The 57,671-nt window shown below is 42.6% G+C and carries 49 protein-coding genes (2 of these 49 only partly in view); 32 read left to right on the top strand and 17 right to left on the bottom strand.

The features are described from left to right. The 3 genes in view from gldL to gldN are tightly spaced (at most 39 nt apart) and all read left to right on the top strand, a layout consistent with a single transcriptional unit that may run on beyond the window. On the top strand, positions 1–445 hold the 3' portion of the coding sequence (gene gldL, locus ACNURT_RS05535; protein WP_419700889.1) for a gliding motility protein GldL. Its footprint begins 356 nt before the window's first position; 445 of the gene's 801 nt are visible here — the last part of the coding sequence; the start codon falls outside the window, past its left edge; its stop codon occupies positions 443–445. Between the two features lie 39 nt (positions 446–484). Then, positions 485–1,987 carry a gliding motility protein GldM gene (gldM, locus tag ACNURT_RS05540; protein ID WP_419700890.1) on the top strand — a complete coding sequence of 501 codons (1,503 nt, stop codon included), beginning with the start codon at positions 485–487 and terminating at the stop codon, positions 1,985–1,987. A 6-nt stretch (positions 1,988–1,993) separates the two neighbouring features. Then, positions 1,994–3,001 (top strand): gliding motility protein GldN, encoded by a 1,008-nt coding sequence (gene gldN / locus ACNURT_RS05545; protein WP_419700891.1) that lies wholly within the window; start codon positions 1,994–1,996, stop codon positions 2,999–3,001. 240 nt (positions 3,002–3,241) lie between these two features. On the opposite strand, the gene uvrC is transcribed toward gldN, so the two are convergent. The 3 genes from uvrC to ACNURT_RS05560 all read right to left on the bottom strand — a co-directional run bounded on the left by uvrC (position 3,242) and on the right by ACNURT_RS05560 (position 10,425). Further along, positions 3,242–5,065 (bottom strand): excinuclease ABC subunit UvrC, encoded by a 1,824-nt coding sequence (gene uvrC / locus ACNURT_RS05550; protein ID WP_419700892.1) that lies wholly within the window; start codon positions 5,063–5,065, stop codon positions 3,242–3,244. Positions 5,066–5,201: 136 nt separating this feature from the next. Further along, positions 5,202–7,451 (bottom strand): transglycosylase domain-containing protein, encoded by a 2,250-nt coding sequence (locus tag ACNURT_RS05555; RefSeq protein ID WP_419700893.1) that lies wholly within the window; start codon positions 7,449–7,451, stop codon positions 5,202–5,204. Between the two features lies 1 nt (position 7,452). Beyond that, positions 7,453–10,425 carry a tetratricopeptide repeat protein gene (locus ACNURT_RS05560; protein WP_419700894.1) on the bottom strand — a complete coding sequence of 991 codons (2,973 nt, stop codon included), beginning with the start codon at positions 10,423–10,425 and terminating at the stop codon, positions 7,453–7,455. A gap of 263 nt (positions 10,426–10,688) precedes the next feature. On the opposite strand from ACNURT_RS05560, the gene ACNURT_RS05565 reads away from it, so the two are divergent. From ACNURT_RS05565 to atpG, 8 genes are all read left to right on the top strand, one after another. Further along, entirely contained in the window at positions 10,689–10,919 is a 231-nt protein-coding gene (locus ACNURT_RS05565; RefSeq protein ID WP_419700895.1) for an AtpZ/AtpI family protein, read from the top strand. Then, positions 10,916–11,302, top strand: coding sequence for a hypothetical protein (locus ACNURT_RS05570; protein WP_419700896.1), 387 nt, complete (start codon positions 10,916–10,918; stop codon positions 11,300–11,302). Before ACNURT_RS05565 ends, ACNURT_RS05570 begins: the two co-directional genes overlap by 4 nt. 32 nt (positions 11,303–11,334) lie before the next feature. Further along, positions 11,335–12,408, top strand: coding sequence for a F0F1 ATP synthase subunit A (gene atpB / locus ACNURT_RS05575; protein WP_419700897.1), 1,074 nt, complete (start codon positions 11,335–11,337; stop codon positions 12,406–12,408). Between the two features lie 53 nt (positions 12,409–12,461). Next, positions 12,462–12,704, top strand: coding sequence for an ATP synthase F0 subunit C (gene atpE / locus ACNURT_RS05580; protein WP_274213861.1), 243 nt, complete (start codon positions 12,462–12,464; stop codon positions 12,702–12,704). Between the two features lie 104 nt (positions 12,705–12,808). Beyond that, on the top strand, positions 12,809–13,300 hold the full coding sequence (locus ACNURT_RS05585; protein ID WP_419700898.1) for a F0F1 ATP synthase subunit B: 492 nt from the start codon (positions 12,809–12,811) through the stop codon (positions 13,298–13,300). A gap of 89 nt (positions 13,301–13,389) precedes the next feature. Next, positions 13,390–13,935, top strand: a complete 546-nt coding sequence (gene atpH / locus ACNURT_RS05590) for an ATP synthase F1 subunit delta (RefSeq protein ID WP_419700899.1) — start codon at positions 13,390–13,392, stop codon at positions 13,933–13,935. A gap of 34 nt (positions 13,936–13,969) precedes the next feature. Continuing rightward, the gene (gene atpA / locus ACNURT_RS05595) at positions 13,970–15,544 is read left to right on the top strand and encodes a F0F1 ATP synthase subunit alpha (RefSeq protein ID WP_419700900.1); all 1,575 of its coding nucleotides are present in this window, start codon (positions 13,970–13,972) and stop codon (positions 15,542–15,544) included. 87 nt (positions 15,545–15,631) lie between these two features. Then, positions 15,632–16,516, top strand: coding sequence for an ATP synthase F1 subunit gamma (gene atpG, locus ACNURT_RS05600; protein WP_370994825.1), 885 nt, complete (start codon positions 15,632–15,634; stop codon positions 16,514–16,516). Between the two features lie 80 nt (positions 16,517–16,596). Here the strand turns inward: atpG and ACNURT_RS05605 are convergent, their stop codons facing one another. Both ACNURT_RS05605 and ACNURT_RS05610 read right to left on the bottom strand, forming a co-directional pair. Beyond that, a complete protein-coding gene (locus ACNURT_RS05605; protein WP_419700901.1) occupies positions 16,597–16,986 on the bottom strand; it encodes a DoxX family protein in 390 nt (129 codons plus the stop codon). 2 nt (positions 16,987–16,988) lie between these two features. Next, the gene (locus tag ACNURT_RS05610; protein ID WP_419700902.1) at positions 16,989–17,423 is read right to left on the bottom strand and encodes a VOC family protein; all 435 of its coding nucleotides are present in this window, start codon (positions 17,421–17,423) and stop codon (positions 16,989–16,991) included. 109 nt (positions 17,424–17,532) lie between these two features. On the opposite strand from ACNURT_RS05610, the gene ACNURT_RS05615 reads away from it, so the two are divergent. The 4 genes from ACNURT_RS05615 (at position 17,533) to ACNURT_RS05630 (ending at position 22,238) form a co-directional block, all read left to right on the top strand. Next, positions 17,533–18,513 (top strand): GlxA family transcriptional regulator, encoded by a 981-nt coding sequence (locus ACNURT_RS05615; RefSeq protein ID WP_419700903.1) that lies wholly within the window; start codon positions 17,533–17,535, stop codon positions 18,511–18,513. 133 nt (positions 18,514–18,646) lie between these two features. Continuing rightward, positions 18,647–20,350: a glycosyltransferase family 39 protein gene (locus ACNURT_RS05620; RefSeq protein WP_419700904.1), complete on the top strand. Its 1,704-nt coding sequence runs from the start codon at positions 18,647–18,649 to the stop codon at positions 20,348–20,350. Between the two features lie 11 nt (positions 20,351–20,361). Next, complete coding sequence (locus tag ACNURT_RS05625) at positions 20,362–21,390, top strand: hypothetical protein (RefSeq protein ID WP_419700905.1); 1,029 nt, start codon at positions 20,362–20,364, stop codon at positions 21,388–21,390. Positions 21,391–21,512: 122 nt separating this feature from the next. Further along, the gene (locus ACNURT_RS05630) at positions 21,513–22,238 is read left to right on the top strand and encodes a DUF2490 domain-containing protein (protein WP_370994818.1); all 726 of its coding nucleotides are present in this window, start codon (positions 21,513–21,515) and stop codon (positions 22,236–22,238) included. A gap of 128 nt (positions 22,239–22,366) precedes the next feature. Here the strand turns inward: ACNURT_RS05630 and ACNURT_RS05635 are convergent, their stop codons facing one another. The 6 genes from ACNURT_RS05635 to ACNURT_RS05660 form a co-directional block, all read right to left on the bottom strand. Then, positions 22,367–23,104 carry a head GIN domain-containing protein gene (locus ACNURT_RS05635; protein WP_419700906.1) on the bottom strand — a complete coding sequence of 246 codons (738 nt, stop codon included), beginning with the start codon at positions 23,102–23,104 and terminating at the stop codon, positions 22,367–22,369. 473 nt (positions 23,105–23,577) lie between these two features. Then, the gene (locus ACNURT_RS05640) at positions 23,578–25,248 is read right to left on the bottom strand and encodes a M1 family metallopeptidase (protein ID WP_419700907.1); all 1,671 of its coding nucleotides are present in this window, start codon (positions 25,246–25,248) and stop codon (positions 23,578–23,580) included. 37 nt (positions 25,249–25,285) lie between these two features. Further along, positions 25,286–25,918, bottom strand: a complete 633-nt coding sequence (locus ACNURT_RS05645) for a M949_RS01915 family surface polysaccharide biosynthesis protein (RefSeq protein ID WP_419700908.1) — start codon at positions 25,916–25,918, stop codon at positions 25,286–25,288. A 20-nt stretch (positions 25,919–25,938) separates the two neighbouring features. Next, positions 25,939–26,577, bottom strand: coding sequence for a M949_RS01915 family surface polysaccharide biosynthesis protein (locus ACNURT_RS05650; RefSeq protein WP_419702110.1), 639 nt, complete (start codon positions 26,575–26,577; stop codon positions 25,939–25,941). A gap of 7 nt (positions 26,578–26,584) precedes the next feature. After that, positions 26,585–28,264 carry a M1 family metallopeptidase gene (locus ACNURT_RS05655; protein ID WP_419700909.1) on the bottom strand — a complete coding sequence of 560 codons (1,680 nt, stop codon included), beginning with the start codon at positions 28,262–28,264 and terminating at the stop codon, positions 26,585–26,587. Between the two features lie 154 nt (positions 28,265–28,418). Further along, on the bottom strand, positions 28,419–30,278 hold the full coding sequence (locus ACNURT_RS05660) for a CocE/NonD family hydrolase (RefSeq protein WP_419700910.1): 1,860 nt from the start codon (positions 30,276–30,278) through the stop codon (positions 28,419–28,421). A gap of 130 nt (positions 30,279–30,408) precedes the next feature. On the opposite strand from ACNURT_RS05660, the gene ACNURT_RS05665 reads away from it, so the two are divergent. The 4 genes from ACNURT_RS05665 (at position 30,409) to ACNURT_RS05680 (ending at position 33,784) form a co-directional block, all read left to right on the top strand. Continuing rightward, positions 30,409–31,407, top strand: coding sequence for a phosphotransferase enzyme family protein (locus ACNURT_RS05665; RefSeq protein ID WP_419700911.1), 999 nt, complete (start codon positions 30,409–30,411; stop codon positions 31,405–31,407). A 63-nt stretch (positions 31,408–31,470) separates the two neighbouring features. Beyond that, on the top strand, positions 31,471–32,874 hold the full coding sequence (gene lpdA / locus ACNURT_RS05670; protein WP_419702111.1) for a dihydrolipoyl dehydrogenase: 1,404 nt from the start codon (positions 31,471–31,473) through the stop codon (positions 32,872–32,874). Between the two features lie 44 nt (positions 32,875–32,918). Further along, a complete protein-coding gene (locus tag ACNURT_RS05675) occupies positions 32,919–33,305 on the top strand; it encodes a four helix bundle protein (protein WP_419700912.1) in 387 nt (128 codons plus the stop codon). 38 nt (positions 33,306–33,343) lie between these two features. Continuing rightward, positions 33,344–33,784 carry a sterol desaturase family protein gene (locus ACNURT_RS05680; protein ID WP_419700913.1) on the top strand — a complete coding sequence of 147 codons (441 nt, stop codon included), beginning with the start codon at positions 33,344–33,346 and terminating at the stop codon, positions 33,782–33,784. Between the two features lie 102 nt (positions 33,785–33,886). Here the strand turns inward: ACNURT_RS05680 and ACNURT_RS05685 are convergent, their stop codons facing one another. After that, positions 33,887–35,203, bottom strand: coding sequence for a sugar MFS transporter (locus ACNURT_RS05685; protein WP_419700914.1), 1,317 nt, complete (start codon positions 35,201–35,203; stop codon positions 33,887–33,889). A 361-nt stretch (positions 35,204–35,564) separates the two neighbouring features. On the opposite strand from ACNURT_RS05685, the gene ACNURT_RS05690 reads away from it, so the two are divergent. The 4 genes from ACNURT_RS05690 to ACNURT_RS05705 all read left to right on the top strand — a co-directional run bounded on the left by ACNURT_RS05690 (position 35,565) and on the right by ACNURT_RS05705 (position 40,482). Further along, positions 35,565–36,545: a glycosyltransferase gene (locus tag ACNURT_RS05690; protein WP_419700915.1), complete on the top strand. Its 981-nt coding sequence runs from the start codon at positions 35,565–35,567 to the stop codon at positions 36,543–36,545. 250 nt (positions 36,546–36,795) lie between these two features. Beyond that, entirely contained in the window at positions 36,796–38,463 is a 1,668-nt protein-coding gene (locus ACNURT_RS05695) for an ArnT family glycosyltransferase (protein ID WP_419700916.1), read from the top strand. Between the two features lie 158 nt (positions 38,464–38,621). Continuing rightward, positions 38,622–39,680 (top strand): UDP-N-acetylmuramate dehydrogenase, encoded by a 1,059-nt coding sequence (gene murB, locus ACNURT_RS05700; protein ID WP_419702112.1) that lies wholly within the window; start codon positions 38,622–38,624, stop codon positions 39,678–39,680. 265 nt (positions 39,681–39,945) lie between these two features. Continuing rightward, positions 39,946–40,482 (top strand): RNA polymerase sigma factor, encoded by a 537-nt coding sequence (locus ACNURT_RS05705; RefSeq protein ID WP_370998944.1) that lies wholly within the window; start codon positions 39,946–39,948, stop codon positions 40,480–40,482. Positions 40,483–40,568: 86 nt separating this feature from the next. Here ACNURT_RS05705 and ACNURT_RS05710 read toward each other — a convergent pair whose 3' ends face one another. Continuing rightward, entirely contained in the window at positions 40,569–41,363 is a 795-nt protein-coding gene (locus tag ACNURT_RS05710) for a hypothetical protein (RefSeq protein WP_419700917.1), read from the bottom strand. A gap of 206 nt (positions 41,364–41,569) precedes the next feature. On the opposite strand from ACNURT_RS05710, the gene leuS reads away from it, so the two are divergent. The 4 genes from leuS to tnpA all read left to right on the top strand — a co-directional run bounded on the left by leuS (position 41,570) and on the right by tnpA (position 48,817). Beyond that, positions 41,570–44,410, top strand: coding sequence for a leucine--tRNA ligase (gene leuS, locus ACNURT_RS05715; RefSeq protein WP_419700918.1), 2,841 nt, complete (start codon positions 41,570–41,572; stop codon positions 44,408–44,410). 161 nt (positions 44,411–44,571) lie between these two features. Continuing rightward, a complete protein-coding gene (locus ACNURT_RS05720) occupies positions 44,572–45,528 on the top strand; it encodes an acyltransferase family protein (RefSeq protein ID WP_419700919.1) in 957 nt (318 codons plus the stop codon). A gap of 160 nt (positions 45,529–45,688) precedes the next feature. After that, the gene (locus ACNURT_RS05725) at positions 45,689–48,223 is read left to right on the top strand and encodes a TonB-dependent receptor domain-containing protein (RefSeq protein WP_419700920.1); all 2,535 of its coding nucleotides are present in this window, start codon (positions 45,689–45,691) and stop codon (positions 48,221–48,223) included. Positions 48,224–48,376: 153 nt separating this feature from the next. After that, positions 48,377–48,817 (top strand): IS200/IS605 family transposase, encoded by a 441-nt coding sequence (gene tnpA, locus ACNURT_RS05730; protein ID WP_419700921.1) that lies wholly within the window; start codon positions 48,377–48,379, stop codon positions 48,815–48,817. Between the two features lie 641 nt (positions 48,818–49,458). Here tnpA and ACNURT_RS05735 read toward each other — a convergent pair. Then, positions 49,459–51,267 carry a MutS-related protein gene (locus ACNURT_RS05735; protein ID WP_419700922.1) on the bottom strand — a complete coding sequence of 603 codons (1,809 nt, stop codon included), beginning with the start codon at positions 51,265–51,267 and terminating at the stop codon, positions 49,459–49,461. A 161-nt stretch (positions 51,268–51,428) separates the two neighbouring features. Here ACNURT_RS05735 and rlmH point away from each other — a divergent pair, with 161 nt between their 5' ends. From rlmH to ACNURT_RS05755, 4 genes are all read left to right on the top strand, one after another. Then, a complete protein-coding gene (gene rlmH / locus ACNURT_RS05740; protein WP_419700923.1) occupies positions 51,429–51,902 on the top strand; it encodes a 23S rRNA (pseudouridine(1915)-N(3))-methyltransferase RlmH in 474 nt (157 codons plus the stop codon). A gap of 190 nt (positions 51,903–52,092) precedes the next feature. Continuing rightward, positions 52,093–53,019: a cation diffusion facilitator family transporter gene (locus ACNURT_RS05745; protein ID WP_419700924.1), complete on the top strand. Its 927-nt coding sequence runs from the start codon at positions 52,093–52,095 to the stop codon at positions 53,017–53,019. A 3-nt stretch (positions 53,020–53,022) separates the two neighbouring features. Next, a complete protein-coding gene (locus ACNURT_RS05750) occupies positions 53,023–53,496 on the top strand; it encodes a hypothetical protein (protein WP_419700925.1) in 474 nt (157 codons plus the stop codon). A 34-nt stretch (positions 53,497–53,530) separates the two neighbouring features. Beyond that, entirely contained in the window at positions 53,531–53,944 is a 414-nt protein-coding gene (locus ACNURT_RS05755; RefSeq protein ID WP_370998952.1) for a Dabb family protein, read from the top strand. 135 nt (positions 53,945–54,079) lie between these two features. Here ACNURT_RS05755 and ACNURT_RS05760 read toward each other — a convergent pair whose 3' ends face one another. Then, entirely contained in the window at positions 54,080–54,598 is a 519-nt protein-coding gene (locus ACNURT_RS05760) for a DUF5606 domain-containing protein (protein ID WP_419700926.1), read from the bottom strand. 98 nt (positions 54,599–54,696) lie between these two features. Next, positions 54,697–55,134: a peptidylprolyl isomerase gene (locus tag ACNURT_RS05765; protein ID WP_370998955.1), complete on the bottom strand. Its 438-nt coding sequence runs from the start codon at positions 55,132–55,134 to the stop codon at positions 54,697–54,699. 289 nt (positions 55,135–55,423) lie between these two features. On the opposite strand from ACNURT_RS05765, the gene ACNURT_RS05770 reads away from it, so the two are divergent. Beyond that, positions 55,424–56,605 (top strand): asparagine synthetase B, encoded by a 1,182-nt coding sequence (locus ACNURT_RS05770; RefSeq protein ID WP_419702113.1) that lies wholly within the window; start codon positions 55,424–55,426, stop codon positions 56,603–56,605. A gap of 100 nt (positions 56,606–56,705) precedes the next feature. Here ACNURT_RS05770 and ACNURT_RS05775 read toward each other — a convergent pair whose 3' ends face one another. Beyond that, positions 56,706–57,671, bottom strand: partial view of a putative porin gene (locus ACNURT_RS05775; RefSeq protein WP_419700927.1) — the final stretch only. Its footprint extends 1,101 nt past the window's final position; only the last 966 of its 2,067 coding nucleotides appear in the window; the start codon falls outside the window, past its right edge — the gene reads right to left on this strand; its stop codon occupies positions 56,706–56,708.

The following is a 57,671-nucleotide window of genomic DNA, read 5'->3' on the forward strand; positions in this document are numbered from 1 at the left end:
AACTTTTGGCGATAAAGTTGCCGCTATATCAAGAGTAACTGATGCCGGTGAGGCTACTATTGCTTTTACCGATAAAGTAAAAACAGCATCTGCAAGTTATGATAAGCTGAGCAACGCTTTTGATAAAGCATCAGCCAATTTATCGGAATTGGCCAATTCCAATGTTGATTCAAAGGCATATCATGAGCAGGTAACCAAATTAGGACGTAACCTGTCTGAACTGAATGCTGTTTATGAATTGGAACTGCAGGATTCAAGCGCTCATTTAAAATCAATGAACAACTTTTATAAAAACCTGTCTTTAACCATGAACAACTTCAATGAATCTTTGGATGATTCGAAACAGTTTAAGGAAGAAGTGGGGCGTTTAGCAAAAAACCTGGCATCGTTAAATTCGGTGTATGGCAATATGCTTACTGCAATGAACCAGCCACGTGTTAGTTAATATAATTAATAGATTTTTTACAAGCTAATATTTATATAGATGGCCGGAGGTAAGGAAACCCCAAGACAGCGAATGATAGGCATACTATACCTGGTACTCTTAGGCTTAATAGCCCTGAATGTACCGGATAGCTTGTTAGACGCGTTTAAGAACATTACAAGTAGTTTAGACCAGTCGCGCAAAAATGTAACTACCAGTTTGCAGAGCACATATTCAGCATTTGAGGCAACCAAAGGAAAAGAACAGCCTGAGAAGGCCCGCCAGTTGGAAACCCAGGCTAAAGAGGCAAGCAAGGCGGCCGATGAATTAAATGGATATATTGAAGAGTTAAAAGCCGAATTAATAAAAAGGGGCGGAAATATCAATACAGAAACTGGCGACGTAGATGCAAGAGAAAGTCTTGATATATCGCCCGAAGTAATGATCAACGCTAAAAAAGCTGACGTACTAAAAGAAAAAATTGAAGCTACCAGGGCACGCCTGCTACAAATATTAGGTAAGGATGCTGCCGGGGTTAATTTTTCTTTGAACGCGATTGACCCGGGTAAAAAATCCTGGCAACAAGCTTATTTCGGCGATGGTATTCCCTTGGGAGCAGCTTTAACTACGTTGGCAAAGATCCAGGCTGATAACAAAAATGCGGAGAATGAAGTGGTGAAAAAGATATTAGGTAAAATTGATCAGGCGCAAGTAACTTTAAACCAGTTTAAGGCGGTTGCAGTAGCGCCAAGCAGTTATGTTTTGGCTGGTCAGCAATATAAGGCAGAGATTTACTTAACCGCGTATGATCAAAATTCAAACCCTGCCATTACGGTAGGTGGATCAGCCATACCTACAGCAAATGGTGTAGGTACTTATACTACTACTGCAAGTGGCGAAGGATTACATACCTGGACAGGTAGTTTGTCTGTGAAACAGGTAGAGGGTCCGCCCAAAGTATATCCTATTTCAGCTACTTATATGGTAGCCAAACCATCGGCAGTGGTATCGCCCGATAAAATGAACGTATTATATATAGGTGTATCCAACCCGCTTTCGGTATCGGCGCCGGGTGTACCTACATCAAGTATTAATATCAGCATTCCCGGAGCTTCTGTTAGCGGTAGCGGCGGTCATTATACAGCCAGAGTAAGCAGTGTAGGGGAAGTAAAAGCTACTGTTACCGGCGAAAAAGGTATGGTTTTAGGTACATCTGTATTTCGTGTAAAACGCATCCCTGATCCTAAACCACAATTTGCTGGCAAAAGCGGCGGTAATACCAGTGCTGCAAACTTAAGGGCGCAGGACAGGGTATTTGCCAAATTGGAGAATTTTGACTTTGATGCTAAATTTAACGTAACGCGTTTTACACTGCTTGTTGTAAAGCCCCGGCAAGATGCCATTATATATTCAAGTTCTGGCGGCGGCGAGTTAACAAGTGCTATGCGTGCGGCGATGAATACCGTTACACCGGGTACTACTGTTGTATTTAAGGATATTGTTGCAGTTGGCCCTGATGGAACACCGAGAGGACTTGACCCGATTGTAATATCCGCAAATTAAAGGCGTATGAAAAAGAAAATTTTGGTGGTTGTACTTTGCTTAGTGTGCGTGTCGGCAGCATTTGCCCAAAAACGCCCGGCTAAAAAACGTACCAGAAAACCTGCTACTACCACGCAACAACAACCCGTACAGCAACAGCCAACACAGCTGCAACCACAGCAATCCAGCCAGCAGGATAATGTGGTAAGCCAGCCACCGGTTGCCGATACTTCAAAACGTAAGGTATTTGATCCCAACAAGCCTTTTGAAAGACCGCTTGATGGTTATTATAAAAAGAACAACATCCTGAATGCCAAGGTTACGCCCCTGCCAAACCTGCGCGAAAACGATGTGGTTTTTGCTAAACGTATTTGGCGGGAAATTGATGTACGCGAAAAAATGAACCAGTACCTGGCCTCGCCAAAAAGCAGGTTGATTGATGTGCTGTTAAATGCTATTGCTGCAGGCGAGCTAACCGCTTATGATCCAACACCAACGAAGGATGATCCAGGAGGCGATGCTTTTACAGTTCCGCTTTCAGCGGGAGGCGCCAAATCCAAAATGGCAGATAGTTCGGTAGTTGATAAGTTTGATAAAGACGGTAATAAAATAGGATCGTCGTTACAAGCCGGTGAGTTTAACCCCGATAGTGTAGTTAAATTCCGGATTAAAGAAGACTGGGTTTTTGATAAACAACGCTCGGTATTTGAGCCCCGCATTATTGGCATAGCGCCATTGATCAAACCAAAAGCAGGCAACCTTGACCTGGATTATCAGCCCGCGTTTTGGGTATATTTCCCGGAAGCAAGACCTATTTTTGCCACCAAAGAAGTTGCCAGCCGTAACAGCGACGCGACAGGTTTAAGTTTCGATGATGTTTTTATGAAGCGGATCTTCACCAGTTACATTGTTAAAGAAAGTAACGATAAAGACGAACGCATAAAAGATTACGCACAGGGTATTGATAAGCTTTACGAGTCGGATCGGATCAAAAAAACACTGATGGACTGGGAACTTAACCTGTGGTCGTACTAACCAATTACCAACCTAAATTTTAAAGCTAAAATTCAGAGCCTGCGGGTATGAGTTTTGGCTTTTTTGTTTTCTATACAATCCTCTTTCAACCGTCATTGCTGAGGTACGAAGCAGAAGCCCCCTCTAAATCTCCCCCAAAGGAGGAGACTTCAAAAAAGTATTTTAAAGCCCTCTCCTTTGGAGAGGGTTGGTGAGGCTTTTCCTCTGTACCTCACAATGATGGGTTGGTTATATTGCTTTTTAATTTTGACCAGTTTCTGCATCTTTGCCAAAGTATCCTAAAATAGCCTTTGCCTGTTTCAGGTTCACTACTTCCAGCAACATTTCTTCACTGGCTTCACGGATCTTTTTTACCGATTTGAAATATTTTAACAACTTTTCGGCGGTGGTTTTGCCTATGCCATCTATCAGTTCCAGTTCGGTGGCGAGAGTGCCTTTGTCACGGATCTTCCGGTGAAAGGTGATGCCAAAACGATGTGCCTCATCGCGCAAGTGCTGGATCACTTTTAAGGTTTCTGATTTTTTATCCAGGTACATCGGATACTGGTCGTTAGGATAATACAGCTCTTCCAGGCGTTTGGCAATGCCTATAACGGTTACCTGTTTATCGATACCCAGTAGTTTAAGGCTGTGCATGGCCGATGATAACTGGCCCTTGCCACCATCAATAATGATGAGTTGAGGCAGTTCGGTACCTTCATCCAGCATACGGCGGTAGCGGCGGTGTACAGCCTCTTCCATGGTGGCAAAGTCATTCGGGCCTTCTACCGTTTTTACGTGGAAGTGCCGGTAGTCTTTCTTGGAGGGTTTGCCGTCTTTAAATACCACAATAGCCGATACCGGGTATTTACCCTGGAAATTGGAATTATCAAAACACTCAATGTGGCGGGGCAGCTGGTTCATGCGCAAATCCTTCATCATCTGCGTGAGCAAACGTTCGGTGCGGACCTCGGGATTCAGCTTTTCGTATTGATCTATCTTTTCTTTTTTGAAGAAGAGCACATTCTTTTGCGAAAGATCGAGCAGCTTTTTCTTTTCGCCCAGTTTGGGTACGGTGAACTTAATGCCGGGATGGTCTTCCAGGTCGATACCAAAAGGCACAATGATTTCTTTAGAATCGCTGTTATAACGACTCCTGAACTCGGATATGGCCAGGGTAAGTAGTTCCTCATCGCTCTCATCCAGGCGCTTTTTAAGCTCAATGGTTTGCGTTTGGATGATGGTGCCGTTCATTACTTTTAAAAAGTTAACAAAGGCTATTTTATCTTCCGACGCAATGCTGAAAACATCCACGTCTGTTATAGATGAATTTACAACGGTTGATTTGCTCTGGTAGTTTTCCAGCAATTCAAATTTGCGCTTTAGGCGGTGGGCAAGTTCGTAGTTATACTCCGCAACGGCTGTGTCCATCTCGGTTTTAAGCCGGCGTAATACAGCGCCTATCTTACCGTTAAGGATATCTTTGATCTCCTCGATGCTGTTGTTGTAATCATCTTCGGTCTGGTAGTTTTGGCAAGGGCCTTTGCAGTTGCCCAACTGATATTCCAGGCAAACTTTAAACTTGCCTTTATCAATGTTTTCGCGGGTAAGCTGCAGGTTGCAGGTACGCAGGGGGTAAGTTTCTTTAATCAACCCCAAAATATTATGCATCATGCTTACCGAAGCATACGGCCCCAGGTATTTGGAGCCATCTTTAATAATGCGCCGGGTCCAGAAAATGCGGGGGTAGTTCTCGTTCTTGATGATGATCCAGGGATAGGTTTTATCATCCTTAAGCATCACATTGTAACGTGGCTGATGCTTTTTGATCATGCTGTTCTCCAGCAGCCAGGCATCAACCTCGGTATCAACAATGGTAAAAGTGATATTGCGAATCTTGGATACCAAAACCCGGGTTTTGGCATTTACATGTACATCCTGGTTAAAGTACGACCCAACCCGGTTGCGCAGATCTTTGGCTTTGCCAATATATATCAGTTCCTGCTCACTATCCCAATATTGATAAACACCGGGTTTGTGAGGTATATTTTTTAATGCAACTTTATAATCAAATTTTTCACTCATAACTCATTTAATGAAAACAGATATCAGTGCGTCATTGCGATGGACGAAGCAATCCCCTATTTACAGAGTCGCTTTATGGATAAGCCCTGTATAGTTGGGGATTGCTTTGTTCCTCGCAATGACGTTTGGGGTTAATCTAAAATCCCAGCTTCTTATCAACTTCAGTAGTTCCCTGTTGTTGCTGATTGTATTGGTTGCAATCCATTACTATACTCACACCGTTTTTGGGTGCATCAAAATCAACATTCTTCTTGATGCCTAACGCGGCGTTGGCGTATACTTTTTTCATGTAGAACGCAAATATAGGCAATGCGCTGTTGGCACCTTCACCCAGCCGGGTCGACTGGAATGCAATGTCACGATCTTCGCAGCCTGTCCACAAACCGGTAACCAGTTGTGGGGTGATGCCAATAAACCAGCCATCGGAGTTGTTTTGGGTGGTGCCGGTTTTACCACCTATCGGGTTATTAAGTCCATATTTATATTGTAAGCGGGAGCCCGTACCATCCTGAATTACCCCTTTAAGCATGTAAGTCATTACGTAGGCGGTTTGCGGGTTCATGGCCTGTACTACTTTTGGTGTATGGGTATATAAAACGTTTCCGTTTTTATCCTCAATGCGTAATATATAGGTGGGCTCTGTCCACAAACCGTGGTTGGCGAATACCGAATAAGCGGCTGTCATTTCAAATACAGAAGCATCAAACGTACCCAGGCAAATAGAAGGATATGGGGGTACCGGACTGGTGATCCCCATTTTTTTGATTAACTCTACAACCGGCTCGGGTTTAACCTCGCCCATTACGTGGGCCGTTACCCAGTTTTGCGAATGGGCCAAGGCCTGGCGCAGGGTAATAAAGCCTGGTATAGTTTCTGATGGTGATGAACGCGGGCACCACGGACCGCTGCCATAACCTCTGATGGTGTCCGGCACATTATTGATCTTCATGCAAGGCGAGTAGCCATTATCAATAGCTACGGCGTAGGTGAACGGTTTGGCTGTTGAACCTACCTGGCGCGTACCATTTTTAACCTGATCATATTTAAAATGCTCAAAATTGGTGCCGCCCACCCAGGCTTTAACATAGCCGGTGGTTGGGTCCATACTCATCAAGGCATTACGGAGCAGCATTTTACAATATACAATTGAGTCGATCGGTTTCATCAGTGTATCAATGTCGCCGTGCCAGGTAAACAGATTGAGCTTGTCAGGAGTGTTAAAATTGGTAGTGATATCTTCATCGCTCATACCCTGGGCCTTCAGCTGCTTGTACCTGTCTGATTTAAACATGCCCTGCTGTATCAGTAGTTTATAATTATGGATGCTTTTAGCCAGGTTTTTTCCACGCCAATGATCATTAAACTGTACCTGCAGATCGCGCATATATTGCTGCTGAGCCTCCTCGGCATATTGCTGCATGGTAGCATCAATGGTGGTATATATTTTAAGGCCGTCACGATCAAGATCATAAGGTGAACCATCAGAACGGTTGATGTTTTGCTCCCTAAACAGTTTTTGCAACTCTTTTTTAAGTACCGATCTGAAATAAGGTGCCGGGCCGTCAAAGTGGTTGTTTGGATGAAAATCGAGCCCAAGTGGTTTTTGTTTGTACTCATCGGCCTGTGCCTGGTTCAGGTCACCCTTCTCTACCATGCGGTTGAGTACCAGATTACGGCGTTTCAACGCGTTTTCGGGGTGACGGATAGGCGAGTAGATGCCGGGCCCGTTCACCATACCAATTAGTAATGCTGCCTGGTCTGGTGTAAGCTTATCGGGAGTAGTATTAAAATAGGTACGTGCAGCCGACTTGATGCCATAGGTGTTATAGGCGCCAAAATCAACCGTGTTAAGGTACATGGTCAGGATCTCCTCTTTGGTATAATGGCGTTCCAGTTTAACAGCGGTTACCCATTCCTGCATTTTTTGGATTACACGTTTAAATGGATTGGCGGCCCTTTCTGAGAAAAGGTTGAGCGCCAGTTGCTGTGTGATAGTACTGCCACCTTGTTTCTGCCCGATGAGTAAATGCAGAAAAATGGTAAAGCTGCGGCCAAAATCAATCCCGGAGTGTTCAAAAAAGCGCTTGTCCTCGGTAGCCACCAACGCGTTAACTACGTTGGGCGATAGCCCTGCATAGGTTACGTTGGATCGGTTTTGTATATAATAGGTACCTAATACCTTTTTATCAGCAGATAATACTTCGGATGCCTGATTGCTTTTTGGATTTTCCAGATCGCGGAAGGAAGGCAGCTGACCAAATACATCAAAAATTGTTAGCGCTATCATCAATCCAACAAAAACGAAACCGCCTATTACGGTGCGCCATATGTACCAATTATATCGTCTTATATCCTGTTGCGTAAGCTTGGGCTTAGTAGTTCTCATTTCAATAATTTTTCTGGTAATAGTTAATATAACTATCCACCGTTTTTTGATCGGCTAATTTATCCAGATTTTCCTTGGTAATGATAAAAAAACTGTATTTATCCTTAGATACCTTCATAATATCGGGTAATACCGGGATAATGCTCTTGGCATATTTCCGGGCATCGCTCAGGCTGAAAAAGCGACCGATGTAAATGATCTGGTCGTCTTGTCCGGCATTAATCAACTCGTGTTTAAAGCCATAGCCAAAAAAGCGGATGCGGTTAAATTGTCCTATACCAAAACGCGAAGATGCCAGGTTAGTTGTACCCGAAGTTACATTTATAGCAAAATAGTAGTGGGTACTGTCGCGCTTTGAGAATATGGAGGCGATGTTTTCTGCTACAATAACGGGTGGAGCTACCGTTGTGTTAACGCTGTCCGGATTAGCCTGATTGGCTTGTTGTAATACGTATGCGGGCTGTTGAATGTGATTGTCGCTTAGTTTACCCTGCGGCGCGTTTAGCTGGGTATTGATCTTTGTTGTAGCCGAAGCCAGTCCGTTCAAAGGCGCGTTAACCAGGTGGCGGTATTCTGGCAGCTGCGGCGATGGTATATAGGTTTTTCGATATTCTGTTTGCTTTTGATAGGCTACAGGCGGGGTGAACGGAATTTCGTTAGGATCTTCGTTATTGAGTACTACCGGTCGCGCGGTTACTTCCTCCAGGTTGGCATGAATGTAAGCCAGGTGCTGCTGGGCCAGCGGAGTTATTAATACGTCATCCGGATATTTGGCAACTATCTCCTGCATATCAGTCAAAAATGGCGGCAGTTTTTCCTGGTGTCCCGCGGCTATGGCCTTTAAATAAAATAGTTGTGCTGAAAAGCGGTTGTCCGGGTATCTCTTTAACAGATCCTCCGCGGCGCTGATCACCTGGGCGTATTGTTTTTGCTCATACAGGTCATATACCTGGTTATAAAATACATTAAACCCGGCGTTGGCATCGTTTAGCTTTTTGCTGTACTCCGGATCAAGAATTATTTTGGCGAACGCGGTTTGCGGGTATTCTTTTAGGATAAGGTTTTTGTACATGTCGGATTTGGCCGCGTCGATATCCGTATACAAACGAAACAGATTATAATAGATAGCCGGCTTATCCGGGTTATTCGGAAAGCGGGCAAGCATTTTCTCAAAGGCGGCTATAGCCTCTTTTTTATCTTCCAGCACATCGCGGTATAAATTGCCAAGATCAAGGTAGGCATTGTAAATACGGATATTGGATTGACTAAGCTGATCGGGCGTGAGCGGCAGATCATGAATGAGCTGTTGTTTATACTCCACGTTTCTTACCGAATCTGCAGCCTTACCGCTAAGGCCCGCGAGCTTGTCGGTAGTGGTGTTTAGGCCTGTTGTAGGTCCGGCGTTGGTGGGCATACCTGCATTTGAGCGTTTACTGCGTCGCCAGTTGTCTTCCAGTTTGCGGTTTCCCCACTGGCGCTTAAAGGCAACATAACCCTGGCTTACCGCATTGGTATTATAAAAATAGAATGAGCTTACCACGTTTTGGCTATTTTGTCCGTTTTGCCCATACTGTCGGTTTAGGCCATTTTGTGGTGACTGTGCATCGGGATTATTTAAGGTAAAGCTGTTGCTGAACGGATCGCCGTTGTTATTGCTGGCTGCCGCCGCCGAAGCAGCTGCCTCGGCGGCGGCAGCTTTTTCCTGGGCCGCTTTACGGGCAACCATCGCATCAATATGAGTAAGCCGCGTTTTTTCGTCGAGCCCGGCCAGCATCTGCAGCGTATCCTCTCGGGCTATGGTTTGGAGCAGACCTGTCAGTATTTGCAGATTGTTACTCTTTTTAACAATAAGCTGATAGCCCGGGTAGCTGGGCGACAGGTAGGTAAGGGTACTATCGTAATACAATTTAGCGCCCTCATAATTGGCCTTATTTTTAAAATCAATGTCGGCAATGCGCAGATAGGATACGCCCCGCTGATTTTCGTTTTTAGTGCTGTGGCGTATGGATAGTTTGTAGTTCTTGATGGCGTTATCAATATCGCCGGTGGAGTAATATTGCTGTCCGATGTGATAGTATATCTGGTCGAAAAAATCAATATTGTCGTGATTCTTCAATAGTTTACGTAGCTGGTCTATCTTACTTATTAATTTAATACCATTGCGGTTATCCTGTATCCGGATGCGGTTTAAATTGGCATTAAAGGCCATCTCAAACGAGGCATTGCTTTGCACAATGCGGGTATAGCTATCGTAAGCGTCGGCTGGTTTTAGGTTGAGCTCCTGTAATTGGGCCAGAATAAAGATCCAGCGTAGTTTCAACCTGCTTACCGAACAAAATTGTATAGCTTGCTTGGCATCTTCCTCGGCCTCGGCATAGTTTTGCGTGTTGATGTTGTATTGCATGCGGGTTGCATATACATCGGCAGTGAAACTTTTACCCGGTTTTTTGGGATTGATGTTTTGTACAGCCGAATCTATAACTACCTTGGCTTGCGGCAGATTGTTCAGATATAAAAGAGAGCGCCCTTTCCAAACCATAGCTTCCTGGGCCAGCGGGAAATTATTCCCGAATGAACGTACCACATAGCTAAAATATTCCACCGCGTCAAAATAGCTGCCCTCCAAAAAGCGGGCTTTGCCCAAAACCAGGTAGGCATCACCAATGTAATGGCTTTGCTCTTTGATGTTGATAATGGTGTTGGCCTTGGTAATGGCCAGCTCCATATCCTTATCCGGCGAACCGCTCTGACTGGTAGTATCGGGATAAACATTCAATAATTCGGTATAAGCATCTGGGAACGATGCGGCATAACTTTCCTGTTTACGGCGCAGCAACTCGTTGGCATTAAACAGGATATTGTAATGCGCGGTAAGGTTTTGCATGGAGCGGTTAAGGCCGCTTTGCTTTTCGAGCGAGCACCCCGCAATGATAATGATAAGGGTAAACAGTAAAACTTTACCGTTTTTATACATAGAAGATATAGGTAGTTGCCTCAAAATAAGCTATTGGTTTTAAAAGCATCGCTAAAATACTAAACATTATACGATTTCGGATTTAGGATGTTCGATTTTAACCGTTGTTAGTTTTTGATGATGCCAATCATTTCGGATTTCGGATTTCGGATGTTCGATTTGGGATTTATTATTCTGTTAATTCTTTAATTCTGATAATTCTGGTTCAGACGTTTTAATTCCGATAATTCTGGTTCAGACCAACGCTTTTCATAAATTTGCACATGCCAAAAAAAGAACAGGACGACGAATCTGAAAATGTCAGAGAGGCAAATACTTATGCCAAATTTAGTGGTGTGGCTTTCCAGATGATAGCAGTGATAGGCGTATTTGCTTTTGCCGGTTATAAAATTGACGCGGCCATGGCGCATCAGGTAAAATGGGTGACAGCTGTGCTTTCGCTTATTGGCGTGTTTATTGCATTATATATTGTTATCAGATCTGTAAAAAGTTGAAACTGCTTCCTACTGTATTATCCTATTTATCGTTTATTATTATCATAGCTATACCTCCGGCCGTATTACCTTATATAGGATACGCCGGTTGGATTACCCCCAAATTCTGGCTGCTGTTTTTCTTTCTCTCGGGCCTTACATTTTTAACGGTAGTTTCTATACTGATGGTGGGCAAAATCAAGCAGGATATGTATGCTCAGGCGTTTTTGGCAGCAACTACGGTTAAACTGTTGGCCTGTATGTTTTTTGCATTGATTTTTCTTTTAAAAAACAGCGTAAACAGGTACGTTTTTGTGGCCGATTTTTTTTATATATATTTCTTAAATATGGGTTTTGAAATTTATGGTTTGTTACGTAACTTGCGCAACCAAAAAATAAGGTAAAAAACTTCATTTAGATGAATAATAGCTCGATTTTGAACTCAAAAATATTTAAACCCTTACTGATTTCCGCGCTTTTTTTGCTTTTCTGTGTTAAGCCAACATTATCTTTTTCGCAAGAAAAAGCTGCTGAAGGCAGTGAAAAGCCATTTGACCCTAAAGAGGTAGTATTTGAACATATTGGCGACTCACACTCGTGGCCGGTAGCAATACCATTTATGGGCGAGCATTTTGTTGGATTGCCGATCATTCTGTATACAGATAAAGGTTTGGAGATTTTTTCTTCAGAAAAATTAGGCTTTCATCACGGAGAAGGTCACGAAGCTCCTGTGTACAAAGGCGAGCATTACAGCTACAAGCTTGAAGGAAAAAAGGTAGTTGCTGTTAATGAGGCAGGTGAAATTAACAAGGATGCCAAAGTGTATGATTTTTCTATCACGCGTAACGTAATAAGCATGTGGCTGGGGATGATCGTATTATTGATTATATTTTTCAGCATCGCCTCTGCTTATAAAAAACGTGCCGGCAAAGCGCCAAAAGGTTTGCAGTCATTACTGGAGCCGGTTGTGCTTTTTGTACGCGACGATGTGGCTATCCCTAATATAGGTGTAAAGCATGCCAGATACATGCCTCTGTTGTTAACCATCTTCTTTTTTATCCTGATCAATAATCTATTGGGTTTGGTCCCTTTCTTTCCGGGAGGTTTTAACCTGACAGGTAACATTGCGGTAACATTGGTATTGTCTTTTATCGTGTTGCTTGTTATCAACTTTAGCGGCAATAAATACTACTGGAAACATATTTTTACACCAGATATCCCACTGTGGTTATATCCTATCATGGTTCCTGTTGAGATCATCGGTATAATATCAAAGCCATTTGCGTTAATGATCCGTTTATTCGCGAACATTACTGCCGGTCACATCATCGTACTAAGCTTAATATCTTTAATATTTATCTTTAAAACTGCGTGGATGTCAACAGTATCTGTACCATTCGTAGTGTTTATGGATTGTATCGAATTGCTTGTGGCATTTTTGCAGGCCTTTATTTTCACGATGCTTACCTCCCTGTTTATCGGGATGGCTGTTGAAGAGCATCACCATTAATCTGAATTAATTATAATTATATATACACGTTAAATTATCAAACAATGATTGGAATGATTGGAACAATTGCACAAGCCGCTGCTACAGGTGTTGTGAGCTTACAAAAACTTGGTGCAATTGGTGCAGGTTTAGCTGTTATTGGCGCTGGTATCGGTATTGGTCAAATCGGTGGTAAAGCCGTTGAAGGTATCGCCCGTCAGCCAGAAGCTGCCTCAAAAATTCAAACTAACATGATCATCGCTGCAGCCCTTGTTGAAGGTGTTGCTTTGTTTGCCGTGGTAGTTGCTCTTCTCTAATTATTAGAGAGAAAGAAAAAAAACAACCCGGGGCGATTGGCTCCGGGCTTGTTTAAAGAGGTTAAAAAAGAATAAACATATAAAGTAAATATCTATACATAATTATGGACTTAGTTACCCCCGATCTTGGTTTAGTTGTCTGGACAACGGTATCCTTTTTGATCCTGTTATTTTTATTAGGAAAATTTGCCTGGAAACCTATTTTAGGCGCTCTTAATGATCGTGAACGCTTTATTGAAGATTCATTGTCAAAAGCCGAAGCTGCTAAAGATGAAATGGCCCGTTTAACTAACGAGAATGAGTCGTTACTGAAACAAGCCCGTGCCGAGCGCGACCAGATCCTGTCTGAAGCCCGCAAAGTAAAAGAACAAATGATAGCTGATGCCAAAGAGCTTGCCCACAAAGAAGGTGCACGTATGATTGAGCTGGCCCGTGTGGAGATCAACAACCAGAAATCAATAGCTATGGCTGATGTTAAAAATCAGGTAGCTACCCTGTCGTTACAAATTGCCGAAAAAGTATTACGCAAGCAATTTGAAGATCATCAGAAACAAGACGAACTGGTGAGCCAACTATTAAAAGAAGTGAAATTGTAAATAGATATTAGATATTAGATTTGAGATTTGAGACAGAAAGTTGTCCTGGTCTCACATCTCACATCTCATGTCTCACATCTCAAAAATATATGTCAGAATTAACAGTAGGAACCAGGTACGCCAAATCACTAATTGACCTTGCGCAGGAACAAGATATTGTTGACGCCATCAAGGCCGATATGGATCTGTTTTTGCATACCCTTAAGGCAAATCCTGAACTTAAAGCTGTTTTAAGTAACCCGATCATCGCCCACATCAAAAAGATAAAAATACTGGATGAAGTGTTTGCTGGTAAGGTGAACAAGGTTACTATCGCATTTTTTAAATTGATGGTTAACAAAGGTCGTGGTGAGGTATTATACGCTACCGCGCTTGAATACATTAACCAGTATAACATCAAAAGGCATATCACCAAAGCAAAAGTTGCTTCGGCTACAGAGCTTTCTGCAGCTAACAAACAAACACTGGTTGCCGAATTACAACAGGCAATTGGTGGTACTGTTGAACTGGAAGCCAAGGTTGACCCATCATTAATTGGTGGTTTTGTATTAACGGTGGGCGACAGGCAGGTAGATACCAGTATTGCTGCCAGCCTGAAAAAATTAAAGAAAGAATTTGCCGAACAGGCAGTTTAATATTAACACTAAAACTCTAAATAAATTTTAAACAATGGTAGAGGTAAGACCAGACGAAGTATCGGCAATTTTGCGTCAGCAATTGGCAGGCTTCAAGTCAGAATCTGAATTAGAAGAAGTGGGTACTGTACTCCAGGTGGGTGACGGTATTGCACGCGTTTATGGATTGACAAAAGTACAATCAGGAGAGCTTGTAGAATTTGGCACAGGATTGCAAGGTATCGTACTTAACCTTGAAGAAGATAACGTAGGTGTGGTATTGTTAGGTAAATCTGACGATATTAAAGAAGGTGATACCGTAAAACGTACCAACCGTATCGCGTCTATCAACGTAGGTGAAGGTATGCTTGGTCGTGTTGTGGATACCCTGGGTAACCCAATTGACGGTAAAGGCCCTATCAGTGGTCAAACCTATGAAATGCCTTTGGAGCGTAAAGCGCCAGGTGTAATCTATCGTCAGCCGGTAACTGAGCCTCTACAAACCGGTATCAAAGCTATCGACGCGATGATCCCTATCGGCCGCGGACAACGTGAGCTGGTAATCGGTGACCGCCAGACCGGTAAAACTGCCGTTTGTATCGATACCATCATCAACCAAAAAGAATTTTATGATGCCGGTCAGCCGGTTATCTGTATATATGTAGCTTGCGGTCAAAAAGCAAGTACAGTAGCCAACATTGTACGTACACTGGAAGAAAATGGTGCTATGCCATATTCTATCATTGTAGCTGCAAACGCTTCAGATTCTGCAACCATGCAGTTCTTTGCTCCGTTTGCAGGTGCCGCTATCGGCGAGTACTTCCGTGATACCGGAAGGCCAGCTTTGATCATCTATGATGATTTGTCAAAACAAGCTGTTGCTTACCGTGAGGTATCATTGTTATTACGTCGTCCACCGGGCCGTGAGGCTTACCCGGGTGACGTGTTTTACCTGCACAGCCGTTTATTAGAGCGTGCCGCTAAGATCAACGCGAATGATTCTATCGCGCAGCAAATGAACGATCTTCCCGAGTCTATCAGGGGTATTGTGAAAGGCGGTGGTTCATTAACCGCTTTGCCTATCATCGAAACACAAGCAGGTGACGTATCTGCTTATATCCCAACCAACGTAATCTCTATTACCGATGGTCAGATATTCCTGGAATCCAATCTGTTTAACGCGGGTGTTCGTCCGGCCATTAACGTAGGTATCTCGGTATCACGTGTGGGTGGTAACGCGCAGATCAAATCCATGAAAAAAGTAGCTGGTACCTTGAAACTGGATCAGGCTCAATACCGCGAATTGGAAGCATTCTCCAAATTCGGTTCGGATCTGGACGCTTCAACCAAAACTGTATTGGACAAAGGTATCCGTAACGTAGAGATATTGAAGCAAGGTCAGTTTGCTCCGGTAACTGTTGAAAAACAAGTAGCTATTATATACTTAGGTACAAAAAACCTGATGCGTAATGTGCCTGTAAAAGATATCAGGAAGTTTGAAGTTGAATTTACCAGCCAGTTAGAAGCTCGTCACCCAGAAGTTTTAGCTGCCCTTAAAGCAGGTAAATTCGATGACCAGATCACCGGTGTATTAGAAACTGTAGCCAAAGAACTGGCAGCAAGATATTAATTTAGTTACGGGTAACGAGTTGCGAGTTGCGAGTGAAATATTGGTTCCCGCAACTCGTAACAGGCAACCCGAACCCCATAATAAAGAATGGCTAATTTAAAAGAAGTAAGAAACAGGATAACATCTGTATCATCAACCCAGCAGATCACCAAGGCCATGAAAATGGTTTCGGCGGCTAAGTTGAAACGTGCTACAAATGCTATTGTACAATTGCGCCCTTATGCCAATAAGCTAAAAGAGCTGCTGGCTAACTTATCTGCAAGTTTAGAGGATGGTTCATCACCTTATTTGCAGGAGCGCGAGCCCGTGCGTGTATTGGTGGTTGTAGTAACCTCAAACCGTGGTTTGGCCGGTGCTTTTAATGCCAACGCAATTAAAACAGCTAACAACCTTATTGCCGAAAAATATACCAAGCAATTACAGGCCGGTAATGTTTCGATAGTGGCTATCGGTAAAAAAAGCCAGGAGTATTACGAGCGACGGAAGTACAATGTAATTGGTAACAATAACGATCTGTACAATGAACTTAACTTTGAAAATACTTCCAAAATTACCGAAAGCATTATGGAAGGTTTTGTTAATGGTAAGTTTGACCGTGTGGAGCTGGTGTATAACCACTTCCGTAATGCAGCTGTACAATATTTAATTGCCGAACAATTATTACCAGTGCCAAAACCCGAAAAAACGGACGAGGTAAAGACAGCCAATGTTGATTACATCCTGGAGCCTTCGCAAGAAGAAATTGTGGAGCAGCTGATACCTAAAAATATCAAGATCCAGTTATACCGTGCTGTGCTGGATTCAAACGCGTCTGAACATGGGGCTCGTATGACAGCCATGGACAAGGCTACCGAAAACGCAGGCGAATTGTTAAAAGCCCTTAAGCTTTCATACAACCAGGCCCGTCAGGCAGCCATTACCACCGAGCTTACCGAAATTGTGAGCGGTGCCGCAGCTTTATCTGCACAATAACAATTTATAAAAGAGTTTATAGTAAAAAGGCCTTCTTATTTAAGAAGGCCTTTTTTGTGTTCGCTTTTTTTCTGACCGGTTTAGCTTTCGACAAACACACGATTACCTATGTCTGATCTTTTATGATAAAATATATAGGACCCCGCCAACAGTGAAACAGGCAGGATGATAAAGATCAAAGCCGGCAAAGGTCGACCAAGGACGATGTTGGAATACAAGGCGCCCAGTATGTCGAAAGCTATGCCGGCATAGGCCCATTCTTTCAATCGGGGATAGCCAGGCATAAGGATCACTGCGAAAGCCAGGAGTTTGGCAATACCCAGGAAAGGCACCAGGTAAGCAGGATATCCAAGCCCGGTAACTATCTTAACGGAATCGGGGTACGAAATCGCGTCGAATACGGAACCCACACCTACAACAGCGAGCAATATACCTGTACAGATCCAGTACAATATATTTATCCTTTTCATGATTATTTACTGTTTTGTTTCAGGTCATAATTGAGCATCCATTGTATGCCGAATTTATCGCGGCACATGCCGCAATAGGCACCCCAAAAAGTTTTATTAAGCGGCATTTCTATTTTACCGCCCGCGGCCAGGCCATTGAACAGTTTGTCGGTTTCGGCCTCGCTTTCGGTATTTACACAGATATAAAAATTGTTGCCGATGGTTAAGGTTTGCCCCATGGATTCCAAGGTGTCGGTAGCCATCAGATTGTTGTGTTTGCCCATGGGGAGCGATGAGTACATAACCTTTCCCTGATCCTGCTTTGGCATCCGCTCAAAACCCGGACTTTCGTTAAAACGCTGAAAACCTGCAAATTCTACACCGAATATGGATTGGTAAAAGTTCATGGCCTCTTCGGTATTACCCATAAAATTTAAATAAGGATTAATGCTGATCATGATGATTGTTGTTTTGTTAAAACAAAGGTAAACGCAATATCTTTTATGCGTGATGTGCTAATACGACAATGTTAGGTAGGGTATTGCGACAAAATGGTATATTTAGTTCATGATTAACATAGCCATTTTAACACTTAAAAATGCGGTGATGGCATCCATTGCCGATACTGCTTATGTATTTGCTACCGTTAACGAACTGCTGGAAAAATTGGGACAACCGCCTTTGTTTGAAGTGAAGCTGGTGGGGACAGATAAGGAAGTGCAATTAAGCAATGGCATTTTCTCTGTTAAGCCGGATGTGATCACGGATGATCTTCCGAAAACAGATCTCATCATTATCCCTTCCATGATGGGCGATGCCATTGCCGCCGCTTATGTAAACAAAGATTATGCCTCCTGGATAATTGATCAATATAAACAAGGCGCCGAAGTGGCCAGTTTGTGTACCGGCGCTTTTCTGCTGGCTTTTACCGGCTTGCTGCGCGACAGGCAATGTACAACACACTGGGCCTATGCCAACGAATTCAGATATTATTATCCGGATGTAACCCTGGTTGACGAAAAGGTGATCACCCATCAGCATGGTTTGTATTCAAGCGGAGGTAATAATGCCTATTGGAACTTGCTGTTGTACCTGGTCGAAAAATATACCAGCCGCGAAATAGCTATTCACACAGCTAAGTTTTTTGTGATCGATATCGACCGCAGGTACCAATCGCCCTTTATTATTTTTAACGGCCAAAAGAATCATGAGGATGACACCATCCTGAGATCGCAGGAATTTATTGAACAAAATTATAAAGGAAAGTTAACTGTCGACCAGATAGCGGATGTTCTTAATGTCAGTCGCCGCACGTTTGAGCGCCGGTTTAAAAAGGCCACCAGGAGCACTGTGGTTGAGTATATCCAGCGTGTCAAGATCGAAGCTACCAAGAAGCTGCTGGAAACCGGTAAGCGGTCGATCAATGAAGTGATGTATCATGTGGGATATTCAGACATGAAAACTTTCAGGGATATTTTTAAAAAGATCACCGGTATGACCCCAAACGACTACCGGATCAAGTATAACAAGGAAGCGGCTGTTTTATAAGCAAGGTTAAATGATGAAGATTAGATGTATTTTACTTAACCATGATTACTAACATTTTAAGGCTTATATCTTTTATCATACCTTTGCCAATTCAATTTTCAGGATATTAATGCAGCAAAGTAACTTAAATAACATGCAGGCCACGGTAAACTATAACCGCCCCGTTATTTATTTTTTGTTGCTTTGGACGGTATTGAATGTACTACAAGCTGGCACCCTGGAGATACACGCCGACGAGGCCTACTACTGGATGTATTCGCGGTTTTTGGATTGGGGTTATTATGACCACCCGCCCATGGTGGCCCTGTTCATCAAAGCCGGCTACAGTCTGATACATAATGAATTTGGCTTGCGGTTGTTTACTGTGCTCAGCAGTTCGGTGTCATTATACCTGATATGGCTGATGCTAAAAAAATACCAGGTAAACGCTAAAGCCTTTATCCTGGTGATACCGGGGATATTTGTTTTCCATATCTACGGTTTTACCACTACCCCCGATGCGCCGCTATTATTATTTACTACCTTATTTTTCTTTTTCTACCAACGGTATGCCGAAAGGGACAGCTGGCCGCTTGCGCTCATACTCGCCCTGGTTGTTGCGGGTTTGCTCTATAGCAAGTATCATGGTATTTTAGTTGTAGGATTTACGCTGCTCTCCAATCTGAAGTTATTAAAGCGCCCATCGTTTTGGGGTATTGTAGTGTTAGCTGTGGCTTTTTATACACCACATATTTTGTGGCAGATAAACCACGATTATCCGTCTATCAAATACCATCTTTCCGAACGTTCGGCCGAAACTTATGATTTTTCCTACTCCTACCTGTATCCCTTGGGCCAACTGGTTATGGCCGGGCCGCTAATAGGCTGGTTTTTGTTTTATAAAAGCTTTACTGTACGTATCAAGGATACTTTTATGCGCACATTGCTGGTAAATAGCATTGGCATATTGCTTTTCTTTTTCCTCACCTCATTTAAAGGCGAGGTGCAGTTGCACTGGACGCTTATTGTATATGTGCCTTTAGCTATGCTGGTACTTATTCACTTCGCGCAAAGCGGTTGGCCTGCATGGTTTAGTCGCCTGGCTATAGTCAATATAGTTTTGATCGTAACGCTTAGGTTGTTGATTGTATGGGGACCCTCATTTATGATGGAGGTTGGCGCCATCAGAAGCTTTTTCGGTTTTAAGGATTGGGCCAAAACAGTACATGATAAGGCGGGCGATAATTATGTGATATTTAGTGAGGGCTTTCAGAATCCATCAAAATATAATTTTTATAACAATACAGTTAAGGGGCTTAATTACGATACGCGTTATTACCGCCGTACCCAATATGATATATGGCCCATTGATGACAGTATACAGCATAAAAAAGCATACTTGGTAGCAGAAGGCCCTATACCTGGGATAACTACCGATACTATTAAAACACCGGTTGGTTATTGGTATAGCTGCTGGGTAAATAATGTGCGTACCTACCAGAAAATTGATTTCAAACCTTTGGCATACAAGGTAACTGCATCGCCAGGGCAAAAACTCACCTTTGACCTGTCGTTTAAAAACACCTATAGCTTTCCCATTAATTTTGGAAATACGCCCGATGAGTCGCCTGTTTATTTTGAGGCTTGCTTTTTTGAAAATTCATCAGATCTGGTAAATACGCAGAAGGCCGACGACAGCTTTTATCATATTGCTTTACAGCCAGGGCAAACCACACAATATAAATTTACACTTACAGCGCCCGCAAAAAAGGGACGCTATGATCTGCTGTTTTCGTTACGCACCGAGCCCTTTGCCGGAGGACGAAACAGCGGTATTATCAATTTTACAGTTAAATAATACATCACTCCATGCTTAAAAAATTATACTTACTTGCAATCATTACCTTCATAAGCAGTACTGCTGCTTTGGCACAAAATAGCCTCGATATCCATTTTAATGGAATGGGCTTTCTGGACAACCGGGAGTATAAACCTTTTACAGAAAGGTCACATACCTACTCCGGTGTGCGTACCGAACTTGACCTGGGTTTGAATATCGATAGTGTGCATCATTTTGTTGTAGGTGCCAATGCCTTGCATGATTTTGGAGCACAGCCTTATTTTGCAAAGGTTAATCCCGTGGCTTATTACAGCTATACCGGAAAAAGCTGGTTGTTTAACGCGGGCGCGTTTCCACGCGAAGGTTTACTGGACGATTACCCGCGTGCCTTGCTGAACGATACGCTGCGTTACTACCGCCCTAACGTTGAAGGTTTACTGGCCCGCTACCATAATGAGCACTTTACGGAAACCGGCTGGATTGACTGGGTAAGCCACCAAACCGATACCCAGCGCGAGGAGTTTTTGTTTGGTTTTTCGGGTAAGTACCGCCCTTCGCTTTTTGGCCCTTTTTATGTGTCGCATTACTTTTTGCTGTTGCATGATGCTGGGCCGGGTGTGCCTATTCCTAACGATCATATCCAGGACAACGGCGGTGGGCAGATCCGTTTAGGTCTCGACTTCAGTCATAAAACCTTTTTAGATTCGTTATCAGTAGAGGCAGGCGGCATGATGTCATTTGAACGCGTCCGTGGTGTTGATGGTTTTCAAAAACCGGCCGGCTTTATAGCAAACGCTTATTTTAGCTGGCACAAGTTTGCTTTATATGATGAATTTTATAAAGGTCAGGGCAGCCATATCATGTACGGCGATTCGTTCTATCAGTTTAAAACCTATAACCGTTTGGATCTTATTTATACGCCGTTTTTATTTAACAGGATAAAAGGGCAGTTTATTTTAAGCTTCCACCAGGTACCGGGATATCAGATGAGTAACCAGGAAGCCTTTAGAGTAACGTTTGACCTGGGCCGGAAAACCATACTCAAGTTCAAGGATTAAAAAAGAAAGAAATTAACCTTAATCGCGTATCAAGTTTTAGTATCAAGTATCAAGATTTTAATTTGGTCATAATACTTGATACTAAAACTCGATACTAATTTTTAAAACAAATCACATATACTATGCAATTAAAACACAAACTACTGGTTCTTTTTGTGTTCCTGTTTATAGCTCCTGCAAGGCTATTGGCACAAGAGAATCAATTTTCGGGTTGGGCGGCCTGGTTTCACAGCCAACGTCTGTCTGAACACTGGGGCTATTCGTTCGACGGGCAATTCCGCTCACATGATGACCTGAGTTATTTAAAACACATCCTGCTTCGTCCATCGGCAAATTATTACTTTGCCAATAACAAAATTGCGGCGCTGGGTTATGCCTATATCGCCACCAATGGCCGTAGTGCCAATGGCGACAAAACCTTTAGGCCTGAGCACCGGATATGGCAGCAGTATACTTACTCGCACAAGCTGGGTAAACACATTGCCATAGCACACCGTTTCCGTTTAGAGCAACGCTTTTTAGGGAAAACCGCCAATAATAAAAATGACGATTACTTTGCCCAGCGTTTCCGGTATTTTGTACGGGGTGTAATTCCATTTAAGAATGATTCGGCAGTATTTACCAAAGGCCCTTTCCTGGCCCTGCAAAATGAAGCCTTTGTTAATGTTCAAAACAAAAACCGGGTGAACAAACACTTCTTTGATCAAAACCGTGCCTATGTTGCGCTGGGTTACCGCGTGAGCAAAATGTTTGATGTAGAAGCCGGTTACCTTAACCAATACATTAACCTGGCCGAAAGCTATACGCTAAACCACGTAGCCCAGCTGGCTTTTTATACGAGGTTTTAATTGTGAGTAAGGATTTTTGGAACAAGGAGCAAAGATAAGTGAGGTGCTACCATCGTTATATAAAGCCGAATGAGGACTAAGTTATCTTGTCCTCATTCCAAAAATCCTTGCTCCTTGTTCCCTTTTGTTTACAGCCTGCTGATATCGCCGCTGCCTGCTTTGGAGCTGCTGATGTTTTTGGCGCCGCCGGTATAGTGAATATCGCCAGAGCCGCTTACTGATGCTTCTACTTTATTGCTGGCATTTACAGTGGCATCGCCACTACCTGCTACACGTACCGCGGTGTTTACGGTTACCAGGTCGCGGGCTTTAAAATCACCAGAGCCAACTACGCTTACACTTGAGTCATCGGCACGGCCCGATAGGCTCATATCGCCGGAACCGGAGATCCTGCTTTCCAGTTTTTTTACATTCACCTTGCCCTGCATATCGCCCGATCCGGTGACATTTAATCTTAAGGAGTTAGTGCTGATACCATCTTTAAAAAAGATATCGCCAGAACCGGTTACCGAAACACCATTCAGATCCTTCGCGGTCACGTAGATCACCATTTTCCTGTTCCCAAAGCCCCAGTTATTCCAATTGGAGTCTTTTTTACTGTGTATTTTTAATACGCCATCCTGTACTTCGGTAACAATACGGTCAATAACATTAGAAGGTGCTTCTACCTTTACCGATTCTGTTGACCCCTGGGTAATATAAACATCAAAAGAACCCGCCAGGTCAATAGCGTGGAAGCCTGATAAATGACGGTCCTGCGTGCTTTGTTGTATGGGTTTAACAGTAGTAACAGGAGCAGCGTAAGTATAGCCGGTAGTGCCTGTTGCTAAAGCTGCAAGTAGTAATAGTTTGGTTAGTGATTTCATGGTTAACGTTAATTATTTGTTTATAAGACGCAATACACGCCGATAGGTTGCACTGTTTTTGAAATAAAGTAAACCCCACCCACACCCTCCCCGGAAGGGAGGGCTTTTAAAACCAGTCTTGCGCTCGTTTGCACCCACCGGTGTTGGGAAGATCGTTATTTAGGCTAAAGCCAGGAAATACTACTATTATCCGCCCCATAAATGGGACGGCAATGAATAAAAAGCAGTTGATTTATCTTTCGTTGCCGTGGGTTTTAACCAACGAGTTACAAACAAACAGTTACTAGCTTTAGCCTAACTCCGTTTTGGGTCTTTGTTTTTTGTCTTCCCAACACCGGTGGTTTGCAACGAGTGCTTAACATGGGTTTGCGTTTAAAACGCAAGAGCGATGCAATCGCCTCTCCGCAATAAGCACTCGTTGCAAACGAGCACAAGTAGAATCAACTATTTTACTTAACTTAATCTAATACAACTTAATCACGTGCTACCCCTATATAATAATTAAAAGTATCTACTTCGATGTTATCTTCCGTAGCGCCATCCAGTTTTAATGGTGTAAAGCGGGTAGTTGGGGTGATGAATTGATAATCGCCGCCTTTTACTTTAACCCTTACCGGCATATTGAACTTTTTGCTGCTTACGTTTATCCAACGGCAACGTATTTTATCCTTATAGGTCAAAAACTCCAGGATCGGGATGGTTTTATAATGCAGGTACTGGTCGAATATAGGAGCCAGGTCCATGCCGCTTTGCTGAGAAATATAATCAACCACTTGATTGTAAGTAACGGTTTGGTGGTAGAAGGTTTTGTTGAGCCCACGCAGAATGTTACGCCATTTTTCATCATCATTAATAACGGTGCGGATCATGTTGAGCAGGTTACCGCCTTTATAATACATATCGCCCGATCCTTCGCGGTTTACGTCATAAGGACCAACAATAGGGCGATCATTCTGAATAGCCAAACGGGTGCCATGCACATACTCCTGCCCGGCTTGCTTGCCATAATAGGTTTCCACAAATAACGATTCGGAGTAATTGGTGAAGCTCTCATGGATCCACATATCAGCTACATCTTTGGAGGTGATATTATTGCCAAACCACTCGTGCCCACTCTCGTGCACTACAATAAAATCCCATTTTAAGCCCCAGCCCGTGCCCGAAAGGTCGCGACCCAGGTAGCCATTCTGGTAATGATTACCGTAGGCTGTGCCGCTTTGGTGTTCCATGCCCAGGTGTGGGGCCTCTACCAGCTTATAGCCATCTTCATAAAAAGGATAAGGGCCAAACCAGTACTCGAATGCTTTAAGCATTTTGGTAGCATTCTCGTTCCATTGTTTTTTAGCCTTGTTCAGGTTGTAGCTCAGCGGCCAGTAATCCATGGTCAATTTTCCCTTTTCGCCCTGGTAAACGCCATCATAGTGTACATAATCGCCAATGTTGGCCTCAATATCATAGTTGTTGATGGGATTGGCCACAAACCAATCAAAACGGGTATAGCCGTCTTTTAATTTGGTTACTTTACGTAAACGCCCGTTTGATACATCCTTTAAACCATTAGGTACGCTAATGCTGATGAGGGCGCTGTCAACCTCATCATACTGATGATCTTTGGTAGGCCACCAGATACTGGCGCCTATACCCTGACAAGCAGTAGCCACCCAGGGTTTGCCCAATGAGTCGGTAGTATATACGATACCGCCATCCCAGGGAGCGCGTTTGGCAATAGTAGGATTGCCGGAGTAAAACACCGTAAACTCATCGGCGCTGCCTTTGGTTATGGTTTGCGGAAAGGTGATGAATACGGCGTTAAATTCGCGGATGTATGGTAATTCCTGCCCTTTGTAAATCACCTTATCAACTTTGAGGTTAGCAAACAGGTCGAACTGTAGTTTGGTAAAATCCTGTGTGGCTGTAAATTTAAACTGGTTGCTGCCGCTGATATATTTTTGATCGATATCAAACTTCACATCCAGGTGATAGTAATTGATATCATAACAGGTGCGTAATGGTGTTAAACTACCGCGCAGGGTATCGGCGCGGGTAAAAGTTTCGCGGTTGGCGCCAAGTTGAGCTTTTACAGATAGGGTAGTAGCACTAATTATTAATGCTAATGCTATCCGACATAATTGTTTTATTTTCATGTTAATGGGTATTCTAATTTGAAACAGAGCAGATAGTCTATTTCCAGGTTTCTAATAAATTCTTTTTCCAGAGACCAATAGCGTATTGTCTGAACAATTCAGGCCCTTTTTTAAAGGCTTCGTCAAATGTGTATTCGCCACCAACATATTTTTTTTCAGATAATCGAACCTTGTTTTCACCCCTGATCGCATATTTTTTACTGCCCTCGTGCATAATGATCTTCATATAGCTTGGGCTTACATCTCCGTGGCATACAGTTTTATACATAAGCCACACCTCTGCTTTTCCATTATTGTCAAGATCAGTAATGGCAAAAGTATTTGGGATATAGCTGGCTTTAATATCAACCGGACATTCCTTAATAAAATCATAGGTTTGCCAACTGAGTTTGGGTTCTGTATTATTACCAATATTATAATGATAAGCATATAGAGCAGCATCCCTTTCATCTCCATTTTCACTTCCTTTGGAGGGTGTTTCCCCAGTTTCTGTAGTGATAACCATGTGTTCACCTTCTCTATCATTATAATGCACTGCATTGATAACATGCCCCGAATAATGTATGGTTTTAGGTATTGCCTTTACGGTTAATTGAGTAACCTTGATCTGAGCAAAACTACTTTGTATTTGTACAACAATCATCGTCAAAAACAGTCCTAATAATTTCATGTAACTTAGATAATAAATGTTTATTCTCGCGGCCCCCAAATATTCTTTCTCCAAAGCTCCTGGGCATATTTTCTGAACAGCTCCGGCCCGCTTTTAAAAGCATCGTCAAAAGTATATTTGCCGCCGTCGTACTCAGCCGGACCCACTTTAACTTTGTTTTGTCCTCTTATCGCGTATTTGTTACCACCCTCATGCATAATGATCTTCATTTCGCCCGGACTGATATCACCGGCGCATAATGTTTTATACATCAGCCATACTTCGGCTTTCCCATTCCTGTCCAGGTCGGTAACGGCAAAAGTGCCCGGAATGTATATCGCTTCCAGGTCTACCTGGCAGTCCTTAACAAAATCAACCATTTGCCAGTTTAACTGCATACTTCCATTGCTCTTTATGGTATACTGATAAGCATAAAGGGCCGCGTCGCGTCCATTACCATCTTCGCTATCGCCTCTGGTATCGGTTATCCCGGTTTCTGTTGTGATCAATAAGTGCTCACCTTCGCTGTCTGTAAAGCGTACGGAGTTAACAATATCTCCTTTATATTTAATGGATGCAGGTATTGCTCTTTTATTAATCCTGACCACACTGACCTGTGCCATAGTCATTTGCCCCGCGGATAAAAATATAAGCAGGCTCATGAATTTGATGTAATGCATGCTCATACTAATCTTTTAGTATACCGATATAGTAGTTAAATGTATCTACTTCAATATTATCAATAGTAGTACCATCAATAGCAACCGGGGTAAAACGGTTAGTAGGGGTAATAAATTGATACTCGCCCCCTTTAACCCTTACTAATACAGGCATAGCAAAACCATTGACATCGGCTATCCAGCGACTAAGCAGTTTGCCATCCCTGGTAGCAAACTCCAGCGTAGGCAGGTTTTTATAATGCAGGTACTGGTCAAATACAGGTAATAGTTTTTTGCCCGATTGTTCGGTGATATAGTTAACCACCTGGTCATAAGTAACGGTTTTATGATAAAATGTTTTATTGAGACCGCGCAGTATTTCGCGCCATTTTTCATCATCATTAATAATGGTGCGCACCATATTGAGCAGTACCGCGCCTTTGGGATACATATCGCCGGAGCCTTCTTTGTTTACATTGTAAACGCCCACAATAGGGCTTTCGTTCCCAATTCCTATTCTAAGTCCTTTGTTGTATTCCTGGCCTGCCTTTTTGCCCCAGTTATTTTCAATAAACAACGATTCGGAGTAACAGGTAAAGCCTTCATGGATCCACATATCGGCCAGATCCTTACAGGTGATGTTGTTGCCAAACCACTCATGGCCACTTTCGTGAACGATGATATAATCCCATTTAAGCCCCCAGCCCGTGCCCGACATATCATAACCAAGGTAGCCATTCAAATAATGATTACCGTAGGCTGTAGCGCTTTGGTGCTCCATACCTAAATGCGGTGTTTCTACCAGTTTGTAACCATCCTCATAAAACGGATAAGGGCCAAACCAGTGTTCAAAGGCTTTAAGCATAGGCTTTACATTTTCGGCAAATTGCTTTTTGGCTTTCTCCAGGCTGGTTGGCAATACCCAGAAATCAAGACTGAGCTTGCCTTTCTCGCCATCGTATGTATCGCCGAAGTGAGTATAATCGCCAATGTTGGCAACCACATCATAATTGTTAATAGGGTTGGCCACAAACCAATCAAAGCGCGTATAGCCATCTTTGAGTGGAGTAACTTTACGCAGCCTGCCGTTTGATACATCTTTTAATCCTTTAGGCACGCTGATGCTGATCATCATGCTGTCAACCTCATCGCTCAGGTGATCTTTATTGGGCCACCAGATACTGGCGCCCACGCCCTCGCAGGCGGTTGCTACCCAGGGTTTGCCCAGGGAATCTTTTTTAAATACAAAGCCGCCATCCCAGGGGGCGTTAACCGCTACCGTTGGTTTGCCCGAATAGTATACGGTAAACTCGTCTTTACTGCCTTTGGCAATGGTTTGTGGAAGTGTAACAAAAACAGCATTAGCATCGCGGGTATAAGGCAGGTTTTTACCTTTATACACCACTTTGTCTACATTCAGATTGGCAAATAAGTCAAATTGCAGTTTGGTGAAATCTTCGGTCGCGGTAAATTTAAATTGATTGCTGCCACTGATGGCTCGTTGGTCGATATTTACCTTCACATCAAGGTGATAGTAGTTAATATCGTAACAGGAACGTAAAGGCGAAAGGCTGCCACGCAGTGTATCTGCATGCGTGTATTTTTCTTTCTCTTGTAAAAGCTGGGCTTTGGCAATAACCGGGAGGCATAATAAAATAGCTCCCAATATAAACTGATAATTCAGTTTAGTAAGTGATGAGTTGTTCATTGTAACGGATCAGTCAATGTTTAATGAACCTAAATCTACAAATATCTTGTGATTAAGTTTATTTTTAAAGATAAGTTGCTTCTTAATTCACCCTAAAAGGGGGGCTTTTTAAGAAAAAAGCCCTTCTCTATTTAGAGAAAGGCCAGTATAACATCTATTTCAATACTTCCACATCAATAAAGCTGTCGTTATAAACCGTCTCGGTGGCTTTGATGTAGTCGCTTTCGTTGGCCTTGTATGGGTTCTCCACAAATTTTTGCGGATTACGCGCTATGATCGGGAACCAGGTGCTTTGTATCTGGATCATAATGCGGTGACCCTTTTTAAAGGTATGCAGCACATCCTGCAGGCGGAAGTTAACATCGGTTTTTTGGTTGGCTACCAAAGCTTCTGGTTTCTCGAAGCTGTTGCGGAAACGAGCCGGCATTACTTCCGAACGTACCATTTGCCAGTAATTGCTCAGGATGATGTTTTTGTTGGGCATATATGGGTTGTTAGGCTCATCGGCAGGGTAAACGTCAATCAGTTTTACCACAAAATCGGCATCGGTGCCGGTAGTCGCAATTTTTAGGTGTGCCATGATCTCGCCGCCAAGAGTTACATCATCATTTAATACGTCTGTCTGATAAACCAGCACATCCGGACGCCTACCGGCAAAACGCTGATCCTCGCTCATATAATTGTGCGGGGTAAAGCCCATGGTAGTGGTATTATCCTCAGTATAAGGAACCGGCTTAAGCGGATCACTTATATAGGATACTGAACCGGCTGTGGCAGGTTGCGCATCGGCCAGTTTACCATCGGCCCCTAAATACATTTTTTGATGAACCGCGTTTGGAGCCGGCCATTTATCAAAAGTAGCCCATTCCTTTTTACCGGTATTGTACATATAAGCGTTGGGCAAACCTGAGTTTTTGTCGCCATTGCCTTTCAGGAAATGGTTGAAGAATTTGGCTTCGATATTTTTTTGGTAAAAAGTAGCGATGCTGTCACCAAAATAAATATTACTGTGCATGGTGTGCCCGGTTTCGCGCGACCAGCGGCCATGCCCAAATGGACCCATCACAATAGTATTATAGGCATTAGGGTCGGTTTTGTTGATGGTTTTATAGATTGCCAGCGGACCGGTCAGGTCTTCGGCATCAAACCAGCCGCCTACCAGCATTACCGCTGGTTTTACTTTGCCATAGTGCTTTAGCAGACCACGTTTTTGCCAAAACTCATCATAGTTGGGATGATTGATGGTTTCCTGCCAGAAGAAATTGTTGTGGTAAAATTTGTCGGCATTTTTAAGCGGACCAAGATCTAACAGGTATTGATATCCATCTTTGCTGTTGGGTTTAAGCATGGTATACCAGGCTTTGCTGGTGGTATCGGTTTTTTGAACACCGAAAACCGGGAAGGTAAAAAAGTAACCTTCCAGAAATGCACCGTTGTGATGAAAATCGTCAAAAAAGAAATCGGATATAGGAGCTTGAGGTGATGAAGCCTTCAGAGCCGGGTGGTTTGACAGGATACCTGCCGCGGTGTAAAAGCCTGGGTAGGAGATGCCATACTGGCCAACTTTGCCATTATTGAAAGTTGCATTTTTAATCAGCCAGTCAATGGTATCATAAGTGTCAGAACCTTCATCAACATCGGTTTTGCTTTTTTTGTTATCGATAACGGGCGTCATGTTTGTCCAGGTTCCTTCACTTTTCCAGCGGCCGCGAACATCCTGGTACACAAAAATATAACCCTCTTTCATGATAATTTCCGACGGACCCAAGCGTGCGGGATATTTATCTTCGCCATACGGCGCTACGCTGTAACAGGTACGCTGCATCAGGATAGGATACTTGTTTTTAGCCGAAGCATCTTTAGGCGTGTAAATGGAAGTGAAAAGTTTTATACCATCGCGCATAGTGATGTACACGTCTTCTTTGGTAAAATGTTCCTTTACATAATCGCTTTGAGCAAAAGCGTTAATGCTGCACATTAATAATAGTGCAAAAAATGAGTAAATTTTTTTCATGAGATCAGTCAATTTAAAGCTCTAATTTAGCAAGTAAATCGTTAATTCAATTCTTTATTGCAACACTGTTACAATAAAGTTAAATAAAGACTATATACTATCTCTTTTTCTATAATTATCTGCCCTATTTATGACACCGTTTCCCGCTCAATATTCCACCTTATCAGCCCCTGCTTTAAAAGATTATATAGCGACAGCGTATGGTATAAACCTGATAAACTGCAAGTATTTGCTGCGAGGGGTGAGTGATACTTATGTTTTAGAAGCGGCAGATTCAAAGTATATTTTAAAAATTTACCGCGACCCGCACCGTTCGTTAAGCGAGATACAGGGTGAAGTGGAGTTGTTGAATATGTTAAAAGAATATGGTGCGAATGTTTCATACCCGCTGGTTGATATTTTTGGCGGACAGATACAAAAATTTGATGCAGCCGAAGGCTCCCGCTATGGTATTGTGCTTTCCTATGCCGGGGGCAAACCTGTGCTTGATCTGTCTGATGAGCAATTGAAAACTGTTGGCCGTGAAATGGCCACGGTTCATAACATCACCTCGGTAGTGAAACTGAACTATAAAAGAAAAGCCTATACTACGGATAGCACGCTCATTCAACCTTTAAAAACGCTGAAGCCCGCGTTTGCGGAGCTGCCAGGTGAATATATCTATTTAAAAGAGACCGTAATGCAGGTAATTCGAAAGCTCAACACGTTTGATACAGAAAAATTTAGCTATGGTTATTGTCAGTATGATTTTTTGCCCAAGAACTTTCACTTTGACGATAACGGCGGGATCACATTTTTTGATTTCGACTTTGCGGGTCAAGGCCATCTGGCAAATGACCTGATGTCGTTCTTTGTACATTTTTTCATGCATGTGTTTACAGGCAAGCTTACCGATGAAGAAGCCGACCGCATGTACCAGGTCTTTATAGCAGCCTACCGCGAAGTAAGACCTGTATCAGATCAGGAGATCAAGGCTATTCCTTATCTGGGTGTAGGGTTCTGGATATTTTACCTGGGCTTTCAATATGAAAACTTCGATGATTGGTCGAACCCGTTTTTTGGTCCGAAATTTATAAAGGACAGGGTGTCGCTGATAAAAGTGTGGGTAGATAAGTATTGCGAATTTTGACCATTAATCTATAAAATAATAGCCTAATAACCATTAACTTTGCCAACCACAAAATACACTACTATGCAATATGATGTTATCGTTATCGGTTCGGGCCCTGGTGGCTATGTAGCCGCTATACGTTGTGCCCAGCTTGGTTTAAAAACCGCGATTGTTGAAAAATATGCTACCCTTGGCGGTACCTGTCTAAATGTAGGCTGTATCCCATCCAAAGCTTTACTGGATTCGTCTGAACATTACCATAACGCTGCTCATGCCTTTAAAACGCATGGTATTAACCTGGATAATCTGAAAATCGATTTCGGCCAGATGATCAAACGGAAGCAGGAAGTGGTTGACGCCAATACCAGCGGTATTGTTTACCTGATGAAAAAAAATAAGATCGATACCCATTATGGTGTAGGATCTTTTAAAGATAAAAATACCATCATTGTTAAAAAGAACGATGGCACCGAAACGGAGATCACCAGCAAAAATGTGATCATTGCTACCGGTTCAAAACCATCAGCACTACCATTTTTAAAGATCGATAAAAAACGTATTATCACCTCAACTGAAGCTTTAACCCTGACCGAGATCCCTAAACACCTGGTGCTGATTGGCGGTGGTGTTATTGGTTTGGAGCTGGGTTCTGTTTACGCCCGCTTAGGCTCCAAAGTATCTGTAATTGAATTTATGGATGGCATTATCCCAACTATGGATAAAGGTTTGGGTAAAGAGCTGCAAAAAGTATTGCAAAAACTGGGTATGGAATTTTACCTGGGGCATAAAGTTACCGGCGCTACCGTAAAAGGGAAAGAAGTAACCGTGACTTTTGATACCCCGAAAGGTGAGAAACAGGAACTGAAAGGCGATTACTGCCTGGTTGCTGTTGGTCGTGTGGCCTATACCGATGGTTTAGGGCTGGATAAAATAGGTATTATGGTAGAAGAACGCGGTCGTAAGATCACGGTTAACGATCACCTGGAAACCAGTGTGAAAGGGGTATACGCTATTGGCGACGTTATTAAAGGCGCCATGCTGGCTCACAAAGCCGAGGACGAAGGTACTCTGGTGGCCGAGATTATTGCCGGCCAGAAACCACACATTGATTATAACCTGATACCGGGCGTTGTTTATACCTGGCCGGAAGTTGCCGCCGTTGGTCAGACAGAGGAGCAATTGAAAGCAGCCGGTGTAAAATATAAAACAGGATCGTTCCCATTCAAAGCCAGTGGCCGTGCGCGCGCCAGCGGTGATCTGGATGGTTTTGTGAAAGTACTGGCCGATGCCACTACCGACGAGATCCTGGGTGTTCACATGATAGGTCCGCGTGCTGCTGATATGATTGCCGAGGCTGTAGTAGCGATGGAGTACCGTGCCAGCGCCGAAGATATTTCGCGCATGAGCCACGCCCACCCAACTTACACCGAAGCCATGCGCGAAGCCTGCTTAGCAGCGACTGAGAACAGGCCGATACATATGTAAGTTATTTGTTGTAAGGTTGGAATGTTTTAATGTTGTAACGCTGCTTGAGTAAGTTTCAAAAGTTTGAAGATTTAGAGATTTGGAAAATAGCTGTTTCCATTGCTGTTCAAGTATATTCTTTATGTGATGCTGAGCCCATGAAATCTGATTGGGGGATGAAAGATCAGATAAGAAGAGCAGCCTGTTCAATGTCTGATAACATTGCTGAGGGATTTGAGTATAACAACAATCCTGATTTTATAAGATTTTTAAATTACTCAAAAGGGTCATCAGGAGAGTTTAGAAACAAGCTGGTGATTTTGCATAGGTCTGGTAAAATCAGCGACATGGTGTACAATGATTTGTATGCAAAAAGTATTGAATTTTCAAGTAAAACAAAGTCACTGATTGATTACTTAAAGAAATTCGAGGCAGAAAAGAAGAAAAAATAACATTTCAACTTTACAACATTCCAACCTTACAACAGTAAATGAATATACTGTTCAACATAAGTATTGTGCTATGCACCATTGCACTCATGGAATTGCTTTCTTGGGCTATGCATAAATACCTGTTTCATGGGCCGCTGTGGTTCATCCACAAAACACACCATCAGGAAAAACATAGCTGGTTCGAACTGAACGATCTGTTCAGTATAGGTTTTGCGGCCTTTGCTTTAGGACTGATGTGGATAGGGCACCTTAATCTGGACTATCACTTCTGGATAGGTACAGGTATCAGCACATATGGTATCATCTACTTTATTTTTCACGATTGGTTTATTCATAACCGCTTTAAAGCATTCAAAAGTAATAACCGTTACCTGGCAGGCATCCGCCGTGCGCATAAAATGCACCATAAATCCATGCAGAAAAATCCTTCGGAAGAGTTTGGGTTGTTGGTGGCGAACAGGAAGTGGTTTAGGAGGTAGTCTGAACTCGAATTAATGGAATTAAGGAATTTTAGAATTTCCTTAGTAGGTTTAATTCTGTTAATTCTAAAATTCTATAAATTCAAGTTCAGACAAATAGCCTTACACCGCTATCACATGTTTCCCTTTTTTGTAACCAATAGCTGCAAAATAAAGAATGAACAGGTATATAGGCAACAAGATCCAGTAGGAGGTTTGTGCTGCGGCTTCGGGACCTGCACTTGCTTTTGATTGATCAACCAGGAAACCGTAGACAGGAGGGAAAACCGCCGCGCCGGCTATCCCCATAACCAATAATGACGAACCGATCTTGGTAAACCTGCCCAGGCCCGATAAGGCCAATGGCCATATAGCCGGCCACATTAATGAATTGGCCAAACCCAGAAGAGCTATACAGCTTATTGAGGCATATTTAGGTACAAAAAGCGCTGCAGCCGTTAAGATCACGCCTAAAACAGCCGAATATACCAATGCCTTTTGTTGTGAAATATAACGGGGAATAAATAAAATGCCCGCGATATAACCGATAACCATACAAGCCAGCGTACCCGAGGCAAAATATTTAGCGGTAGATAGTGGGATATGATGTGCAACGCCATAGCTAATGATGGAATCGCCGGCTATAACTTCGGCACCTACGTACAGGAACAGGGCTATTACGCCCAGTATCAAATGGGGGAACTCGAATACACTGGTTTTGCCGGAATTGGCAGCAGCTACGGTTTCATCCTCATGATCGGTATCAATTTCTGGCAGGCCCGAAAAGTAGATCAGCACGGCCAATACTGCCAATACAATAACAATAAGCACGTAAGGCAAAATTACCCTGGAAGCAAGTTCATTGAGCTCGGCTATTTTTTGGGTAGCATCAAGCTTAGCGAGATTGGCAGTAAAGGCATCGATGTTTTTTAATACCACTGCGCCCAATGCGATAGGCGCCAGTACACCGGCAAATTTATTACAGATACCCATGATGCTGATCCGTTTGGCAGCGCTTTCGGGTGGGCCAACTATAGTGATATATGGATTGGAGGCTGATTGTAAAACGGCCAACCCTGAGCCTTGTACAAATAAACCGATCAGGAATATAGTATAAGTCCTGGTTAATGCCGCGGGTATAAATATGAGAGCGCCAACCGCCATAATAAGCAGACCCACCGCCATGCCATTTTTAAAGCCAAATAGTTTAAGCAACCAGGCCGATGGCTTTGCCATTAATAAATAGGCAATATAAAAAGCGCTGGCTACTAAAAATGATTCGATGTTATTAAGCTGACAGGCAATTTTTAAATAGGGTATCAATACAGAATTTAGCCAGGTTACAAACCCGAAAATGAAAAATAATGCACCTATAATAATAATAGGGTTAATACCCGAACTTTTTGCTGCCGGCTTTTCGGCTTTGATAACAGAATCCATTTCTTTTAGTTAAATTGTTAAGAACTTAATGAAGTTTCTAAAATAATTAAAAAAGTTGGTAGATTATATTGGTAATGTGAAAATTAGTAAAATTAAATGAGGATATATTCCTCTTATTTTGGTGATTTATATCATTCGTATGATTTTTCTGGATGATTTTTCTTTAAAAAACAGGTTGATAATGAGTTTTATTGATTTATCAAACGTTTGTGTGGCTGTTCTATGGGCAATACCTGTAAAAATCAAGATTTCGGAAAAAAATTAATTTATTGTGCGTTATTGGTTCTTCCGGCTATCAATATCAAAAATCTTCAATCCAAATTATAATTCCGAAATTCGGACGCTTACATTCATCGCCAGCATGAAAATACTAATAGTTAACAATACGTTGATACCGGCTGCCAAATATGGAGGCACCGAAAGAGTGATCTGGTGGTTGGGCAAGGAGCTTAACCGCCTGGGTCATGACATTGCCTATCTGGTGGGTGAAGGCTCTGCCTGTCCCTTTGCGAAAGTGCTGGTATATAATCCTGCTATCGACATGAACCTACAGGTTCCGGATGATGTAGACGTGGTACATTTTCATTTCCAGGTAAGCGGGTTTACCAAAAAACCATACCTTATTAATGTACACAATAACCCAGGTTACGGCCAAGTGCTGGATCAAAACTCCGTATTTGTATCTGCCAATCATGCTGCACGTCATGGATCAAGCGTGTTTATACATCATGGTCTTGATCCGGATGATTATCCCCGGCCCGATCTGCAACAGAAACGTACCCATACCCACTTTTTGGCCAAAGCCGCCTGGCGTGTTAAAAATGTAAAGGGCGCCATTGATATAGCCACCCAAACCGGCAATAAGCTTGTCGTATTAGGTGGTGCGCGTTTAAACCTGAAAATGGGACTGCGCTTTACTCCCAATTTAAATGTTCGGTTTAAGGGTATGGTTGATAACGCGCAAAAATCGGTAGTATTGAATGCTTCAAAGGCTTTATTGTTCCCGGTTTTATGGCATGAGCCTTTTGGTTTGGCTATTATTGAAAGCCTTTATTTTGGCTGCCCAGTGTTCGGTACGCCTTATGGCTCGTTGCCGGAGTTGGTACCGGCTGAGGTTGGCTTGTTGAGCAATAGCAAAACGACGTTAATAACAGCGCTTAAAAATGTAGACTCTTTTAGTAATCAGCACTGCCATGATTACGCCATGGAACATTTTACTGTTCAAAAAATGGCCAGACGCTATCTGGAATTATATGAAAAGATATTGAATGGCGAAACCTTGAACCCGGTTAGCCCGACACTGAAGGAAGCATCACCCAAGTACCTGCCCTGGAACGCATAAAATAATACTCATCCTCAATTCCCTCCCAACGGGAGGGGCGCGGCTGTGGTGTGTGTAAAGGCAGGGCGGGGTTTATACGCCGGGCATAAACTACATGATGCAGAAACCCCTTCCTCACCCTTCCCGAGGGAAGGAATCGCACCTGCCTCAGCTTTTGAAAAACTTGAAAAAGGTCAAAACTTTAAAGAATCTTAATCAGACAACAACGTAGTAATATTATAATGTGTTATTTTGTACCTAAATATCTCCGGTGAATAGTTCAGCAACCACTTTATCTCCCGCATATAAAAAGCCATACATTGTAGTGTTGGCCCTGGCTATATTGGTAAATATTGCCGGCATAGATATCAAATACTTTACCGACGATCCCAGTTTGTACAGTGTGCTGGCTCGCGGCATGGCGCAAAGCAATAATTTTACCGAACTCATTTATCACGGGAAGGACTGGCTGGATAAACCGCATTTTCCGTTCTGGATGGCTGCGCTGAGCTTCAAGGTTTTTGGTATCAATACCATCGCCTATAAATTACCGGCCCTGTTATTTTTCCTGCTATCGGTGGCGTACACTTATAAACTGGCCCGGAAATTTTACGATCTGGAAACCTCATTGATCGCCACACTGATCTTGCTTACCGCACAGCACGTGCTCATGTCAAACACCGATGTACGGGCCGAGCCTTATATCATGGGTTTGCTCATGGGAGCAGTATATCACTTTTATAAACTCAAAGAGCGTTTTGGTTGGGCCGATATTTTGCTCGGAGCTCTGTTTACTGCCTGCGCCGTTATGACCAAGGGTATTTACCTGCTCATTCCCATCGGCAGTGCCATTATAGGCGATTACCTGTTTAAAAAAGATCTTAAAAGCTTATTCCACTGGAAATGGCTGCTGGCATTTGTGTTGGTGTGCATATTTACCCTGCCCGAAATTTATACCTTATATATACAGTTTGATATACACCCCGAAAAAGTGGTGTTTGGTAAAACCGGTATATCAGGTATCCATTGGTTTTTGTGGGATAGTCAGTTCGGGCGTTTTAACAATAACAGCTTTATCCGCAACAGTCATGGCAGCGTGTTCTTTTTTCTTCATACCCTGTTATGGGCCTTTGCACCATGGATGCTGTTGTTTTATTACGCGCTCATCAGGCATATCGGTCAAATGATCAAAGGTGTAAAACTGCCCGAGTATGTTAGCATTAGTGGTTCAGTAGTAATGTTGCTGATATTTTCCGTATCTAAATTTCAGCTGCCGTTTTATACCAATATCCTGTTCCCCTTCTTCGCTATTATCACAGCCGGCTTTATTCGTGAAGTGATCCAACACAAAAGTAAATTCTTTACCATTGCTCAGTATACTATTGTTGCGTTATTGATCATCGCGGTAACGGTGCTCAACTTTGTTTTCGCCCCTGAGCGCTGGCAGGTGTTTATAGGGCTCTGTATCTTGCTCATTGGTGTCATCTTATATATTTATAAAAACAGCAGCAACCGGGAAAGGGCTTTGTTTTTATTAACAGCCGTAACGGGTTTATGGGTTAATACTTACCTCATGGGTGTGGTTTACCCCACACTGCTGAAATTTAAAGGCGATGTTCACGCTGCCGAATATATTAACCAGCATTATCCTAACGACGAAATCATAGCCGCTTTTAATGTCCCCAATGCTTTTGACTTTTATACCCATCAGCCGGTAACTTTTATGGAGATGGCCCAGGCCGTCACACACAACAATGCCCTTATCCTGATAGACGACGGCTTAAAAGCCGAACTGGAAAAGAACCACACCAATTTTCAAATAATACAGGCATTTTACAATTATCCCAACGAAAATATGCGACTACCGTTTATCATCAAAAGCAGCCGGCTGGGTAGCTTGGAGCGGTTTTATCTGGTGAGGGTGGATAAAGGTTTGTAGTGTTTTGGCGGTGGTGCGTTCCTCAGCATGATAAACGTGTTATATCGACCACATACTACTTTTGAGCTTAAAATGTAAGGTTTAAAAAGTTTTTCATCATAGCGGGATATAATAACCGCAGGGCAATAAAATAAAATTCCGAAATTCGCCCCCAATAAATCCGACATCGAACATCCGATACCCGACATCAAAAAAATATGCTGCAAATACAGGAAAACGTATCCCTCAAAAACTTCAACACCTTTGGCATCGACGCGTATGCCCGTTACTTTGTGGAGATAGCGCACGAGGATGAACTGGTAGAGTTGTTTGCCGATCTGCAATGGCAGCAAATTGACAGGCTGGTACTGGGCGGTGGCAGTAACCTGCTGCTGGTGAGTAATTTTGAAGGATTAGTGATCCGTATGAATATCCGCGGTATTGAACACCGCATCAGTCATAACGATGTTTTTGTGGAGGCCGGCGGCGGCGAAGTATGGAACGACCTGGTAAACTTCTGCGTTGCCCGCGGATATGCCGGTATCGAAAACCTGAGCCTGATCCCCGGTTCGGTAGGCGCATCGCCTATCCAAAACATCGGCGCTTACGGCGTGGAACTGAAGGATGCCTTTTTGAGTTGTCGTGCTTTTGAAACAGCAAGCGGTAATTTTAAAACATTTACCAAGGCCGATTGCAAATTTGGTTATCGCGAAAGTGTATTTAAAAATGAACTCAAAGGTTTGTACATTATTGTGTCGGTAAAATTCCAATTATCGCTTATTCCTGATATCAATACACAATATGGCGCTATTGGGCAGGAGTTAGCTAACCGGGGTATTACTACGCCTACAATCAAAGATGTGTCGGATGTTGTATCGCATATCCGGGTATCTAAACTGCCTGATCCATCAACCATAGGTAATGCAGGCAGTTTTTTTAAAAATCCCTTGATTAGCCAGGAAGAATTCAGCACGCTGCAGGCTAAATTTCCGGATGTGGTTAATTATCCAGGCGGCGACGGCCTTGTGAAACTGGCTGCAGGCTGGCTTATTGAGCAATGCGGCTGGAAGGGAAAAGTAGTAGGAAATACAGGTACCTGGAAAAATCAGGCGCTGGTTTTGGTGAACCACGGCGGTGCCACTGGCAAGGAAGTGTATGCTTTTTCGTCGCAAATCATAGACAGTGTGTACACTAAATTTGGCGTTATGCTACAACGCGAAGTAAATATTATTAGTTAAATAATTTTATTCTAATTAAACTTTTGGTTTCGTTTAGTGTCAATTGTATAACATTTTTGTTACGTAAGTTAATTTCATTGGTTTTTCATTTTGGTTAATTTTTGCCTTTAATGTTCTGCTTTTCAGTCCATTAATTGCCTGTATAGTGTAACTTTTACACTATTTATTTTTTCAGAAAAAATCTCTTTCGTCATTGTTCTGGTTAAAAGATCAATTTTTAAGTGGCATTATGGTTGCCTGAGTGTTGATACAAAACTTTAACAAAATGACAAAGATTGAGTTTAACACCCTAGTACTACGTCAGGCAAGTTCATTGAGGTCTTATGCACTTCATTTTACGCATGACGCAGATGATGCTAACGACCTTGTCCAGGACACAATGTTGAAGGCCATAACTTATTACAATAAGTTTAAAGAGGGTACTAATTTAAAAGGATGGTTATACACCATCATGAAAAATACATTCATCAACAACTATCGCCGTTTTGTTAAAATGAGCACTTTTGTTACCAAGTCAGATGAGATCTCTTCTCCAAACCTGGTGTACAGTTCAACAAAAAATCAAGGCGAAGCAAAATTTGTGATGGACGATATCAAAAGAGCGCTTGACCGCTTACCAGGAGATTATTATGTACCCTTCACTATGTACTTTGAAGGTCATAAATACCACGAAATTGCCGATCATCTGGATATCCCGATCGGTACTGTAAAAACTCGCATCCACGTAGCCCGCAAGTTACTGAAAAAGAACTTGAAAGCTTATGATAATGGCATTGCCAAACCCGTTTACGCAGAGAATTAATACGATTAAACTCAAAATATATATTATAGAAAAACCTGCTTTTTAGGCGGGTTTTTTATGCTTTTAATCCGGGACAGATCGTATATCTATACCACCAGACCCGTTTGAAGATCATAGGTATAGGATGTACCGTTGATTACTATTTTTACCCGGTGATTGCCCAGGAATTGAATAGTGCCCTTATAATCCCAGGTACCATCGGCGCCGCTGCCTTTGGTAGCAAAACTGGCCGAACCGCTGATAATATCCCCCTCTTTTGTTGGGTCGATGATGAGTGAGTTGAACGAGTAATTATAGCTGAAAATGCCTGTTTTTTCCGCAGTTGTTTTAGCCTGTAGATTAGTGTAAACATTCATGGAGCCGGTCATTGATAGCTGAGAATCCTTATTGCCCGGCGTTAATAGCTTCATATTGAGCGTTTCACCACTCTTGGTTAGTACAATATAATCATTGGATGTGATGGTAACGTATAAACTATCATACACACTGATACCCGAAAGCGAGCCGGCTGTACATTGTACGTTATATTTGATTTTGTTCCAGATGCTGAATTTGGCAGTGTCGCTCAGATCGAGTGCGAACTGGAAAGCGGTATCTATCTTAAAATCACAATCCGGTTGATGGGTTGATTGTACTTTCAGGCGTCCTTTATGGCTTTGATTCATATCATCGGGCATATTAGCGCCATCGGCAATATTGAATGAGCCATATTCGCCATACAGTATCTGTTTAAGGTTCATCACCACATTGCTGCTTACCACCTTGGTACTTACCGTGCTGGTATTGCCTTTGTTATTAATATTGGCCGATTTGATACAAGCCGAGTAACCAATAGCGATGCAGGCCAGTAATAAAAAGATGAGTCTGGGGTACTGTTTCATAAAAAAGGTTTGGTGTTCTGTTCAAATTTAACTTATTATCAATGAATTAAGACAAAAAGAAATCAAATTAATTTATGGGGATAAACAGACATGAATAGATCAATTTGATAATATTATCCGTGGAACATAACAAACAAAGCATCAATATACTACCAAACTAATAGGTATTTTCTTAATTTCGCAACCTCATACGTGTAAACAATAAAATGGACTATCAATTTAAAGATATAGAGCAAAAGTGGCAGCAGTTTTGGGCCCAGAACGGAACCTTTAAAGCTGAAGATAAAAGCGCCAAACCTAAGTATTATGTGCTGGATATGTTCCCCTACCCATCAGGCGCGGGGCTGCATGTGGGCCATCCGCTGGGTTATATTGCCTCTGATATTTTTGCACGTTACAAACGTTTAAAAGGTTTTAATGTGCTGCATCCTATGGGGTATGACAGCTTCGGTTTACCGGCCGAGCAGTATGCTATACAAACCGGGCAGCACCCCGCTATTACCACTGCAGATAATATTGCCACCTATCGCCGCCAGCTGGATCAAATCGGTTTTTCGTTTGACTGGAGCCGGGAAGTGCGTACCAGTTCGCCCGATTATTACAAATGGACGCAGTGGATCTTTATGCAGCTGTTCAACTCCTGGTATAATAAGGATGCAGACAAGGCCGAATCCATTACCAAACTGGCAGCACATTTTGAGCAAAAAGGCTCTGCCGGTATTAATGCCGTATGTGACGAAGAAGTTTTGACTTTTACCGCTGAAGAATGGAAAGCCTTAAGCAACCGCGAACAGCAAAATGAACTGTTAAAATACCGCCTGACCTATTTGCGCGAAAGCACCGTGAATTGGTGCGCCGCTTTAGGTACTGTTTTGGCCAATGATGAAGTGAAGGACGGTTTTAGCGAGCGTGGTGGTTATCCTGTAGAGCAAAAGAAAATGATGCAGTGGAGCATGCGTATTACCGCTTATGCCGAACGCCTGTTGCAAGGATTGGACACCATTGACTGGCCCGAACCACTGAAAGAAATGCAGCGCAACTGGATAGGCAAAAGCACCGGTGCAAGTGTCAAATTTCCGATTGAGAAAACTACTCACCACTCATCACTCACTACTCACGAATTCATTGAAGTTTTCACCACCCGGGTTGATACCATTTTTGGGGTTACCTTTTTGGTGATCGCGCCCGAGCATGAGTTGGTGGCTTCGTTAACTACGCCTGAGCAAAAGGTGGATATCGATGCCTACATCGCCCAAACCAAAAAGAAATCGGAGTTGGACAGGATGGCTGATGCCAAAACGGTATCGGGCGCCTTTACAGGTAGCTATGTGCTGAACCCACTGAATAATGAAAGGATCCCGATCTGGATAGCGGATTATGTATTGGCCGGATACGGTACAGGTGCTGTAATGGCTGTACCATCGGGAGATCAGCGTGATTATTTATTTGCCAAACATTTTAACCTGCCGATAGTACCTATTATCGACATACAAAATATTGAAACCGAAGCTGATCCCACCAAAGAGGGCAAGTATATCAACTCCGACTTTATGAACGGACTGGCTTACAAAGAAGCAACGGCCGCGGTGATTGCTAAGCTGGAAGCCATTGGTGCCGGCAAGGCTAAAGTAAACTTCAGGATGCGGGATGCCATATTTGGCCGTCAGCGTTACTGGGGCGAACCAGTACCGGTTTATTTTAAAGATGGCCTGCCTCATTTAATTGAAGAGAAGCATTTACCATTACTATTACCCGAGGTTGATAAATACCTGCCTACCGAAACCGGCGAACCGCCATTGGGTCGCGCCGAAGGTTGGAGCTATAAGAGTCAGGAATCAAGAGACAAGAATCAAGATGAGGCTGGCTACGCTTATGAACTAAGCACCATGCCGGGCTGGGCTGGTAGCAGCTGGTACTGGTACCGCTATATGGATGCGCATAATGACAAAGAGTTTGCATCCAAGGAAGCTATTGCTTATTGGAAAGATGTTGATTTGTATATTGGTGGCAGCGAACATGCTACGGGACACTTGTTATACAGCCGTTTCTGGAACAAATTTTTAAAAGATCTTGACCTGGTGATTGAGGAAGAGCCGTTTAAAAAGCTCATTAATCAAGGGATGATACAGGGGCGCAGTAACTTTGTTTATAGATTGATTGATGAGGAAGGTCGCGGAACTAATACTTTTGTATCTCACGGTTTGATTAAAGAGTACAAAACTTCGCCATTACATGTGGATGTGAATATTGTAGAGAATGAGGTACTGAACCTGAACAAGTTTAAAGAGTGGCGCCCCGAGTTTGCTGATGCTGAATTTATTCTGGAAAATGGCAAATACATTTGCGGGGTTGAAGTAGAAAAAATGTCAAAGCGTTATTATAACGTGGTAAACCCAGATGATATAGCCCAGCGTTATGGCGCCGACACTCTGCGTATGTACGAAATGTTCCTTGGTCCGTTGGAGCAGAGTAAACCATGGAATACCAACGGTATCGAAGGGGTGTTCAAATTCCTGCGTAAATTCTGGCGTTTGTTTCATAATGATGCCTGGGAATTTAGCGTAAGTGATGCAGAGCCGAGCAAAGCCGAGTTGAAATCGTTGCACAAGATCATCCGTAAGGTAGAAGAAGATGTGGAGCGTTTCTCATTCAATACCTCGGTTTCCAGCTTTATGATCGCGGTTAATGAACTAACCGATCTGAAATGTAACAACCGGGCCATCCTGCAGGATATGGTGATCGTGCTGTCATCTTATGCTCCGCATATTTGTGAAGAATTGTGGACCTTGTTAGGTAACCCCGCTGGTAGCTTGTCATACGCGCCGTATCCAAAATTCAATAGCGCTTACCTGGTTGAGGATGAGTTTGCTTACCCGATCTCTATCAACGGTAAAACAAAAATGAACTTGAATATATCACTAAGCCTGGAGCCAAAAGCTATTGAAGAGTTTGTTTTAGCCAATGCCGATGTACAACGGTACCTGGACGGAAAAGCTCCTAAAAAAGTGATCGTAGTAAAAGGCAGGATAGTGAATATGGTGGTTTAAGCCCCAGAAATCCCAACCTATTAATATCCAACACTGAATATCCAATGCCGAACATTGAAGTTTCGAATTTCGGTGTTGGATATTCGGAATTTGTCATTCGATATTATTTGTCCTCCTGTTTTTTCTTAGTATCAATAGGCTTTTATACCTTTCAGTAAAATATGATTGAACGGGATACCTCCAAAAAGCACATTCAACAAGTAGATTATATCCGGGCTATCGCTTCTTTGGCCGTAGCACTGTTCCATTTAGGGGGTAAAGCACTGCCGGTTTTAAAATATGGCTGGCTGGGGGTGCATATGTTTTTTCTGCTGTCGGGCTTTGTTATATGCTGGTCTATCCCTGCAGATTATACCTGGAAGATGGGCGGCCGTTTCATTGGCAAACGTATTACCCGTATCGAACCTCCTTACATCATTTCTATCGGACTGGTTATCATGATGAATTTTATTGTGCTGAGCCATTACAAGCCCGATTGGTTGAATATTATTTGCCATTTTGCCTATCTCAACTCGTTTTTAGAGAAACCCTATCTGAGCCCGGTATATTGGACGTTAGGCGTAGAATTTCAGTTTTATCTTTTTGTGGCCTTATGTTTTCCGTGGCTCAAGTCTAAATATGGCCCCTGGTTATTACTAATATTATGTATCGTTCCCATATTTGTAAAGATCCCGGGCAGTTTGCTGTTAGGTGTTTTCCCGGTATTTGGTTTAGGCATATTATATTACCTGTATCTGAAAAAGATTACCGACATTAATATAGCGTTGTTTCTGGGCGTTTTGATATTCCTCTGTTGTATTTATACGGTAGGCTGGTTACCGGCTGGTATGGCATCGGTTACTCTGTTACTATTGGCGGCGCCTTTAAAAAGCTATGCTATGGTCAGCTTTTTTTCAAAGATCTCCTTTTCATTATATCTTACCCATGATATTGTAGGCAGTCGCCTGGTGGTTTTTATGGGTACTAAACTTCCTAAAAACGTACTTTTTAAAGGCCTGGAGTTTTTAACAGGTATTGTGGTGAGTATCTTATTTGCATACCTGTTCTATTTAGTAATTGAAAAACCTTTCTTTAAATTATCAAAACGGATAAGCTATACTCCTATTAGTGAGGACTAACTTTCAGAATAAGTATTACAAAGAATAATGCTAAGGTTACACAATGTTAATATATCCTTAGTGTAACATATACATGACAATTGCTATTTTCCTAAAAAAATAAAAGTTTAGGGTGTAACATTTAATCTATTTTCGCCTCCAATTACGAAAATACTTAGAAATGAAACGTTTTTACATACTTATAGCACTTTTTTGTTTTGCACTTTCGGCGAAAGCCCAGTTTGGTGTAGGAGGGAGCGGGCCGACAACCACAGGCCGGATATCGGGTACGGTGATCGACTCAATTACCAAAAAACCAATGGATTACACTACCGTAGGTTTATACCGAAGTGGTGGTAAATCGCCGATTACCGGGGTGGTAACCGACGAAAAAGGTAACTTTAAACTGGATAATATTAAACCCGGTAGTTATAAATTGGTAATATCATTTATCGGTTACCCGGCAAAAACCATTGATCCGGTAGTTACTACTGCATCAAAGCCGGATAATAAAGTGGGCAGCGTGCTTTTGTCTCCAGGTTCTCATGCCCTTGCACAGGTTAACGTAGTTGGTCAGGCTCCGCTTATCGAAAACAAGATTGATAAAATTGTTTACAATGCCGAAAAAGATCTTACCTCAGCCGGTGGTAATGCTACAGATGTATTGCAGAAAGTACCTATGGTTGCGGTTGACATCAACGGTAACGTATCGGTACGTGGTGACCAAAATGTACGTGTATTAATCAACGGTAAACCATCGGGCGCTACATCGGCCAGTTTATCAGATGTGTTGAAAACCATCCCTGCCGATCAGATAAAAAGTATCGAGGTAGTAACCTCTCCGTCGGCTAAGTATGATGCCGAAGGTTCTGGCGGTATCATTAACATCATCACCAAACAAAAAAATGTATCGGGCATAAGTGGCTCCATAAGCGGAGGGGTGGGTACACGTCAGAATAACGGTAACATGAACCTCAACTATAATAAGAATCGCTTTAGCTTAGGTATCAATGCGGGCGGTAACTTAACCTGGCCGCAAACTTCTATCACTGACTTTGATCAAGTATTGAAAGATGATAACGGTAATCAACTGACACATAACTATAACAAGTCAACCAGCCGGATTAAAAGGCACGGGGCTATAGGTTCTGTTACAGCAGGCTATGAATTTAACGCGTTTAATAGTATTAACTCTACCTTCAGGCTTAATGACGGTGGTTTTAATATTGATGGTAGCGGTGTTAATAATATCGATAACGGTTCCATTCTACAATATACAAGCACAAGCATGTCACATAACCATTTTGGTGGTTTTGACTGGAGTTTGGATTATACACACAAGTTTAAAAAGGAAGGTGAGGAGTTAACTGTATCCGGACAGTGGAGCCATAGTAATATTACAACAGATTATACCAATTTATTTACTGCACAGAATCCGAGCCAAACCGGTGATAACAATGGTAAAAATAATGAGTATACCTTCCAGGCAGATTATACCCTACCGGTAAATAAGGTGTTGAAGATAGAAGCGGGTGGTAAAACTATTCAGCGTCGTATCAACAGTAACTATGATATATTCAATACTGATGATCAGGGAAATGGGGCGGTGCGCGACTCACTGAACTCAAATCTGTATGATTATACACAAAATGTATATGCCGGTTATACCGTGTTAACTTTTACACTACCTAAAAGCTGGTCGATACTGGCAGGTGGCCGTGTTGAAAATACCCGTATTAAAGGCGACCCGCGAAATCCTTTTCAGGATGCTAACAGCAATCTATTCCAGAATTTACAGCCGTTTAGCTCCAGCTATACCACTTATATCCCGAGCTTAACTATCCAAAAACAATTTGGCAACCAAACGCTTAAATTATCATACAGCAAACGTATACAAAGGCCAAGTCTGCAGTTCCTGAATCCGTTCATTAACCGCAGTAACATACAAAACCAAAGCGTAGGTAACCCTAATCTGGCACCAGAGGTATCGCAAACTATTGAGTTAGGATATAATACTTTTATCAAATCGTCTGTGCTGAACTTTTCGGTTTATTATAAAAGAACCAACAATCTGATAGAGGGCATTGCCGAAGGTTTGCCAGCTACTGAAGTGATCAGCGGTGATACCGTTAGAGGTACACGTACCACTTACCGTAACGTTGGGCGTAATAATTCATTTGGCGCCAGTTTCTTTGGATCGGTAAACCCGGTAAAAGCTTTAACAATAAGGGCAAGCATCAATGCCTATACTTATAGCCCAACTATATTTGATCAGTTTGCCGGCAGCGCTTCAAAAGTGGGTACTTATTTTCAATACACCGCATTTGCCAGCGCTTCTTACCAGTTTGAACATAACTTCCTGGTGGAGCTGTTCGGATTTAATAACTCGGCACGCAGAACTATACAGGGTACAAACCCTGCCTTTGGTATCTACGCGTTTGGTGTTAAAAAACAGTTCATGAATAAAAAACTGGCTGTTGGCTTTAATACTGTACAGCCATTTGCCCGCGATAAACATTTTGACCAAAATATCAGCAGCCCAACATTTACCCAAACCAGTTCAACGGCATTTCCATTCCGCTCTTTTGGTTTAACGTTTAGCTATAGCTTTGGTAAAACTACCTTCAGCAACCCTAATCAGAAAAAAGGTGTTAATAACGACGACCAGAAACAAGGTGACCAGACCGGTGGCCAGGGCGGTCCGGGCGGCAGATAAGTCGTTTCAGAATCAAGATGTAAGCGTCAAGAATCAAGACAAGAAAAAAAGCTCCCGGTCATATGACCGGGAGCTTTTTATTGACCTAAAAAACCACCGCCTATGGCGGTAGGTCATGGTCAAAGGCTAAGCCGGTTTTCGTAACTTAGCATAGTGACGAAGTATAAAAAATTATCACATAGCTTTTACTATTGTGTCTATCACATTGTTTGGACACCGAAATACCGTTTCCGGGTTTTGCGTGATATTGTAGCAGATGCCCTTGATGATAAGATACGTTCGCTCTGTGCATGGAAAGATGTAGAAATATTAGAGATGAATATCATGCCAGATCATGTGCATTTAGTGTGTAGTATAGCGCCGAAGATGAGTGTAAGCGAGTTTATGGGGATACTCAAAGGTAAGACGGCGATGATGATGTTCAAGAGTTATCCGACGTTACGAAAAAAACCTTACTGGGGGAATCATTTTTGGAGTAGGGGATATTTTGTGAGCACAGTAGGAGTTGACGAAGAACGGATCAAGCGCTATGTAAAATATCAGGAGGATGAAGATCGGAAAGAAGATGGCTCAACAGATCTGAAACTATTTTAATGAATGTCCCCTTCAGGGGTAAAGCAAAAGCCCCCACCTCAGGTGGGGGTTGTTTACTATATTATCTAATAATATATAATCCGTCCGTCATTGAGGTACGAAGCAAAAGCTTTACCCAATCCCCTCTAAAAAAGTTACCATGTGTACACAAGTTGCTATGCTCCGTTAGGAGCTACCTGTTTGTAGCAGATCAAATCAAAAAACAAGCTTGCTCCATAAGTAACCTCTAATTAGCAGATAATCGCATTTGCTATTGGGTAACCTCATGGAGCAATGTCATTATTTAAGGGATTTTGCAAACCCGATGGGGTTAAAGCTTTGTAGAAAAAAACGGTTCCCATTCAGTGCCGTAGGTACTGTACCCTGGTTGCATACCTACGGCATGCTTAATGCGTGTTTTTTATTTGCTACAAAGCTTTTACTCCTACGGAGTATCCTTAAATAATGACATTATTCTATGAGGCAAGAGTATAAATTTAAGGGCTACAAACAAGTAGCTTCTAACGGAGTATATTATCCTGTCGGTTGTTTTTGAGATGTGTCCATACAGCGGCCAAAGGAGGAGTTTTTGCTTAGTGCTTCGCAACAACATGTTTTTTATCAAAAGTCTTTGTTCCTTGTTCCAATAATCTTTAATCCCCTCAATGAGCTTCTACATTAATACCGATCTGTTTCAGTAGCAGCGAGGCGTTAAAGGTTTTGCATTCACCGTGTTTTATCTTATAATCAAACAGCATTTCGCCGTCTTTAACCTGTATGTCAAAATAAAAATTGCGTACGTAATCGGGATATTTGGTTTCCAGTTGGGCAATCTGCAGATCATGAGTGGCTACCATGCCTACCGCTTTTTTGGCTATCAGCTGTTCAATTACGGCTTTTGAGCCCAGGTATTTATCAACCGAGTTGGTGCCTCTAAGCATCTCATCTATCAGGAAAAATATCTTGGGCTCATTTTGTACCGCGGACAGCAACATTTGCAGGCGGTCAAGTTCGGCTTTAAAGGTGGATGTGCTTTCATTCAATGAATCTTTAATGCGCATATAGCTGATAATGGTAATGACCGATACCTGCATGCTTTTGGCACATACAGGCGCCCCGCAAAGAGCCAGTATGGTATTAATACCGATGGTACGCAAAAAGGTGCTCTTGCCCGCCATATTTGATCCGGTGATAATATCTATCTTAAGGGCATCATCTAGTTCATAATCGTTTTCAATACGCTTGGTGGCATCAATAAGCGGATGGGCCAATCCCTGTGCTGTCAGCGTATATCCTGATCTGTCATCAATTTCCGGGAAATTCCATTCCGGGTAATTAATAGCTAATCCCGCTAAACTGAGCAGCGCCTCAAACTCGGCTATTACTTCAAAAGCAGCTTCGAGGCTTTGATTATTCTGACGTTTCCAGTTCTCAATGGCTATTACCTGGCGTATATCCCACAAAAAAAACAGATTAAGCACAAAGGCGATGATCATATTCAGATGGTAATTTAGCTTATTGATCAATGAGGCCAGTTCTTTTATTTTGTTGGATGTTTGCCCGGTTTTGAGCTGTTGGGCCAGATCGGTATTATAAGCCGCCTGCCATTTCTCCTCTTCAATACGTTCAAAAACGTCGGCATAATTGGCCAGGGTATTACCTATTTTGCCCGCTATCAGATCGGCCTTTTGGATATACGCAGCTTTAGAAAAAACCAGGCTCATATTGACGAGGCCCACCAAAATAGGTACCAGTTTTATCACTGGGAAAAACCAGGCCAGTATCAACAATCCGGTGAACAGGTAAGGTGCTATCCTGGTGTAGCGATCGAGCCATTTTTCGCCCGGCATGTTCAGCGATAGGTACAGATATTTGAAAAGGTTGGGTAGTTGATTAGCGTCTTGCTTTAAAGCGAATAGTAGCCGGGTCTGGATATCCAGTTTCCAGTTGTTTTTTGCGGCGACCTCCTGTACTGCAGTTTGCCGCGAAAGGATAGCCTCCTTTGCAGATGGCTTATCAAACCACTGTTCCAGCTTATTGTTGCCGGTTGAAGTAGCCGTGCGGTTTACCAGTTGGTAAAGGGAGGCATTACCAAAAATATCAAGATCAGATGTATAATAATGCTTTTCGTTAGCAAACCGGGCCCCATCGTTATAAATATTGGCATGGGTTAGTATGTTGTCAATCTCGTTCAGGTTCACCTTTTGCAGGTCCTCAAAATATTGTTTCTGGCGCTCATATTTGCTTTGTCTTGATACCAGCCAGGCAAAAGCGAAAACAAGTACTACAAATGCACCGGCTACAATACTAAAATTATCAAACTGTACAGCAATATAAATAGCCACTACAATAAGCGCGAAGATACTGAGCCGGAGCAGAGAGTAGGTGTTGGCCAGTTTTTTGTATTTACCGGCTTCCTCGCCGGCTGCTGCCGCACGTTGCTGATAATCATTTATAATATCCTGTTGCATAATTGCTGTTAAAAAATTGTGGCTAAATAAACACATATATTTTAAATAAACGTTTATTTGGGAATTATTTAGCCTCCCCTAAACAGCAAGGCCAAAGGACTTTTGTGAACCCTCTCTTTTGGAGTGGGCAGGGTGAGGCTAAACGTTTATTTGTTCAATATATGAAGATCACTTTTTTAACCGTTGGTAAAACAGAAGATGCTTATTTAAAAGAGGGTATCGACAAATATGTAAAGCGCCTGAAGCATTACGCCAAACTGGAATTGGTTGAAATTAACGAACTGAAAAATACCAAAGCCCTGAGCGCCGAACAGCAGAAGGCTAAAGAAGCTGAACTGATACTCAAAAAAGTCACCCCGCTTGACCACCTAATATTGCTTGACGAAAAAGGCATTGAATATTCATCAACCCAGTTTGCTGCTTATATCAATAAAAAAGAGATCAGCTCGTCGGCCAATATGATATTTGTTATCGGCGGTCCTTACGGTTTTGATCAATCCGTTTATCAACGTGCGAATGATAAAGTATCCCTGTCACGCATGACCTTCTCGCACCAGATGGTCCGCCTGTTTTTTGTGGAACAGCTTTACCGGGCCTATACCATTATTAAAGGTGAGCCCTATCATCACGAGTAAATTTGTCTGAACCGTGATCATAGGATTTTGGGATTTAAAGATTATTAAAAAGTCTTGGTAATCCTTTAACCCTGTGAATCGTGGTTCAGACATCTGCACATCTTGTTTCAATTGTGAACTTCTGATTAAGACTACAATTTGCACATCTGGAATTTGCATATCTGCACATCAAAAAGCCTATCTTTGTTAAATGTCAGCAGGTCACGATCATTCACACGCAGGTCATCATCATGACCATGCCCCCAAGCTCGATCATTTGAATACCGCGTTTATTGTCGGTATACTATTAAATTCCATTTTTATAGTAGTTGAGGTAATAGCCGGTTTAACAACACATTCCTTATCGTTATTAACCGATGCTGGTCATAACCTGAGCGACGTAGCCTCATTGGCGCTGGCCCTGCTGGCCTTTAAGCTCACTAAAGTGAGTGCCAATAGTAAATATACTTATGGCTACAAGCGATCAACCATTATTGTATCATTTTTTAACGCGTTAATCCTGTTTGTAGCGGTAGGTTTTATCCTTTACGAAGCAGTGGTTCGCTTTATGAACCCCGAAGTAGTATCCGGCGGTACCATGGCCTGGGTGGCTTTTATCGGTATTGCTATTAATGGTTTTACTGCGTGGCTTTTTGTAAAGGATAAGGATAAAGATTTGAACGTAAAAGGCGCCTATCTGCACATGGCTGTTGATGCCATAGTTTCATTTGGTGTAGTGGTATCTGGTTTAATTATCTATTTTACAAAGATCTATTGGATCGATAGTGTAGTGAGCGTAATTATAGGTATTGTGATACTACGTGGTACCTGGAGCCTGCTTAAAGACAGCCTGCGCCTGGAAATGGATGGTGTACCTGCCGAAATGGACCTGGGAAAGATCAAAGCCGAACTGATGAAAAGCAAAGGTGTTGTTGACGTACACCACATGCACGTATGGGCCCTGAGCACCACCGAAAACGCGCTGACCGCCCACCTGGTGATCAAACCCGAGTCCATGGCCGATTTTGACAACATCAAACACGACTTGCGCCACCGCCTGGAACACCTCGATATTAACCACAGCACCTTTGAACCCGAGTTTGCCGACGAAAAGTGCAAACAGCCGGAATGTTTGTAAGGAATGAGTTATCCGGTCAACTATAAAAATATTACTGCTGATATAGATTTTTATCAGGAGCTCGATGTAATGCATAAGGAAGCCGAAAACTATCTGCTTGGTTTTAAATGGTGTCAGGAAATAAAGAACAGTTTTCTTTATACTAATCTGGGGGGAGTGCTCTGCATTTTTCTTTTCGAGATCATAAATACACAAAGTAGCGAGGACAACTTTTTATGGATGATGGTTGGGGATTTTCCACCCATGTACCTGGATGTTTATGGGCCAAAAACAACAAAACATGTAGTTGAGGATTATATTAATCTGGCCCAGGATTGGATTGATCAAGTTAAAAAAGGAATCCCGGTAGTTGATTGTTATCCATTTAATGCAGAACCTACATTGGAATTGGCTGAACGCTTGGAAAAAAGAGTTCTGTTTATGAAAAATAAATTATTGGATAATATGGACGATATCTCATGTCAGCTAAGTAAATAATTCTTATTAATTTAAGACCATTATTTAAACTACCATGAGCACATCAAACAGACGCAAATTTATAACCACCACGGCTGCTTTGGCAGCCGGAACCATAGCAGCATCAGCCATGCCATCATCAGATTATCAAAAAGACGAATTTCCGGTAGTTCACCATGTATTTTTCTGGCTTAAAAACCCAGGTTCAATAGAAGATCGTGATAAATTAGTAGCCGGTGTAAAAACCTTAGCCAAAATAGAAACCATCAAAAAACTCAAAGTAGGCGTTGTAGCCAGCACCGAAAAGCGCGACGTGGTGGATAACAGCTGGGCGGTATCCGAACTCATGTTCTTCAGCGACCTGGCCGGACAAGCCACTTACCAAAGTCATCCTATACATCTGGAGTTTATCAAAAACTGTAGTCACCTTTGGGAAAAGGTTATTGTGTATGATGCTGTGGATGCATAAACATAAAAAAATACGTCATTGCGAGGTACGAAGCAATCTCTTACTTACAGAGTCGCTCTCTATAGCTTAGAGATTACTTCATACCTCGCAATGACGTGATGGATATTGAAAGTATTGTGAATAAAAAAGCCGAAGTTATTCGGCTTTTTTAGTGGCTTTTTTAGCTTTTGCTTTAGGTGCCGCGCCAGATGCTGATTCGGCAACCTCTTCAACAGCAACCGGGGTTTTAACAACCGGAGCAGCAGCGTCTTCTGCTGGAGCAAGGGCTGGATCTGGCTCGTTAAAAAGTGGCAGATCTTTTAACAGTTGATACCATGATATTATTTTTTTCATGTCCGAAGCATAAACTTTCTCTTCGTCATGATCTGGGGCTACTTCAAAAAAGAACTCCCTTAATTTTTTACCGTCGGCTTTGGCGTCGGGGATGCTGGCAGCACTTTTCATCTGCTCAAATACATCAGTCAGCTTAATATCGTCATCAACCCCAAAAATGGTGATCTCACTCAGCGCCGCTAATTTAGCAGTCGACAGGTTGGCTACCAGTTTGGTTTTTAGCGCATCAAGGCTTTCCAGCACATAACCATTTTTGTTTTGCGCCAGGGCTTTCCATAAACCCGGTTTGCCGGATACGGCTACAATTCCTTGTAAATTCATATATTTTGGTTGATTAAGTGAGCAGTTGATTGAGTTAAGTAGTTGATCTGTTTTAGAAATTTAAAACCAGTCAACTTAATCAACCACTCACTATTCACTTAGTCTTCTATTACTTCGATGGTTAAAATTTTGTCGCCCTGACGGATAGCGTCAACTACTTCAACATTTTCAATCACTTTACCAAAAACGGTGTGGTTGCGGTCTAAGTGAGCCGTATTATCGCGGCTGTGGCAAATGAAAAACTGTGAACTGCCGGTATTACGACCAGCATGAGCCATTGAAAGCACGCCACGGTCATGATATTGGTTATCGCCTGTTAGTTCGCAATCAATTTTTTGATCAGAGCCACCTGCACCGGTACCGGTTGGGTCGCCGCCCTGAATTACAAAGTTTGGGATAACGCGGTGAAAGGTCACGTTGTCATAAAATTTTGATTTCGCTAATTTTTGAAAGTTAGCAACAGTATTTGGGGCATCTTTGTCGAAAAACTCAACAGTCATATCGCCCTTTTCGGTTTTGATAATCGCTTTGCTCATTTTATTTGTTTTTTGGAAAACAGTTGGCAAAGGTAATAATTTTGAGGTGAAAGGGAAAAGGCTTAAAGCGAAAAGCTTAAGGCTTAAAGCTTTTTATATCATCATTGATATACGGTAATACATTAAGCGTTTATTCGTTACATTTGAATACATCTACATACATAATTACAGATTAGTGACCCATAAAATTGATCAATATAACTCTCGCCTTTCCCTGGCAAAGCTTTTTGCTTTCTGCTTTCTGCTTTTGGCACCTATCTTTTCTAAAGCCGCATCAATCCTGCTCCCGATGGATGATGAGCAGAAAGATCACCTCAAATCGTACGGTATCGCTTTCTGGACTTTGAAGAATGGTGAGGAAGTGGATTGGCTGCTGAACTATCGCGGCGGCAGCTTTATGATGAAGTACGATCAGAAGATAGAAGAGGAATGTAAAGTACGCGGGGTAAGCTACCAGGTACTGGCCGATGCCAAGGTAAACGAGATATTGACCGAGGTAAGCGACCCGTCGGTTAATATGGATGTGATCAAGCTGGAAAAGGCGCCCAAAATGGCTGTGTATTCGCCTAAGAACAAACTCCCCTGGGATGATGCTGTTACCCTGGTGCTCAAATATGCAGAAATACCATATGATGTGGTTTATGATGAAGAAGTAATTCGCGGCGACTTGCCTAAGTACGATTGGCTGCACCTGCATCATGAGGATTTTACCGGGCAGTACAGTAAATTTTACGGAGCCTATAGATTTGCCCAATGGTATACCGACGATATAAAAGGCCAGGAGGAACTGGCCCATAAATTAGGGTTTAAAAAAGTATCCAAAATGAAACTGGCGGTTGCCAAAAACATCCGTGATTTTTGCGCTGGTGGCGGCTTCCTGTTCGCGATGTGCTCTGGTACCGATACTTTTGACATTGCCCTGGCTGCTGCGAATACTGATATCTGCGAAAGCATGTTTGATGGTGATCCGGCCGATCCGGATGCGCAGTCGAAACTTGATTTTACCCAAACTTTCGCTTTTCAGAACTTTACGCTGGATATGAATCCCGTATCGCACCAGTTTAGTAATATTGATGTAACCGGCAGCCGCCAGGTAGAGCGCACCCGTGATTTTTTTACGCTGTTTGATTTTTCAGCCAAATGGGATGTGGTACCCAGCATGCTCACACAGGATCATGACAAAGTGATTAAGGGTTTTATGGGATTGACCACAGCCTTTAACAAAAGCATGCTGAAGCCCGGAGTAACCATTATGGGCGAAATGAAAACGGCTAACGAAGCCCGTTACATACATGGCGAATACGGCAAGGGGCAATGGACATTTTACGGTGGTCATGATCCTGAGGATTATCAACATGCCGTAGGCGACCCGCCAACCGATCTGAAACTACACCCTAATTCGCCAGGTTACCGGCTTATACTCAACAACGTATTGTTTCCGGCAGCCAAAAAGAAGAAACAGAAAACGTGATGTATAGGGCCCTGTTTCGGGTTTCGGGGTTCGTGTATTCAGAAGAATATTATAATACAAGCCTCAATTCCTCCGGACCTCGCAACCCGCTCCCCGCATCTCAATTATAAAACGTCCAGCTTACGCCGAATTTGAGGAGGCGGTCCTGTTGCGGATATCGGTTCACGGTATAATATCCCTTGCTTGACAGACCCTGGTTGGCATAATCATACATCAGGAATAAATTAGTGCGCTGCAACGTAGCTTTGAAATATACCGATGCAATCGGGTAAGATGAAAAAGTAACATTTGGCCCGTTATAAAACTGACCCAAACCAACCGCGTACGAAGGTGCCACATATTCCGAATTATAACGCACATTTATCCCAAAAGCCGATTGCAATACATTGAAAAATGTTTTGGTGAGGTACAGGTTGCTGTAAGTATATACCTCGGGCGTACGAAGAGTTGACTGGTAGTCGGTTTTTTGATAAACTATATAGTTATCAAAATGCAGGCTGCGCCATTTTAAACTTTTACCAACGCTTACTTTCAATAAGTTGATATCGCTGCTTAATTGCGTTGGATGCGCATCGTTGCCGCCATCCTGCGCGGTAAAATACAGGTAGTTAGATATAAGGAAATATTCCACCTTTACATCAAACTTTAAAGGAGCATTGATATAGTTGAAAGATAAACTGGTAGTTTTTTGATTGCTGAAATCGTTATGAAAAATATAATGATTGGATATCCAGTTGGTATATACCAGCGGCGGCGAACTATTTTGAGTATAAGCCTCTAAAACTACTTTACCCACGCGGCCACCTCCGGCAAGATTAAGTTTGGCATCGTACAAATAATTACCAAAGTCGCGCCCCTGCACAATCTGTCTGAAATCGGCATCCAAGCCTATGCGGTCACTAAAACGGTAGCCCAGTTTCGCTTTAAGGGTAATATCCTGGAAAGTGGTATTTTGTACCTTGTCCTGGCGTATATATTTAGCACCATATTGGTTCAATGCGGTATCACTTACAAATTGGGCGTAATGCCAAAAATCGTGCACCAGCCCAAGGTCCAGCTTCAGCTC

It is taken from the genome of Mucilaginibacter sp. NFX135 (assembly GCF_048565145.1).
In the GTDB taxonomy this organism is placed as follows: domain Bacteria; phylum Bacteroidota; class Bacteroidia; order Sphingobacteriales; family Sphingobacteriaceae; genus Mucilaginibacter.

What these genes read in the sequence shown, in the direction of transcription:
- gldM (WP_419700890.1), top strand. Translation starts at nt 485, where the DNA reads ATGGCCGGAGGTAAGGAAACCCCAAGACAGCGAATGATAGGCATACTA.
- gldN (WP_419700891.1), top strand. Translation starts at nt 1,994, where the DNA reads ATGAAAAAGAAAATTTTGGTGGTTGTACTTTGCTTAGTGTGCGTGTCG.
- uvrC (WP_419700892.1), bottom strand. Translation starts at nt 5,065, where the DNA reads ATGAGTGAAAAATTTGATTATAAAGTTGCATTAAAAAATATACCTCAC.
- ACNURT_RS05555 (WP_419700893.1), bottom strand. Translation starts at nt 7,451, where the DNA reads ATGAGAACTACTAAGCCCAAGCTTACGCAACAGGATATAAGACGATAT.
- ACNURT_RS05560 (WP_419700894.1), bottom strand. Translation starts at nt 10,425, where the DNA reads ATGTATAAAAACGGTAAAGTTTTACTGTTTACCCTTATCATTATCATT.
- ACNURT_RS05565 (WP_419700895.1), top strand. Translation starts at nt 10,689, where the DNA reads ATGCCAAAAAAAGAACAGGACGACGAATCTGAAAATGTCAGAGAGGCA.
- atpE (WP_274213861.1), top strand. Translation starts at nt 12,462, where the DNA reads ATGATTGGAACAATTGCACAAGCCGCTGCTACAGGTGTTGTGAGCTTA.
- ACNURT_RS05585 (WP_419700898.1), top strand. Translation starts at nt 12,809, where the DNA reads ATGGACTTAGTTACCCCCGATCTTGGTTTAGTTGTCTGGACAACGGTA.
- atpH (WP_419700899.1), top strand. Translation starts at nt 13,390, where the DNA reads ATGTCAGAATTAACAGTAGGAACCAGGTACGCCAAATCACTAATTGAC.
- atpA (WP_419700900.1), top strand. Translation starts at nt 13,970, where the DNA reads ATGGTAGAGGTAAGACCAGACGAAGTATCGGCAATTTTGCGTCAGCAA.
- atpG (WP_370994825.1), top strand. Translation starts at nt 15,632, where the DNA reads ATGGCTAATTTAAAAGAAGTAAGAAACAGGATAACATCTGTATCATCA.
- ACNURT_RS05605 (WP_419700901.1), bottom strand. Translation starts at nt 16,986, where the DNA reads ATGAAAAGGATAAATATATTGTACTGGATCTGTACAGGTATATTGCTC.
- ACNURT_RS05610 (WP_419700902.1), bottom strand. Translation starts at nt 17,423, where the DNA reads ATGATCAGCATTAATCCTTATTTAAATTTTATGGGTAATACCGAAGAG.
- ACNURT_RS05615 (WP_419700903.1), top strand. Translation starts at nt 17,533, where the DNA reads ATGATTAACATAGCCATTTTAACACTTAAAAATGCGGTGATGGCATCC.
- ACNURT_RS05620 (WP_419700904.1), top strand. Translation starts at nt 18,647, where the DNA reads ATGCAGGCCACGGTAAACTATAACCGCCCCGTTATTTATTTTTTGTTG.
- ACNURT_RS05625 (WP_419700905.1), top strand. Translation starts at nt 20,362, where the DNA reads ATGCTTAAAAAATTATACTTACTTGCAATCATTACCTTCATAAGCAGT.
- ACNURT_RS05630 (WP_370994818.1), top strand. Translation starts at nt 21,513, where the DNA reads ATGCAATTAAAACACAAACTACTGGTTCTTTTTGTGTTCCTGTTTATA.
- ACNURT_RS05635 (WP_419700906.1), bottom strand. Translation starts at nt 23,104, where the DNA reads ATGAAATCACTAACCAAACTATTACTACTTGCAGCTTTAGCAACAGGC.
- ACNURT_RS05640 (WP_419700907.1), bottom strand. Translation starts at nt 25,248, where the DNA reads ATGAAAATAAAACAATTATGTCGGATAGCATTAGCATTAATAATTAGT.
- ACNURT_RS05645 (WP_419700908.1), bottom strand. Translation starts at nt 25,918, where the DNA reads ATGAAATTATTAGGACTGTTTTTGACGATGATTGTTGTACAAATACAA.
- ACNURT_RS05650 (WP_419702110.1), bottom strand. Translation starts at nt 26,577, where the DNA reads ATGCATTACATCAAATTCATGAGCCTGCTTATATTTTTATCCGCGGGG.
- ACNURT_RS05655 (WP_419700909.1), bottom strand. Translation starts at nt 28,264, where the DNA reads ATGAACAACTCATCACTTACTAAACTGAATTATCAGTTTATATTGGGA.
- ACNURT_RS05660 (WP_419700910.1), bottom strand. Translation starts at nt 30,278, where the DNA reads ATGAAAAAAATTTACTCATTTTTTGCACTATTATTAATGTGCAGCATT.
- ACNURT_RS05665 (WP_419700911.1), top strand. Translation starts at nt 30,409, where the DNA reads ATGACACCGTTTCCCGCTCAATATTCCACCTTATCAGCCCCTGCTTTA.
- lpdA (WP_419702111.1), top strand. Translation starts at nt 31,471, where the DNA reads ATGCAATATGATGTTATCGTTATCGGTTCGGGCCCTGGTGGCTATGTA.
- ACNURT_RS05680 (WP_419700913.1), top strand. Translation starts at nt 33,344, where the DNA reads ATGAATATACTGTTCAACATAAGTATTGTGCTATGCACCATTGCACTC.
- ACNURT_RS05685 (WP_419700914.1), bottom strand. Translation starts at nt 35,203, where the DNA reads ATGGATTCTGTTATCAAAGCCGAAAAGCCGGCAGCAAAAAGTTCGGGT.
- ACNURT_RS05690 (WP_419700915.1), top strand. Translation starts at nt 35,565, where the DNA reads ATGAAAATACTAATAGTTAACAATACGTTGATACCGGCTGCCAAATAT.
- ACNURT_RS05705 (WP_370998944.1), top strand. Translation starts at nt 39,946, where the DNA reads ATGACAAAGATTGAGTTTAACACCCTAGTACTACGTCAGGCAAGTTCA.
- ACNURT_RS05710 (WP_419700917.1), bottom strand. Translation starts at nt 41,363, where the DNA reads ATGAAACAGTACCCCAGACTCATCTTTTTATTACTGGCCTGCATCGCT.
- leuS (WP_419700918.1), top strand. Translation starts at nt 41,570, where the DNA reads ATGGACTATCAATTTAAAGATATAGAGCAAAAGTGGCAGCAGTTTTGG.
- ACNURT_RS05720 (WP_419700919.1), top strand. Translation starts at nt 44,572, where the DNA reads ATGATTGAACGGGATACCTCCAAAAAGCACATTCAACAAGTAGATTAT.
- ACNURT_RS05725 (WP_419700920.1), top strand. Translation starts at nt 45,689, where the DNA reads ATGAAACGTTTTTACATACTTATAGCACTTTTTTGTTTTGCACTTTCG.
- ACNURT_RS05735 (WP_419700922.1), bottom strand. Translation starts at nt 51,267, where the DNA reads ATGCAACAGGATATTATAAATGATTATCAGCAACGTGCGGCAGCAGCC.
- rlmH (WP_419700923.1), top strand. Translation starts at nt 51,429, where the DNA reads ATGAAGATCACTTTTTTAACCGTTGGTAAAACAGAAGATGCTTATTTA.
- ACNURT_RS05745 (WP_419700924.1), top strand. Translation starts at nt 52,093, where the DNA reads ATGTCAGCAGGTCACGATCATTCACACGCAGGTCATCATCATGACCAT.
- ACNURT_RS05750 (WP_419700925.1), top strand. Translation starts at nt 53,023, where the DNA reads ATGAGTTATCCGGTCAACTATAAAAATATTACTGCTGATATAGATTTT.
- ACNURT_RS05755 (WP_370998952.1), top strand. Translation starts at nt 53,531, where the DNA reads ATGAGCACATCAAACAGACGCAAATTTATAACCACCACGGCTGCTTTG.
- ACNURT_RS05760 (WP_419700926.1), bottom strand. Translation starts at nt 54,598, where the DNA reads ATGAATTTACAAGGAATTGTAGCCGTATCCGGCAAACCGGGTTTATGG.
- ACNURT_RS05765 (WP_370998955.1), bottom strand. Translation starts at nt 55,134, where the DNA reads ATGAGCAAAGCGATTATCAAAACCGAAAAGGGCGATATGACTGTTGAG.
- ACNURT_RS05770 (WP_419702113.1), top strand. Translation starts at nt 55,424, where the DNA reads ATGGATGATGAGCAGAAAGATCACCTCAAATCGTACGGTATCGCTTTC.